Source organism: Bradyrhizobium sp. UFLA05-108, from assembly GCF_059803455.1.
The window spans coordinates 1-43606 of the sequence record NZ_JBANAZ010000075.1 but is presented as its reverse complement, the minus strand read 5'-3'; the positions used below and the strand labels follow the sequence as shown (position 1 = coordinate 43606).

Below are 43606 nucleotides of genomic sequence, written 5' to 3'. Positions count from 1 at the left end.
TCCTTCAATATGCGATTCTCACCCAGCTTGGTCCGTGGATTTCTGACTCAGTAAGACTAAAGCGCGATGAGATTAGGATGAATCATCATCGCGCTTTGGGTTGTTGTCTGAGCATGATCTCCGCGCAAACGCGTTCCGCGTTTGCCGCGGGGGAAAACCGCGTCGCACTTTGCGCTAACGCGGCCCTACGGGTCCGGATCATGCTTTAGCCCGAGGCAGGGCTCGGCCGCGGCGCCCGCCGGATGCGGCTGAACAGGGAATCGATCAGCGGCCAGAACAGCAGTAAGATCGCCAGCGTCGTAATCGAGCCAACCAGCCCATTCGACCAGAACACCCTGAGGTCGCCACTTGAGCCGATCATCGACAGGCGGAAGGCGTCCTCGGCGCGGTTGCCGAGCACGAGCGCCAGCGTGAAGGGCGCCAAGGGAATGCTGATCTTCTTGAAGACGTAGCCGACGACGCCGAAGCCCAGCATCAGCCAGATGTCGAACATCGCGTTCTGGATGGCGTAGGCGCCGATTGCGCAGGACACCACGATCATCGGCGCGACCGCGGCGAAGGGCACACGCAAGATCGATGCAAAGATCGGCACAGTGGTCAGCACCAGCACGAGGCCGACGACATTACCGAGATACATCGAGGCGATCAGCCCCCAGACGAAATCCTTGTGCTCGACGAACAGAAGCGGGCCCGGATTGAGGCCCCACACCATCAACCCGCCGAGCAGGATGGCCGCCGTTCCCGAACCGGGAATTCCGAGCGCGAGCATCGGCAGCAGCGCCGAGGTGCCGGAGGCGTGCGCGGCCGTTTCCGGCGCGAACACGCCCTCGATGCGGCCCTTGCCAAAGCTTTGAGGGTCTTTAGCGAAGCGCTTGGCGAGATTGTAGCCCATGAAGGAAGCTGCAATCGCGCCGCCGGGCGTGATGCCGAGCCAGCAGCCGATGAAGGAGGAGCGTAGCAGCGTCACCCAGTATTTCGGCAGGTCCTTCCATACGCTCAACACGACACGCAGCGAGATGCTTGCGGCGTGTCCCCGCAGCGCCAGCCGCTCCTCCATCGTCAGAAGGATCTCGCTAATGCCGAACAGGCCGATGACGGCGACGAGGAAGTTGATGCCGCGGAGCAGTTCGGCGGAGCCGAACGTCATGCGCAACTGGCCCGACACGGTGTCCATGCCGATGCCGGCGAGCAAAAGGCCGAGCGACATCGAGATGACGGTCTTGTGCTTGGCCTCGCGGCCGAGACCGACGAACGAGCAGAATGTCAGGAGGTACACCGCGAAGAACTCGGGTGGGCCGAATTTGAGCGCGAAGGACGAGATCAGCGGTGCAAGGAAGGTGATCAGCAGCACCGCGACCAGCGAGCCGATGAAGGAGGAGGTGAACGCCGCCGTGAGCGCCTCCGCCGCCCTGCCCTGCTGCGCCATCGGGTAGCCGTCGAAGGTGGTCGCCACCGACCACGCTTCGCCGGGAATGTTGAACAGGATCGAGGTGATGGCACCGCCGAAAAGCGCGCCCCAATAGATGCAGGACAACATCACAATGGCCGAGGTCGGATCCATCGTGAAGGTCAGCGGCAACAGGATGGCGACGCCGTTGGGGCCGCCGAGCCCTGGCAGCACGCCGACGAAGATGCCGAGCACGAGCCCGACCATCATCAGGACCAGCGTCTTCCAGCTCAGCAGGACGGCAAAGCCGTGGACGAGGAGACCGAACGCTTCCATTGTTGGCGCCCTAAAAACCGAAGGCCGCTTCGAGCGGTCCCTTCGGCATGATGACGTCGAAGGCGATGTCGAAGGTGACGAACATGATTGCCGTGAACACAAGAGCGGTGAGCAGCGACTTCCACAGCGCAATCTTGCCGATCAGCCGCATGAAGCCCGAGATCAGGAGAAAGCTCGCGACATAGAGCCCAAGGAACTGCGTCACAAGGCAGAACAGAAGCGTCGGCACGAACACCGCGATTACGCGGCCCGCCTGCGCGCGGGTGACGAAAGGCTCGCTCCCCGCGCGCCGCGCGAGCAGCGCCGCGACGAGGCCATAGAGACTTCCGCCGGCGAGGATGACGCACAGATAGAACGGGAAGTAACCGGGCTCGGGTCCGGTCGCATCCCAGGAGATGCCGGTGCGCCAGTTGTCGTAGCCGAGCGTGATCGCGAGTGCGAGCAGAAGCAGCGAGACGACGATCTCGATCGTTCGCGAACTGACGACGCTCGGCGAGTCATCTTCAGGCGCGGTCGGATCGTCGACAACGATTTCAAGATCGGTTTGAGGCATGGCTCCGCCAGATCAAATTGCGCTGTCATCATCCGCGAAAGCGGATGATCCAGTACTCCGTACAGAAGCCGTATTCGTTGAGCTCTGTGCAACACTGGATGCCCCGCCGGAGCCTGTCATCGGGCTCGCCGAAGGCGAGACCCGGTGGCGAGGCATGACATCGAAGGTGGTCACTTCGCAACGAAACCCGCTTCCGTCATCAGCGACTTGTTCAGCGCGTCGTCCTCCTCGAGAAACTGCACCATGTCCTTGCCGGTGAGGAAGATCGGCTTGAGCGCCTGCTTCTCCATGTAATCCCTATATTCCGGGGTCTGCGTCACCTTCTGGAACAGGTCGACGTAGAAGGCCTGCTGCTCTGCCGTGACCTTGCCGGGCAAGAACATCGCGCGCAGCATCAGGTACTGAATGTCCAGCCCCTCCTCCTTGCAGGTCGGGATGTCGTGCCAGGACTGCGTCTCCGTCACCTTGGTGGTGTAGGAGATGCGCTCCTTGTCGAATACGCAGAGCGCCCGCACCTGACCTGCGCGCCAAACTTCGAGATTCTCGCTTGGGTTGTTGACGTTGGATTCGGTGTGGTTGCCGACGAGCTGGGTCGCGGCCTCGCCACCCGATTTGTAGGGCAGATAGGAGAATTTCGCGCCGGTCTTCTGCTCGAGGAAGACGGTCAGCACGTGATCCTCGCGCTTGGAGCCGGTGCCGCCCATCTTGAACGGGGAGCTTGCGGCCTTCGCGGCCTCGATGAACTCCTTCACCGATTTCGGCCCCGCCGCGTTGTCCCACAGCACAAACTGATCGAGCGCGATCACCGAGACTGGCGTCAGCTCGCGCCAGTTGAACGGAATCTTCGCCGACAGCGGCAGCATGTAGATCAGCGAGTAGGCGATCAGGACCTTGTTCGGATCGCCCTCGCTGGACTTCATGTACATCAGGGCTTCGGCGCCGGAGGCACCGCCCTTGAGCGACACCACCATCGGCTGCTTCATCAGATTGTTCTTCTGGATCGCGGCTTGCATCATGCGCGCCATCTGGTCGGAGGCACCGCCCGCACCGGCTGCGACCACGATCTCGACCGGCTTGGTCGGCTCCCAGCCGGCGAAGGCCGGCGCACTCAACAACAGGGCCGCCGCAGCTCCGACGGCCTTCACTGGAATTCGCACGAGTCTCGTCCCCTGGTTCTTATTGGCTTTGTAATGCCGGGAATTATCGGCGTATTGTGCGGAGGAATGCTGACGAGTTCAAGCAGGCGGGCATTCGGCCGCATATGACTTTCGGCTGATGAAGGCGCGCGGGAGCGCCCTACTTGCCCTTCCAGTTCGGCGTGCGCTTGTTGAGGAAGGCATCCATGCCTTCGCGAAAATCTTCGCTCATATAGGCCTTGAGGATCAGATCCTCGCCTTCTTCACGCGAGAGCGTGCGGCGGATACGGCGCACCGCCTCCTTGGTGGCTTCCAGCGTGAGCGGCGCGTGGCTCGCGACGAGCTTGGCGGTCTCGTCGGCGCGGCGCTGAAGCGTCTCGACGTCGGGCACGACCTCGTTGAGCAGGCCGAGCGCCAGGGCCTCGGGCGCCTCGACGAGACGCGCCTTGAAGATCAGGTCCTTGGTGCGGGCAGGTCCCACCAGCGAGACGACGCGGCTGATGTTCGACATCGACAGGCAGTTGCCGAGTGTGCGCGCGATCGGAAAGCCGATGCGGGTGGATTCGGTGCCGATGCGGATATCGCAGCACGCGGCAATGCCGGCACCGCCACCGGTGCAGGCCCCCGCGATCGCCGCGATGACGGGGACGCGGCACTGCTCCAGCGTGCCGAGCACGCGATCGATCCGCGCCTCGTAGTCCAGCGCATCCTGCGCGGTCTTGAAGGCACGGAACTGCGAGATGTCAGTACCCGAGGCGAACGCCTTGTCGCCGGCGCCGGTCAGGATCAGCGCCTTGATCGAACGATCGGCGTTGATGGCCTGGCAGATCTCCGCCATGCGCTCGTACATGGCGAAGGTCAGCGCGTTGCGCGCCTGCGGTCGGTTGAAGGTGATGCGCGCGATGCCGTCCGTGACGGAGTAGAGCAGGTCTTCACTGGCTGTCACGGGTGCGTTCATCGCGCGCTCTCTTTCTTCAGTTCACTCAGGTTAGTTCAGGCGACTTGAGCCTTGGTCATCGGCACCACGTCGCGCCCCTTGAGGACGTCCATGGCCGCCAGCACGCCGCCGCTCCGATGCGGGACCTGCGCAAGATCCAGGCCCATCTCAACGCCGGACAGCGTGCCCATCAGCATCAGATCGTTGAAATGGCCGATATGGCCGATGCGGAACACCCTGCCCTTCACCTTGTTCAGGCCGGTGCCGAGCGACATGTCAAAGTTCTCGAGCACCACTTTGCGGAAATTGTCGGCGTCATGGCCCTCGGGCATGCGCACGCCCGTGAGCGCCGGCGAATGCGCGTTGGGATCGGCGCACTGCGTCTCCAGGCCCCAGACCTTGATCGCTGCGCGCGTCGCGGCGCTATGGCGCTTGTGGCGGGTCCAGACGTTCTCGAGCCCCTCCTCCTCCAGCATCTTGACGGCCTCGCGCAGGCCGAAGAGCAGGTTGGTCGCGGGCGTATAGGGGAAGGTGCCGGCCTTGTTGAAGGCGATCACCTCCTGCCAGTCCCAATAGGAACGCATGCCGGGATTGCTTTTCGCTACGGCCAGCGCCTTTTCGGAGACCGCGTTGAAGCCAAGGCCCGGTGGCAGCATCAGGCCCTTCTGGGAGCCGGCAACCGAGACGTCGATGCCCCAGGCATCGTGCTCATATTCCATCGAGCCGAGGCCCGAGATGGTATCGACCATCAGCAGCGCCGGATGCTTCACGCGGTCGAGGATCTTGCGCACCTCCGCGGGCGGCGTCACGCAGCCGGTCGAGGTCTCGTTGTGCACGACGCAGACCGCCTTGATCTTGTGCTGCTTGTCGGCGGACAGGCGCTGTTCGATCTCGGCCAGATCGGCGCCATGGCGCCAGTCGCTCGGGATGAAATCGACGTCGAGCTTGAACTTGTCGGCGATGCCACGCCACAACACGGCGAACTGGCCGGTCTCGCACATCAAGACCTTGTCGCCGGGCGAGAGCACATTGACCATCGCCGCTTCCCAGGCCCCGGTTCCGGAGGAGGGATAGATGATCACGGGCTGCTTGGTGCGGAAAACCCGCTGCATCGCGGCCAGGACGGCAAAACCGATCTCGGCGAACTCCGGACCGCGGTGGTCCAGCGTCGGCATGTCCATGGCCCGCAGCACCCGGTCGGGCACGTTGGTCGGTCCTGGAATCTGGAGAAAATGCCTTCCAGTATGCACGGTCATAGGCGTCCTTCCCGGTCTTGAGAGTCTTCCGAGGGGTCTCGGCGAGCCGCTCGAATATCACTATTCGCCGGGCTTGTCCCCCGCCTGAGGAGGCCCGTCAATGCGCAAGAAGCAGGGCTCGCCTTGCCAAGCCGGCAGAGCCTAGGCAAGACGTCACCGGCGAAAGAGCGAGAGCGGATCATGGCGGCTGACGTGGCCGAAAAATCGAGAAAATCGGCGCAAAACGGCGGCCTGGCTGCGCGCCTGGCCCGTGAAACCACGGGTGAGGTCCTATTCGATACCTTCAGCCGCGGCCGCTACGCGACGGATGCCTCTTTCTATCAGATCATGCCCCTCGGCGTGGTTGTGCCGCGCAGCATGGACGAGGCGCTGCGGGCGCTGGCCGTTGCCCGCGACGAGGGCCTGAAGGTCACCCCGCGCGGCGGCGGCACATCGCAATGCGGCCAGACCGTCAATGACGGCCTTGTCATCGATGTCTCAAAACACCTGAACCGGATCCTCTCGCTGAATGTCGAGAACCGGACTTGCGTGGTCGAGCCCGGCATCGTGCTCGACGATCTCAACCGCCAGCTCAAAAAGCACGGCCTGTGGTTCCCGGTCGACGTCTCCACGGCGTCACGCGCCACCATTGGCGGCATGGCCGGCAACAATTCCTGCGGCGGGCGCTCGCTGCGCTACGGCACCATGCGCGACAACACGCTGTCGATGGAAGCAACCCTTGCCGACGGCACGATGGCTGGCTTCGGCGAGGTCCCGCGCGATCTCAGCAATGTGAATGCCGGCGACAGTGCGCTGGCGCTATTCCGCGACATGCTCACGCTCGGCGCGCGCGAGGCCGACGAGATCGCGGACAGGTTTCCGAAGGTGCAGCGCCGCGTCGGTGGCTACAATCTCGATGCGCTCACTCCGCGTAATGCGCCCAACAACATGGCGCATCTTTTGGTCGGTTCCGAAGGCACCCTCGCCTTCACCACGAAGGTCGAGCTGAAGCTGTGGCCCGTCATCCACAACAAGGCGCTCGGCGTCTGCCATTTCGGCAGCTTCTACGAGGCGATGGATGCGGCCCAGCACCTCGTCAAGCTCAAGCCGATCGCGGTCGAGCTCGTCGACCGCACCATGATCGCGCTGGGCCGCGACATTGCGATGTTTCGCCCCATCATCGGCGCCGCCATCAAGGGCGATCCGGATGCGGTGCTGGTGGTGGAATTCGCCGAAGAGGATCAGGCGGACAATCTCGCACGCCTGAAGCAGCTCGCCGAGCTGATGGGCGATCTCGGCTTCGGCTGGAATAACGACAAGCGCAAATGGGGCGGCGTGGTTGATATCACCGAGCCCGCCTTGCAAAGCGGCATCGCCGATTTCCGCGCTGCCGGCCTCAACGTCATGATGTCGATGAAGCAGGAGGGCAAGCCGGTCTCCTTTGTCGAGGACTGCGCCGTGCCGCTGCCGCACCTCGCCAACTATACCGCGCGGCTGAACGAGGTGTTCGCCAGGCACGGCACCAGCGGCACGATGTACGCGCACGCCTCCGAAGGCTGCCTTCATGTGCGCCCGGTGCTGAACCTGAAGCTGGAGAAGGACGTGAAGGCGATGCGCGCCATCGCCGAAGAGGCCTTCGCGATGGTGCGCGAGTACAAGGGCTCGCATTCCGGCGAGCACGGCGACGGCATCGTGCGCTCGGAGTTTCACGAAACGATGTTCGGAGAGCGTCTCGTTGCGGATTTCAAGGAGGTGAAACAGCGGTTCGATCCCGATGGCGTCCTCAATCCCGGCAAGATCGTCGACGCGCCGAAGATGGACGACCGCTCGTTGTTCCGCTACCGGCCGGACTATCGCGTCACTGATTTGAAGACGAAGCTCGACTGGTCCGCTTATCCCGGCGCCGCCGGCGGCTTCCAGGGCGCGGTCGAGATGTGCAACAACAACGGCGCCTGCCGGAAGCTCGAGGGCGGCGTGATGTGCCCGTCCTACCGCGCAACGCGCAACGAGAAGGACGTCACCCGTGGCCGCGCCAACACGCTGCGGCTCGCGATCTCCAGACAGCTCGGCCCCGATGCGCTGTCCTCCGACGAGATGATGGAGACGTTGAAACTCTGTGTCTCCTGCAAGGCCTGCCGCCATGAATGCCCGACCGGCGTCGACATGGCGAAGATGAAGATCGAGGTGCTCGCCGCGCGCGTTGCCTCTCGCGGTCTGACGCTGCGCGACCGACTGGTTGGCTATCTGCCCCGTTATGCCAACCTCGCCTCGCGTTTCGCCCTGCTCACGAACCTGCGCAACCGCAGCGCGCTTCTGCGAAAGCTGTTCGAACGCTTTGCCGGCATCAGCGCGCGCCGCGCGCTGCCTGCCTTCCGCAGCGATGTGTTTGCACCGCCTGCGGAAGCGGTTGGACCTGTGGATGGCCGCGAGGTCGTGCTGTTCGCCGACACGTTCAATCGGATCTATGAGCGGGAAAACCTCGACGCGGCGCTGCGGGTGCTTGTCGCAGGCGGCTATCGCGTGCATCTGACAAAGCTCGTCAGCGGCACCCGGCCGCTGTGCTGCGGCCGCACGTTCCTGTCCGCGGGCCTCGTCGAGGAAGCGAAGGCCGAGCTCGACCGTCTCGTTGCGAGTTTTACCCCGTTTGCCGCGCGGGGCGTGCCGATCATCGGGCTCGAGCCGAGCTGCCTCCTGACGCTGCGCGACGAGCTGTTGTCGCTGCGCAAGGACGACGACGCCAAGGCTGTCAGCACCCACGCCCTCACCTTCGAGGAGTTTCTGGTGCGCGAGGCGGAAGCCGGTCGTCTGCAACTGCCGCTCGGCACGATCGCCGAGAAGGCGCTCTTGCATGGCCATTGCCACCAAAAATCCTTTGGCGCCTTCAAGCCGGTCGAGCAGGTGCTGCGCCTCGTTCCCGGCCTAAAGGTTGAGACCATCGAGTCGAGCTGCTGTGGCATGGCCGGCGCCTTTGGCTATGGCGCGGACACATACGATGCCTCGATCGAGATGGCCGAGCTGTCGCTGCTGCCGGCCGTGCGGCGCGCGGACCAAGCAACGCTGGTGGTCGCCGACGGCACCTCATGCCGGCACCAGATCCACGACGGCAGTGCGCGCGACGCCCTGCATGTCGCGCGCGTGCTCGCCATGAGCCTCGATGGCGCCAACGCAAATCCAACGACCTCATCACACAAGGACACTCCACATGGCTGAACTCACCCTCGACACCGCCCGCAAGATTCTCGATGCCGCCGTCGCGAAGGCCGCGGAGCTGAAGCTGAAGCCGCTTGTCATCACGATCCTGGATGCGCGCGGCGTCCTCAAGCTCGCGGCTGCGCAGGACGGCACCAGCCTGATGCGCGCCGAGATCGCCCACGGCAAGGCCTATGGCGCACTCGCAATGGGCATGGGATCGCGCGCCCTGTACCAGCGCGCCCAGGAGCAGGCCTATTTCATCGACGCAGTGAACACCATCGCCAAGGGCGCGCTGGTCCCGGTCCCCGGCGGCGTGCTGATCCACGACGGAGGCACCTTGCTCGGTGCGGTCGGCGTCTCCGGCGACACCTCGGACAACGACGAAGCCTGCGCGGTCGCCGGCATCGAAGCGGCCCGACTGAAGGCGAATGCGGGATAACGCGCGTCAACCCAGGCTGACAGACCGTAGATCGAGCGAGCGTTATCCCTCACGTTGCTTGGCAAGCTGATTAGTGCGACGAAGCCTTGCAAAAGCCCGGTCTGTCGCCATGAAACGCGTCAGCATTGGAGCGATCAGCTTCGCTGGATCGCTGATCGATTGTCCGCTTTCTCGGCTCAACGCCTCAGCGTAGGCGACAAGGTCCCGATGAACACTTGCCGGCAGCTCATGCGTAACCTTGACAGACCTGTTTTCAACGAGAGCGCCGATTTTGAGTTTCGCCATGCTACTATCCCCTATACGGTTCAAGCACGAGGTCCCGGTTGACGATAACCCTCACCGGAAATCCCGGCCGGATCGTCAGCGTCGGTTGGATGTTAAGATTGCGCCGAACAAGCTGTTGACCGGCCTGGTTGACGGAGTCTCCTGCCCCGCGCCGCAATGCCTGGATGAGTGCGCTGTTAGTATAGTTGTTGACGTCGCTTCCCGAATTCACTTCGGTCCCAACCGCTAGCAGGGTTGAGAGCGCAGCCGCGCCCAACAATTCCTTCCAGTGATTGTCGACTTGATCCTCAAGGCCAGAATACCCCGCAGCGTCGGCTCCCGGCTGCCGTTCCAGCACAATCGACCGGCCGTTCGGCATGATCAACCTAGTCCAGACCAGAAGGAGGCGCGACTGCCCAAATGCGATCTGGCTATCGTAAGTACCTATTAGCCGTGCCCCCTGCGGAATGAGCCGAGTTCGCCCGGTAGGACTATCATATACCGCTTCGGTCACCTGCGCCGTGATTTGACCAGGGAGATCGGAGCGAATCCCCGTCAGCAGCGCACCAGGAATGACTGTCCCTGCTTGGACGACAAAAGGCGATGCGGGTTTGACCAGACGATCAGGGCTCGTGGTGCGTCGATCGATCGCCGCATTCACGAAGGTAAGCTTTCGGTCCTGGCCATTCTGTGCGAACGCTTCGTCGGACGATGTCGTCCCACTCGCAGGAGCATCATTCGACGCTGTTGTTGCGGAAAACGGCCGGACATTCGTGGGGGCGAACAGCTTGCTCGTGCGCGCCGCTTCACTTTCTTGATTCACGCGCTGTTGCTCGGCATCAACCGCCAATGGACCAGTCTGCGCCTGCGCGGCAACGATCGGTCGACCCAAATCGCCGGGCAAAGGCGGTCCGAGCGGCGGCACCTTCGGGATGCCGGTGTAGTCCTTCGGCAGGCCGGCAAGCTGGTCAGCGACATTATGATGATCGGTCGAATACAGCTCCTCCGAAGCGGGAGCGTGCTTCTTGCTGGATTGCAGCGCCAAAAACATGGCTCCCGAGATCGCGACGAGGAGTAGTGCGGAGCCTGCGATCAACACCCTACGCGAGAGCCGCGTTACGCGTGGCCGCTCTGGGTGCAACTGGAACGCTTTCGAAGCGTCGTCCTGCGCCTGCGACGGAACATTATTCTGGTTCGTAGGACCGCCACTTGTGCCGCTCATAATGGCCTCCCATCGCCTCTGACGATCCGCACCTTCTGCTGGTTCTCACCTCCTAGCCTCAATTCAGCGGCTGCGAACAGCCGATCGACAATCAGCAGGCTTCCGAAAGCACGATAATTGACAAGCTCGGTCTTCCCGTCCTGCGCGATGACGAAAAGGGGTGGCATCTCACCCTGCCCGATGCCTGGTGCGAACTCGATGTAAACCTTGCGTCCGTCGTCGTAGGCGTTGATCGGACGCCAGGGCGGGTTGTCGCCCTCGATGGCGTAGCGATAGCGGCGCTGGGTTGGGTCGGGGATGAGTGGCGTCGACGGCACGCCCCGGCCACGCGTGCGATCTTCGGGATAGAACCAGGTCACAGAAGGCATGTACGGCTTTTCTCGGGCGCGCAGCTCAAGCAGATAGGTGCGCCGATCGGTGTTGACGACGAGATTGGTCGAGACTTCCGGCCGAGTCGGCTTGACCATGATGTGGACGCGCCGGGTATCCCCGCTACCACTTTCGGTGTCGCCGACGACCCATCGCACGGTATCGCCGGCAGCGACAGGTCCCGAACCGATCAATTGTTCGCCCGGCTCGAGCGCTATGTCGGTAATCTGTCCGGGTGCGGCATAGATCTGGTAGAGGGCGCCCGGGCTATAGGGAAACACCTGCACTGCGTTGAAATACGCCGCCTTGCGGGGCTGAACACGAGCCGCGTCGTTGGCGCTCTCGATCCTTTCGATCGGCTCCTTGGCTTCTTTCTGCTTGCCGCCATGTGCCGGGGTCCAGGAGGGCGGCACGTGTAGCGGTCGCGGCCGGTCGTCGCTCACCGCCGGCGGATCGGGGAGCGGCGGGAGATCGCTGTCGTAGCTGATCTGCGGAGGTTTGAAGGTGGTGCATCCGCCGAGCGCCGCGACCGAAATCAAAAGGGCCGACGCCAAGCTCCGTGGCAATTTTCCCGAGGTATGAGAAATGGAGGGCATGCTCATCCGAGCTCCTTCGACCAGTTGATGGCGTTGACATAGATGCCGAGTGGATTCTTACGCAGGCGATCGACGTCGCGAGGCGGCTCCAAGACGATCGTGAGAATTGCGCTCCACCGCTCCGTAGCGGCCATCTGGCCATTCTCGTAACGTCGTTCGATCCAGGCTAAACGGAAGCTATCGGGTGAGGCCCTGATGACGCTGGAAACCTCGACGGCCACCTGGCTCTTCCCGACCTTGGCGAAGGGGTCGTTGTTGCGCGCGTAGTCATTGAGGGCTGCAGCGCCGCGGTCCGTCGTGAAGTCGTAGGCGCGGAGCCAATCTTCGCGCAGCACGATCGCGTCCATGGGAAGGCCGCGAACATGTTCGATAAACCGAGATAGATGAAAGGCGATCTGGGGATCGCTGGGTTGGAAGGAAGCATCTGCGGGTGCGACGGCTCTCACTTCGCCGAGATGATCCACTTCGACCACCCAGGGGGTGATGGTGCCCCGTGCTGATTCCCAAGCAAGCGCAGTGGCGAAGCCGGCGGATAGGAACAGAGAGCCGAATGCCATCAGACGCCAGTTTCTAGCCTGGACTCGTGCCGAGCCGATGCGGTCATCCCAGACCTGAGCTGCGCGTTGATAGGGGGTGACCGGAGCAGGCGTGCGGCCATAGTGGACGGCTGATCGTTTGAACATACTTTACCTCAGGAGATGATTGGGAACGGCAGGTGGTTGAGCGCAGGCACTAGCTCCCGCCCTGTGAGAGATCGACAGACGCACCACCTCCGCCGTGGTCGCCAGCGCGTACCGCCCGCGTGGCGCTTGAGGCTCCATGACTGATAGTTTGCGTCCGTTTCATGCGGCGAACCCACGCGGGTGCTCTCTCGGACGACCCGGAATCGCCACCACCCGCGCTGCCGCTCGGTCCGCCGGAATGAATGGCAGCAGAGCGTAGCGGGCTAGCAGTAGCCGACGGAGTTGCGCCCTTGGCGCCGGACAGACCGCCTGCTCGGAGCGCGCTCGAGGCAGCGCCCGCAATGGCGCGGCTTCCACCAACGGCACTTCCGGCCAACGCGGCGCCACCGGCTGCGAGCGCGGCTCCAGCCGCAACCACGCCACCGGCCGCTAGGCCAGTGCCGACCGCACTACCGGCGCCGAGCTGTGGTCCACCAGAAACGATCCCGTTGGCGATGCCGGGTCCGAAGATGCCGAGACCAAGCAATGAGAGCGCTCCCAACACCAGCGCCATCGCACTCTCAATGGTCGGCTGGTTGCCGCCAAATCCCGCTGTGAACTGTGCAAAAAGCGTCGAGCCGATGCCGACGATCACGGCCAGCACCAAAACCTTGACGCCGGAAGAGATCACGTTGCCAAGCACCCGCTCCGCGGCGAATGCCGTCTTCCCAAACAGACCGAAGGGAATCAGCACAAAGCCTGCGAGCGTCGTCAGCTTGAACTCGATCAGGGTGACGAAGAGCTGGATCGCCAGGATGAAAAAAGCGAGCAGCACCACGATCCAGGCGAACAACAGAACGGCGATCTGGACGAAATTCTCGAAGAAGCTGACGTAGCCCATCAGGCTGGAAATGGACTCCAGGATCGGCCTCCCAGCGTCGAGACCCACCTGCGCAATCCGGCCGGGACGCAAGAATTCCGCTGACGACAGGCTCGTGCCGGAGGCCTTTAGGCCCAGGCCCGCAAAGCTTTCGAACACGATCCGCGCGAGGCTGTTCCAGTTGCCGATAAGATAAGCAAAGACGCCGACGAACAGGGTCTTCTTGACGAGACGAGCGACGATGTCCTCATCGCCGCCCCAGGACCAGAACAGCCCAGCCAGTGCGATGTCGATCGCCGCGAGCGTGGTCGCGAGATAGGCAACCTCACCGCCGAGCAGCCCAAATCCGGAATCGATGTAGCGAGTGAAGGTTTCCAGGAACTGGTCGATGACACCGGTGCTGTTCATCGCTCATTCCCTCCGGATGTCGGCATGGAGGGGTAGCCAGACGGCAAACGGCTTTCATCCTTCGGTGATGGTGGAATCGGGCCATTAGCTGACGCTCCATCAACCCCTTGACGTGCATTACCCTCCCTCTGGCTCAGAAATTGGCGCCGTTTCTCGGCCCACACCTTGCGGCATTCGAGCAACTGGTCTTTCTGCTCGTAGTTGACGGTACGGCACTGCGCGAGCTTGGAGGCGAGAGGATCGATTTCTTGGGTAGCCGATGCAGCAGCCGCGGTCTGATCCGCGCCGCCGCGCAACTGGATTGCGCAGGCACCGACCGCCACGGCGAGGAGCAGCACGGCTACGCCGATCGGAATGCGCTTGAACCTATCTGTCATCATCGGTGAAACATCTGCACGGTTGTGGGCTGATAGCTTTGGCCTGAGTTAAGGAAGCGGCGGAGCTGCTCTCTCCCCTGATCCTGTGCGACGGTGCGCTGCGCAGACTCCAAGCTCTGAGCTCGTCCCTGTGCGGCAACGACGGCGGTGAGATCGGCGAGTTGCTGGGCCTGCAATCCGAGGAGTTGGTTACCTGCCTGATTTGCCTGCAGTGCGCCGGTCGCACCTTGGCTCGCTGTCACGAGCGCCGACATCTGGGTTCGGTTGGTGTCGAGATTGCCGACGACGGTGGCCTGCACCCGCATCGCGTCCTGCAAGCCCGCGACCGCGTTCTGCCAGCGTGCCTGTGCATTGGCCACCAGGGCCTGGTCCGACGAACTTGACGACGTCGGCGCATAGGTCGTCGAGAACGCCCGATCGATTTGCTGGATATCGTAGGCAATGCGCTGAGCCTGCCCGAGCAATTGCTGCGTCCGCAGGATCGACTGCTCGAGCTGCAGCAGGGAGGAGAACGGCAGTGTCGCCAGATTCTTTGCCTGGTTGATCAGCATCTGCGCCTGATTTTGCAGTGACGTGATCTGGTTGTTGATCTGCTGCAGGCTACGCGCGGCAGTCAGCACGTTCTGCGCGTAGTTGTTGGGATCGAACACGATCCATTGCGCCGACGTCGGCTTGGGGCTTCCGGCAAGAACGACAGCGATGGCGCCCGCCGCCACGACACGACAAAGGAGACTCATGAGGAGGCCTCCAGGTTGGTGAGATGTGGAATGAGATCGCAGGCCCATCCGACGTCTCGGGCTCTAAGCCAGCCAGAGACAAAATTCTCGCCGCTCTCTTCGACCAGCACCTTCTCGATCAGCGCCTGGTCGGCTTTCGAGGAGGCGGCCGCAAACGCCAAGGCGACCTCACCAAGGCCAAGTTCAAACAGACGGTTGCCGCGACGCGACTGGCAGTAGTAGTCCCGCTTCGGTATCGCACGGGCGAGAATCTCGATCTGACGGTCGTTCAGCCCAAAGCGGCGATAGATCGCCGTGATCTGTGGTTCGATGGCGCGATCGTTGGGGAGCAGGATCCGGGTCGGACAACTCTCGATGATGGCAGGTGCGATGGCCGAGCCGTCGATGTCGGCCAGCGATTGAGTGGCGAAAATGACGGAAACATTCTTCTTGCGCAGTGTCTTCAGCCACTCGCGAAGTTTGCCGGCAAAGTCAGCGTCATCGAGTGCAAGCCAGCCCTCATCGATGATGAGCAGGGTCGGCCGGCCGTCGAAACGATCCTCGATCCGATGAAACAGGTATGACAGAACGGCGGGCGCTACTCCCGTACCGATCAATCCGTCGGTTTCGAAGACCTGAACCGAGGACTCGCCCAATCGCTCACTTTCGGCATCGAGCAACCGGTCATAGGGACCGCCCAGGCAATAGGGTTGGAGCGCCCGCTTCAAGGGATTCGACTGCAAAAGGACGGAAAGACCTGTGAGGGTTCGTTCCGGAAGCGGCGCTGAAGCCAGCGACGTCAGGGCCGACCAGACATGGTCCTTGACCTCGGGTGTGACCTCGATCCGTTCGCGGGTCAGGATCGAGGTGATCCATTCGGCAGCCCAGCCGCGCTCAGCGACGTCGTCAATTCTCGCGAGCGGCTGGAGGGAGACAAACTGGGAGACCTCTCCGGCAACGGAGCCGCCAAGATCATGCCAGTCGCCACCCATGGCGATGGCGGCCGCCCGGATCGATCCACCGAAATCGAAAGCGAAGATCTGGGAACTCGGATAGCGCTGAAACTGCAGCGCCATCAGCGCCAGTAGTACCGACTTGCCGGCGCCCGTCGGGCCGACGACCAGGGTGTGCCCGACATCGCCGACGTGGAGAGAGAATCGAAACGGGGTCGATCCCTCCGTCTTGCCGAAGAACAGAGCCGGCGCTTTGAAGTGATGGTCCCTCGCCTCCCCCGCCCATACAGCTGAGAGCGGAATCATATGCGCAAGGTTCAGGGTCGAGACCGGGGGCTGACGGACGTTGGCATAGACGTGCCCCGGCAAGCTGCCGAGCCATGCCTCGACCGCATTCACCGTCTCAATCATGCAGGTGAAATCACGCCCCTGGATCACCTTCTCGACGAGGCGCAGCTTTTCGTCGGCGGCGCGGGCATCCCTGTCCCAGACGGTGACCGTCGCGGTGACAAAGGCCTCACCGATCTGGTCCGTTCCCAGTTCCTGGAGCGCGGCGTCAGCATCGATCGCCTTATTATGCGCATCTGTGTCGAGAAGCGCGGAAGCCTCGTTGGTCATCACCTCCTTGAGAATCGCGCCAATCGACTTCCGCTTGGCGAACCATTGGCGACGAATTTTGGTGAGGAGTTTTGTCGCATCCGTCTTGTCGAGCATGATCGCCCGGGTCGACCAACGATACGCGAAGGCGAGACGGTTGAGGTCGTCGAGGATCCCCGGTGTGGTCGCGGTCGGGAATCCCACGACGGTCAGAACGCGCACGTGAGCTTCGCCCAACGTCGGCTCAAGGCCGCCGGTCAGGGGTTGATCGGCCAGCAACGCATCGAGATACATGGGGATCTCTGGCACGCGCACACGATGCCGCTTGGTCGAAACAGTGGAGTGCAGGTAGGTCAGCGTTGCCTCATCATCGAGCCAGCCACACTCCGGCATGAATCCTTCAATGAGCTGGAGGACGCGGTTGGTCCGGTCGACAAACCCGCTCAGGACCTCTCGCGCGTCAGCGCCGACGGTGCGGCTGCTATTCTCATAGAGGAGCCGCTCTGCCATCGCGGCGCCTTCCTCGGGCGGCAGGTAGAGGAACGTCAGGTAGTAGCTCGAGTCATAATGGGCGCCCGCTTCCTCGAACTGGGCTCGCCGCTCCGCGTCGACCAGGGCAGAGGCGACGTCGGGAAACGTGCTTAGGGGATAGGCACCCGCGGAATGCCGCTGTGCCTCGACAAAGACCGCCCATCCAGACCCAAGGCGGCGGAGCGCGTTGTTCAGACGACCGGCGACTGCGACGAGTTCGGCCGGCACAGCGCTGTCGAGATCCGGTCCCCGAAATTTTGCGGTCCGCTGAAACGAACCGTCCTTGTTCAGAACGATTCCCTCATCGACGAGTGCCGCCCAGGGAAGAAAGTCCGCCAAGCGCGTCGTTGAACGTCTGTATTCGGCAAGATTCATCATGGGAGGACTCACAGGCTGAGATGACCGGGAATGCGGACGTGCCGGCGCACGACCTCGACGAAGGCGGGATCGCGCTTGGTGGCCCATACGGCGACCACGTGGCCGACAAACAGGAGGAGAAGACCTGCCAGCCAAAGGCGCAGGCCGAGCCCAAGTGCTGCGGCCAGGGTGCTGTTGAGGATGGCAACCGATCGCGGTGCGCCGCCCATCAGAATCGGCTCGGTCAGGGCCCGGTGCACGGGCGCGACAAATCCTGTGACCTGCCCATCCATCAGATCACCACGCCGCCGCCGAAGGAGAAGAAGGAAAGGAAGAAGCTTGAGGCGGCAAAGGCAATTGACAGGCCGAAGACGATCTGGACCAGCCGTCGGAAACCGCCCGATGTGTCGCCGAATGCCAGCGACAGGCCCGTCACGATAATGATGATGACGGCGATGATCTTGGCGACGGGGCCCTCGACCGATTGCAGGATCTGATTGAGGGGTTGCTCCCACGGCATGTTGGAGCCCGCGGCCCACGCTGGGACGGCCATCAGGCAATACCCGGTGAATGCCCCCATCGAAAGGATGATCCTTCCGAGAAACGAACGATAACTCATGGCTGATCTCCCATTGGTGAAAGGCTGTAGTCGCCGGAGGGTCCGAGCCCGGTCACACGGGCCAGTTCTGCAAGCCTGCGATCGGCACCACGGCCGACGAGCACGGCGATGACGTTGATGGTCTCTGCAATGAGGGCGCGCGGGACTGTGACGACGGCTTCCTGGATGAGCTGCTCAAGGCGACGCAAAGCGCCGAGCGCGGTGCCGGCATGAATCGTGCCGATTCCACCGGGGTGGCCGGTGCCCCAGGCCTTCAGCAGGTCGAGGGCCTCCGCTCCGCGGACTTCGCCGATCGGAATGCGATCGGGCCGCAGCCGTAGCGACGAGCGGACGAGATCGGAGAGCGAGATCACACCATCCCGTGTACGCAGGGCCACCAGGTTCGGTGCCTTGCATTGAAGCTCTCGCGTATCTTCGATGAGTACGACGCGATCGGCGGTCTTGGCGACTTCTGCGAGCAGCGCATTTGTCAGCGTCGTCTTGCCGGTCGAGGTGCCGCCGGCAACCAATATATTCTCGCGACTGGTGACGGCCGTGCGTAGCGCGTCGGCCTGATCCGATGTGATAATCCCAGCGGCAACGTAGTCACCGAGCGAGAACACGGCCACCGCTGGCTTGCGGATCGCGAATGCGGGGGCGGTGACAACCGGCGGCAACAGGCCCTCGAACCGTTCACCGGTTTCGGGCAATTCGGCGGAGACGCGCGGCGCCCCGGCGTGAACTTCCTGCCCCACGTGATGGGCAACCAACCGGACGATGCGTTCTCCGTCGGAAGCGGACAGTGTTTCGCCGCTCTCCATCAGACCGTGAGATAGCCGGTCGATCCACAACCGGCCATCGGGGTTGAGCATCACTTCAACGATCGACGGATCTTCCAGAAAGCGTGCGATGGCGGGACCAAGTGCGGTGCGCAGCATTCGCACCCCACGCGAGATTGCCTCCGGCCGAAGAGAATGGATTGGCACGTCGTCCCCCAATGACTGAGGACAAATCGAACGCCGCCCTCAGATGGGGATCATTAGAAAGAGCAACAGCACGATCGGCACAACGAGCGCCTGACCGCGTTCGTAGCCTGGCGCAGAGAAAGAAAGTTTGGGCAAGATGCCTGAGAGCGAGCCTGAACTTGCGCCTCAGCCAAACAGCTCGACACTCCAGTTAGCGGCCTTGGTGAGAATAAAATCGCGAACTCGTCATTGAAATTGCACCATAATTTTCAGAGCGCCCGCGGGACAAGGAACTGGTTAGACGGCCCATGGTGGGCTTGAAGATCATGCGCGCCAACAGCGCGACTGCGATCGGCGCGAGCAGCATCGGCAGCAGCGCGACACGAAACAGCTGCTCGCCAGTCACGCTCGCATTCAGCGCCAAGGCCGAACCCGATCGCTTGTTGGCAATCCCACCGCGATGAACGCTTCAGCGGTTGCCAAGGGTACGCGCCAACATTCGGGTTGAGGCGATGCGTATGCATAATATGCCATACGGGCCTCGCTTTCGAATATCCCGGGGGGATGCCGTTGCCCACCAGAAATGTCGTGCTGACTGAGCGTCAGGAGGAACTCCTTGAGGCCCCGTCAAGTCTAGCCGCTACCAGAACGCCAGCGAAGTGCTGCGCGATGGGTTGGGGCTGGTGGAACAACGCGAGGCGGAGGATACAAGCAAGCTGAAAGCTCTGCGGGCAGCGGCCCGCGCCGGCGTCGCGGCGTTGGACCGGGGGATTTCAAGGAATTCGGAAATATCGAGGAGCCTCTCGGAGAAGGTCATCTCCCGAACTGCCGAATAGAGCCGTCATGACCCAGCAGAGATGGCGCGTTCGTCTCGGCCCTGCCGCGGAAGTCGACTTTGCCAACATCCTCAAGTGGACCACCGAGAATTCTGGCGCGCGACAAGTTCGCGTCTATAGGGACGCCCTTGTTCAAGCGCTTGCCAACGGTCCCAATGTTCGGGGCTCCAGGGCCCGGGACGAGATCATGGCAGGCCTTCGCACGCTTTATGTTGCCCGGCCTGGCCGTCGCGGACGTCATTTCCTGGACCTATCGGGACGCCCCGAACAGCACGATCGAAATCGTCCGCATCGTCCACGACGGAATGGACCTTCGGCTCCACGTCCCATCTGTCCCCGACGAGAGCACCGAATAGAGCTGCAGCATCGTAGAGAACGCCAGCGCACCTCTGCAGGCGCCAGCGAGCTCTGGCGTAGAATTGTAAGTGGCGCGCTATGGCCGATGAAGTTGGGCACTATTGTTCGCCGTAGCACTACGATGCCGTGCGCGAGTCCACGCCATCGTATCCGACACCTTGCCTATCTTTGCGCGCGCACTGCGACGGGATATGCGCGTGTCACTACTCGCTTTCAATGTCCTCGAGCCTGGTCCCGCGTCCGGCGCGCAGGCTGTTTCGCGCCTGCTCGATACGACGCAGGAAGCGCGGGTCGTGTTCGAGGCGGTACTCGAACCAGTCCTCCTCTGATTCGAAGCCGATCAGTACGCCGGCCGGCTTACCATGGCGCGTGATGACGATCTCCTGCGTTTCAGCTTCTCGAAGAAAGCGAGACAGGTCGTCCTTGATCTCGGATAAAGGAACTTCCTTCACTCCGGATTTCCGAATTGTGTGAGCCATGACTCGGCCTCCGATTTGGGCACTATCGCCAAGACCTCTACGCTCGTGCGGGACACGTCGTAGAACACCCGAACTTCGTCTACCCGCAATCGAAACTGTGGACGGAGCAATCCTCGCAATCGCTTGATGCGGCTGCGGCTCGTTTTTTCGGGCTCGTGCCTCAGATGTGTTTCGAGCGCGGCCCGAACGATCGTCCGAACACTCGCCGTCAGCGCCTTGAGGTCTTCGACAGCTTCGGGAGCGAGGACGATCTCGAATGGCATTCTGGCCAGATTATAGCCAGATTTGCACAGGTGTCAAACGAGCAATTGGGCCTGCCTCAAGCGAACTCTAGCGTACCAACGGCTAGGCAGAGGATGCTGTTGAGTGCTCTGGCGGGAAATGGCGCGCCACGGCCGATGAAGATGGGCACTACTGCTTCGCTGTGGCGCTATGATGTACCCGCTATGGTTCGCTGCCTCCGCCGGCCGCACGATCAAAGCTCGTCTCGGTTCAACGATTTCGGAGCAAGGTAGGCCATTATCATGGCAGGTCGGGGTTGTCACCAAATTGGTGACATGATACAGATTCACCCATGCAGGTGATCGCCCTTCGCACTCTGAGAGAATTTTGGGCGCGTCACCCACATGCCGAAGGCCCAATTCGGGCGTGGTTCGCGATTGCCGCCAAGGCGCACTGGGCCGACCCCGCCGAAATAAGGCGGCGGTTCGGCAGCACCGTCGATTTCGTGGGCGACGACCGAGTCATCTTCGATCTCGGCGGGAACAAATATCGGCTGATCGTTCACGTGTCATATGCCTTCGGCCGCGTGCTCGTGAAGTTCATCGGCACTCATTCAGAATACGACCGCATCGATCCGGAGACCGTATCATGGCGAAAAAATTGATCCGTCCGATTCGCTCCGAAGCCGACTATGACGCGGCGCTCAGCGAGATCGAACGGTACTTCGAAAACGAACCCAAGCCGGGTACGCCCGAAGCAGACCGATTCGATCTCCTCGCACTTATCATCGAGGACTACGAGCGCAAGCGCTGGCCGATCGAACCACCCGACACGATCGACGCGATTCGTTACCGCATGGAGACGAGCGGCTATACCCAGGCCGATCTTGGCCGCCTGCTCGGCTCGCGCCAGCGCGCATCCGACGTTCTGACCAGGAAGCGTCCTCTCACGATGCGAATGGCCTGGAAACTGCATCGCGAGTGGGACATTCCTGCGGAAGCCCTGATCGCACCACCGCGAATGCGCGGGCGAAGGTCGGCGGCGTAGAGGCGGAAAGGCCCGCGCAGGATCGGCGCTTATCGTCAGCTGTAGCGTGCTCTGGCGTAAATGGCGCGCCACGGCCGATGAAGATGCGCACTATTGCTTCGCCGTCGCGCTATGAAGCAGCGACCGGCCGAGCGCTACAACCGCCAACACTGCGACGGCTTACGATTTCCCGCTGTGTCCGCCGGGCTTGCCGCGGAGGCCAATGCTGGCGCATTCAGCCGACCTTTGGCGTCTCACCGGCTAAGATCCGCCGGTAGACCGACGCATCGATATTGCCGCCGGACAAAATCACGGCGACCTTCTTTCCGGCCATGCGGGCGCGCTCCTGCATGAGCCCGGCAAGCGGGGCGGCGCCCGCGCCTTCGGCAACGTTGTGCGTATCCTGGAAATAGGAACGTGCCGCATCGGCGATGTCGTCCTCGCCAAGCTGCAAGATTCGGGCTGCGCCCTGCTTGATGATGGCCACCGCCTCCTGACGCGGGTCGCGTGTTGCCACGCCGTCGGCGAAGGTTAGCGCCGAGCCCGTCGAAACCGGCTTCCCGGCCGCGAACGACAGGGCCATTGCCGGGGCGCTGCGCGCTACGACGCCGACGATTTCAGTCTTGAGGCCGAGCAAGTCGCGAGCTGTGATCAGCCCACAGATACCGGAGCCCATCCCAATCGGGACATAGACCGTGTCAAGGTCAGCGACGGCGCGAAACAGTTCGAGCGCGTACGTTGCGACCCCCTTGACCTGATCTCGATTGAACGGTGTGATAAAATGCAGGCTCTGCTCGCACGCGACCCGATTGCATTCTGCAAGCGCCTCGTCAAAATCTCTGCCGAATTCGACGACGGTGGCACCAAAGGCGCGCATGGCGGCATTCTGGTCTGTTGAGTTGCCCCGCGGCAAGTAGATTGTCGCCGAAATGCCTGCCCGAGAGGCTGAGAATGCGATAGATTGACCATGATTGCCGCGCGTGGCCGAAATGACCCCTGTCACTTTTGTCGATGAGCGCTTCAGATTGTCCATGTAGACGATGCCGCCGCGTACCTTGAAAGCGGAAGTCGGCGTGTGATTCTCGTGCTTTACCCACACCTCGCAACCGGTCCGCTTGGCGAGAAGCGGCCAAGCGTATTGCGGGGTGGGCGGTAGCGTACGATGCACGAGTTGAGCCGCGGCTTCCAATTCACCGAGAGCAAAGAGCGGGTCGGACACAGCCATCGAAAACCTCCGAGGAAACCTGTAAGAATGTTAGCTCGGTTGATTTCGGTCCGCTTTCACGTGCTTGACCTGTAATGGCGTGTGGGTCGCAAAGTAATCTTTCAGTCGTTGCGGCGGTGAGCGCTTCGAGCTACGGCAAGTTCTAATGTCGGAACAGAAACCAAGCACGGTGGCTGCTCTGCATCGCTCAACCCTGCACTGTGAGGGCCCGGGCTTTGCGGTGACGGTGCTGCCGGCGTCGCCCTACGAGGTGAGTTACGTGTCCGATCGTCACGTGATTGGGTTCACGTTCGAGAGGCAGCGAGGCGTCGACGCCTTCGGTGGTGCGCGGCGGCGCCCCTTTGATGCGGAGCCTTGGCGGCTCGCCTTCACGCCAGCAGGCTGCGACGTCTTTTCGGCCTCGGACAAGGGCGGGGAGTACTTGGTACTAAGCTTTGCCCCGAAGGTATTTGCTCGATTTGCATCAGGGATTGAGACCTGCCGGCTAAGGCAGTTCACCAATGCGGCCGATCCCCGATTCACCCCGTTAGCGACTAGCCTGCGGCGGATGACGATGGTTGGTGCAGCAGCGCCATCTTTGGCGATGGAGAGCGTTGTAGCCGTTGCTGCCGAACGCGTCTCAGCGGTGCTCAATCCCGGTACTCAGAGAGGGTCCGCCGAATGTCGTTTGACTTCTCGACGCCTGAAGCGAATTCTCGATCATTTTGAGGCTCGACTCACGGAAGAAATCCGCCTCGCGGACCTTGCAAGCGATACCGGCCTCTCGGAATGCTATCTCGCCCGCACGTTCCGGGCTGCGACTGGCATGACGCTGCACGCCGCGTTGGTGGAGCGGAGGATTGCACGAGCGCGTTCGTTGATCGAGGCGGCCTCACGCCGCGGCACCCGCCCAAGCCTCGCGGCGGTTGCAGCAGCTTGCGGATTCTCAAGCCACGCTCACATGACGACGATCTTCCGGCGCGTGCTTGGGGTCACTCCGAGCGAATGGACGCGAATTTTTGTAGGCACCTCAGTACTCGGATCGTCCGATCACAGCACCGCCGGCTGATGGTTGCAGGGCTGCCTGGACAACGGCGCGATCGGCGCCGCTGGGCTGCTGCAGCGTGCTCTGGCGTAGAATGGCGCGCCGGCCAAAACAAAATTACGAACTCATATATTATTGAGATTGCAGTATAATCTCGTTATGCGCCCCATGAGCTATTCATGCGCAGGTCGGCGATGCAATTCGACCACCCGCTACCATGTATATCGCACTATTCCTTTTCCGGCGTAGCTTCGGGTGACGTTGGAGAACTCGCCTTCGAAGGTCGCAGCGGCTGACCAGCCGTTGGTCCACTTCAGTTCGGCGGACGCCGTGGTCAGCGCCGAGTCGGACGCTTGCGCCGCGCCATTCACGACGAAGCTTGCGCCGGGCAATGCCTGGAAGGTCGCGGAGACGGCGCGGTCGGGATTGAAATCATGCGCCCACGCGGCCCGACCGCGCAGCGTCAGGATCGCATCGCCGATCGCAAATGATTTGTCGCCGCGCAAACCGAGCTCGCTGCGGCTGTCGGTGACATCCCTCGCGCCATAGGCGAGCGCAAAGGTATTGGCGCCGGAGAGAATGCCTTCCGCATAGGCGGGCAGACCGAAGGTCGTGAACTGTGCGGCGGCATAGGGCGTCAGGCCGATGCCGCCCATCCACGGCGCGACGACGCGATAGCCGCCTTCGAGACGGCCCGAGAATGCGTTGGCGTTGAACTCCGCATGCAGGCGATCGATGCCGGCCACGGTCACGGTACGGTCGGTGGTGATGTCCTGCCAGCCATAGGCCAACGCTGCGGTGACGTAGGCCGCACCGACGGAGTGGCGCAAATAGGCGCCGGCCTGGAACAGCTCGGAACGTCCGCTGCCCAATCCATTGACGACAAAATTGGTGCCGCCGCCGACCAGCGCAAAACCGGCAAGCGTATACGGCGAGATGCGATAGTCGGCACCAACAGCGGTACCGTAGATGCGGCTGCTGGCGGTGTTTGATCCGGCGGTGACGCTGCCATCGGTGGCCTGCGCGCCGCCATAACCTGCCGCCCACACGCTCCAGCGCTGCGCGAAGGCTGGCGCCGGTGCCTTTTGATAGATGGCAGCGTAGGCCTCGCGCTCCGCGCCGGTCTTACCTGAAACCGTGGAAGCGTCTTCCGCGAATTGGGATGCGCCGTTCGAGGACGAAACCGGATCGCCACGTTCGCCCATGAAGGGATCGGTCATCACGCCTATGAACTGGGTCATCGCGTTGAAGGTGGCCTGCTGTGAGCCCGTAGCGGATTGACCGGACGCTTGCGTCAGGCCCCCTGCGGACAGAGCGCTGTACACCATCGGAATGCCGCCGGTGCTGTTGAAGTAGTTGGTGAGCGCGGTGCCGACGTTCTGCGCATTGCCGTTGAGGCCAGTCGGGATGGCGAAGTTCAGCAGCAGATTGAGATAGGCATGGGTCGAATCGTAGCTCAGCGTTGCGTGGAAGTTCGCCGGCAGGTTGGTATTCGCGACCGAATTGAACGTGCCGCTGACGCCGCCCGCGGCGGTCAGGATGGTGTACTGCTTCGCGACATAGCTGCCATTGGCATAAACCGCATTCACGCTGGCATTGCCGAGCGCCGCCGTGCCCGACACGTTAGCGAACGAGGCCGTCGATGGATTGATCTGCACCAGATAGATCGCCCCGGAAGCGAGCGCAAGGCTTCCGCTCACCGTGGTCGAGGTGCCCGCCACACCGGTGCCGGGCGCGAAGGTGCCACCGCTGGCGACCGAGAGGTTGGCCACGGTGCCGCTGCCGGTCAGCGCGCCACCCGTGATCGTGACCAGGCCATCGATCATGCCGGTGTTGTTGGTGACCCCGGCGGTATTGGTGAGGCCTCCGCTCAGCGTTCCCGCATTGTTGGTCGTGCCGCTGTTGGTCAGGAGGCCCGACACCGTTGCGCCGGCACTGTTGTTGAAGGTGCCGGCATTGTTGACCGTGCCGGTCCAGGTCAGATTGTTGGTGATGGTCCCGGTGTTGGAGACGACGTTGCCGGTCCAAATCGAATTGTTGGTGATGCCGCCGGTATTGGTGGCGACGTTGGCGGCATAGGTGCCGTTGTTGCTCACGACGCCCGCATTGTTGAGATCGTCGGTCACGCTGCCACCGGCGGCGACCGTGATCGATCCGCCGACGCTGTTGGTGATGCCGCCGATGGTCGCGATCAATTGCCCACCATTGGCGACGGTGATGACGCCGCTATTGGTCAGCAATCCCTGCAACGTGTAGCTGCCGGTGGCGCCGATCGCAAACGTCGCGCCGTTGGCATTGGCGAGCGTCGAATCGCTGGTCACCGTACCGCCGACATTGAATGTGCCGCCGGCGAGGTTGATGATCGCGCCATTGATGGCACCGCCATTGGCGTTGACGGTCGCACTATTGGTGAGACCGCCCCTGATGGTGCCTGACGTCGTCAGCGTGCCGCCGGTCACGGTGGCGCCGCCGTTGAGCTGGCCGGCATTGGTGGTCGCGCCGGCGGTATTGGTAAGCAGGCCGGATACCGTGCCGCTGGCATTGTTGTTGAAGGTCGCGGCGTTGTTCAGCACGCCGGTGATGGTCGCGTTGTTGTTGACGGTGCCGGTGCCGGAAATCGCCACCGTTCCGGCAATCAGATTGTTGTTGGTGAGTGTGCCGGCGGTCACTGTCGCGCCGCCGTTGAGCTGGCCGGCATTGGTCGTCGTGCCCGCGGTGTTGGTGACCAGGCCGGATACCGTGCCGTTCGTATTGTTGCTGAATGTCGCGGCATTGTTGACCACGCCGGTGATGGTCGCGCTGTTGTCGACCGTGCCGGTGCCGGAGATGTCGACGGTACCGGCAATCAGGTTGTTGTTGGTGAGTACGCCGCCGCTCACGATCACGCCAGCGTTGAGCTGGCCAGCATTGGTCGTCGTGCCAGCGGTGTTGGCGAGCAAGCCGGATACCGTGCCGCCGGCGTTGTTGTTGAACGTCGCCGCATTGACCACGCTGGTGATGGTCGCGTTGTTGTCGACGGTGCCGGTGCCGGAAATCGCCACCGTTCCGGCAATCAGATTGTTGTTGACGACCGAGCCGCCGGTCACTGTCGCGCCGCCGTTGAGCTGGCCGGCGTTGGTCGTCGTGCCCGCAGTGTTGGTCAGCAGGCCGAATACCGTGCCGCCGGCGTTGTTGTTGAACGTCGCCGCATTATTCACTACGCCAGTGATGGTCGCGTTATTGTCGACGGTGCCGGCGCCAGAGATGTCGATGGTACCGGCAATCAGGTTGTTGTTGACGACCGAGCCGCCGGTCACCGTGGCGCCGCCGTTGAGCTGGCCGGCGTTGGTCGTCGTGCCCGCAGTGTTGGTCAGCAGGCCGGATACCGTGCCGCCGGCGTTGTTGTTGAACGTCGCTGCATTATTCACTACGCCAGTGATGATCGCGTTGTTGTCGACGGTGCCGGTGCCGGAGATGTCGACGGTACCGGCAATCAGATTGTTGTTGACGACCGAGCCGCCGGTCACCGTGGCGCCGCCGTTGAGCAGCCCATAGTTGGTCGTCGTGCCAGCGTTGTTGGTGAGCAGGCCGGATACCGTGCCGCCGGCGTTGTTGTTGAACGTCGCTGCATTATTCACTACGCCGGTGATGGTCGCGTTATTGTCGACGATGCCGGTGCCGGAGATGTCGACGGTACCGGCAATCAGGTTGTTGTTGACGACCGAGCCACCAGTCACCGTGGCGCCGCCGTTGAGCTGACCGGCGTTGGACGCCGTGCCAGCGGTGTTGGTGAACAGGCCCGATACCGTGCCAGTACTCTGGTTGACGAAGGTGCCGGCATTCAAAATCGTGCCGGTCCAGGTGCCGGCGTTGCTCAGCAAGCCGCTGTCGTTGATCGCATTTCCGATCCAGACGCCGCCATTATTGTTGTGAATGGCGCCGCCAGCGCCGTTGCTGGCGATGTCGCCGGTCCACACTCCCGTGGAAGTGTTAGTGATGGTGCCGGTGTTGGTATTGACCCTGGCGTTGTAGGCGCCGCTGTTGGTGACGGTGCCGGCATTGTCGAGATCGTCATTGACGGTACCGCCCTGCGCCACCGTGATGACACCGTTGTTGGTGATGCCAGTCGTGGCCGTCAGCGTGCTGGTGCCGTCGACTCCGATGGTGCCGGAATTGTTGATCGTGGTGGCGGTTGCGGTCGCGCCCGTCAGGTTCAGCGTTCCCGACGTCACCGTCCAAGCCTGGGTGGTGGCACTCGAGGTGTTCGACAGGGTCCAGGTGCTGGATCCTGATTTGTTGAACTGCGTGAAATTCTGATACTGCGAGCCAAGTTGCGACAGATCGAACGAACTGTCGGTGGTGCCGCCGAGCACCAGCGCGCTGGTGCCGTTGCCGATGACGTTGCCGCTGATGCTGGAGCCGGCCCGCAGCTCAAGGCTGTTAGTGCCGCCCGTAAAGTAGATCGCGGTACTGCCGGAAATGGCTCCCGCATTGATGATCGTCAGGTTTTGTCCGACGATGCCATAGCCCGTGGCCCCGTTCGCTCCGACGTTGGAATAACCGGCGGCGTCGCCGCCCAGCCCGCCGCCCCCCGCCGAAATCGTGCCGTTGTTGGTGATTGCGGCCCCGTTGGCGTTGGTCACCGTGATGCCGTTGCCGCCGTTGCCCCCGGCGCCGGCAGCGCCGGTATAGCTGCCGCCGGTGACTCCGATACCGCCGACGCCGCCATCACCGCCCTGTACGGTGACACCACCATTCACGGTGAGGGCGACACCGGTGTTGGCGCCGTTCACAACGATTCCGCTGCCGCCGCCGCCGCCGCCACCGCCGCCGCCAATGGACGACGGAAAGGAAAAGTTGATCATGCCCGAGCCGCCGCTGCCGCCGGTGCCGCCTGTTGCTCCGACGCTGATCGTCGTCGTGCCGGTGGCACTGACCGTGGTGCCGGCGCCGCCAGCGCCGCCGCCGCCGCCGCCCGCTCCTTGAGAGGAGGCGCTGCCACCGCCGCCGCCGTTGTCGGACCCGCCGCCGCTGCCGCCATTGCCGTTCCCGCCGGTCCCTCCGCTGCCACCGCCGCCGCCCGTTGAAGTCCCGTCGCCGGCAAGACCCGCAGCCCCGCCGCCACCCGGGGTGCTCCGGTTCGGTGCGTTACCGCCGTTGCCGCCGTTTTGCCCGACCGACTGGGCGTAGGAAGGTGCCGGTACCGCCAGAATGATGACGGATGCGACTCCGGCCATCCAGCCGAGCCGGCTCCGGTGGCCGGTCGGCTGAATTGGCGTCAATGGAGCCGGCGAACGCCGATCGAAACCTGTTCCGGCTGAAATGATACGCACCGTAAGACCGCCTGATCCGCTCCCGGAGATGCCGGGCTTCCTGCCGGTCGACATCGCCTTTGCAATTGAATCTTGCCGGCGGAGATGTGAGTCGCCGGCCAATGGTCGGCAGTTAGCCACCCATGGGGCGTCGGTGTCCTGAAAGGGGGACGGTTACTTTCTGAAGCTTTTCTGATATTTGCGTTTCAGCCTGCTTCTATTGCCGAAATTTCGGATATTGCCGGGGCAGCGCGAGTCTTGGGCTTCGATCCGTGGAGCGGGATCGAGCTGTATCATGTCGGCCTTGCACAAATTAGAACGGATCGCTTCGAGGATGCGCTGGCGACCTTCAAGCAAGCGGAACCGCTTTGACACGCCGCAGGTCTTGCGCCTAGGCATGGGATGATTGGCGCAGGCTGGGCCAATCTGCCGATGGGCCGCGCCGAAGGCGCTGTGCCCTGGCTGCTGAAGCCGTCAGCCAGCGGTCGCACATATATGCCGCTGGCGGCGGCCTATCAGCGAATGGGACGAATCGACGACACCAGAGCGACGATAGAAAAGAGCCCCCGAATTACGGCCCGGCTCGACCATGCGCAACGCCACCACCAACTGCAACAAACGCCAGCTCAGCGGAGATGTCCGCTCTGCGGCTGCATCTGGAGAAGCGAGGGTTCGCAGTTTTGTTATGGACGATGGGAGTTTGGTGCCCCGGAGGAGATTCGAACTCGCAGATGTGAGTTGCGCCAATTAGCGATGGAAGCGATCAACGTTACCACTCCGCGCCGTCACGTGCCTCCATGATCGAGACATCGGCAGGCCGAATGATTGCTTCAACCGAGTCCCCGTCTCGCGAGCGGTGATGCAGGAGGGAACTATCGATCCACCCACCCAATTCTCGAATCCAGGGAATGCTAGACCAAGCCAGCGCCACGACCTGCAAGGCAAGGCTCAACCCAAAGGCAACTTGGTAGGCAATCAGCGGATAGTGCCCATCTTGAACGGGCCATTGTTCAAGTATGAGTCCAGTTCCACATTGGACCGCGAAGGTCCACCCGAAATGCAAGACGTTCAAGCTTCCATTGGCGCGAGCCGCGAGCTCGGTTGGAAAGTATTCTGCGATCGTCGCGTAGCTGAGGACAGTGGCGGCGCCGACAACGGAAACCACTGACCATGGCAGCATCGACGGGAGCGGAAGACGCAGGATCAGTGTGAGCTCAGCCAACACGAACAGTAACGCCATCGCTGCGAGCAGCGTCTCCGAACCGATACCACGTCTTCGCAACCGGTCGGCAATCGTGCCCAGCAGCAAGGCGCCGCCGCATAGACCAATAGCCATGACGAACAATTGGGTCACCAAGGTTTCGCGGTTCAGTCCCTCGACATCCCTGAGCCAGGGCGCGGCCCACAATGCCTGCAACGACCAAGCCGACCCAACGCAGCTCGCCGAAAGTGGTGCAATTCGCCAGAAACGGCGATCCCTGAAGATCGCTTCCAGCCGAAGTCCGGCGGGTCGCGCTTGCTGCGCAATCTTGCTCTCCGGGACCGCTAGAAAGATCAGAAGGGCGGCTGCGAGCGTTGTGATCGCCAAAACCTCGAATATTCCGCGCCAACCCATCGAGTTCAGCAACCATTCGGCTGGTTGGGTTGCGGTCACCGCTCCCAAAGCGCCCAGCATGATCATATAGCCGTTCATCAGCGCGACCCGCTCTCTGGGAAACCAGAGAACGATCGCTTTCAGCCCAGCCATCAACGCGGCCGCGACGCCGAGTCCAATCATTGCGCGCGCGAGGAGAACCGACATGAATCCGTTCGAAGCACCGAACAGAGTGGCACCAAGGGCCGCGGCGAGCAACAAGACGCTCTGAACCCGGCGCGGACCAAAGCGGTCCAACAGGATTCCGATTGGAATCTGGGCAGCCCCAAAGATCAGGAAATATACCGATGTCAAAAGCCCGAGACTGCCGGCGTCCAAACCCAGGTCGGCCGACAGAGGTTCAGCAATCAGCGTATTGATGGTACGAAACAGATAGGAGAGGTAGTAGCCTGCCGCAAACGGCAGAAAAACGCTGAAGATCAGCCGCCATTTTGGAAGTCGCCCCGCGGCACTTGTCTCGGGGATTGTGGGTGCGGCGAATGGGACGAGCGGGGCCTGGCCTGCTCTCCTTCCCGCCGCCTCAATCGAGTCAGCAGAACGCGTTTGGCAAATTTCGAAAGTTGCGGTTGCTGCCGTCCTCCTGGACGGCAGCAATCTGTTCGGATTCCGCGACTGGAGCGACGTCCGCGAGGATGTTCGCCTGATCTTCCGAACGACCGGGCACGATTTTCCCATCGCGCTCAGGCGTGGAGGCGTCGCGCTCTGTGATGCTGAGACCGGCGATCGTCTCCCGCATCAGCGGCCGGCCCGAGCGCACACGCCGATCAACCTGCCCGGCCAGGGCCTTGAACCGCCGATAGCCCAGCACACACGCGTCGCGCTGTTGCGACGGCGGCATCGGCGGCGTCACCGTGACGTGATAGCGGGCGTGCAACGCGACCGTCTCGGCAATGATCGCAAGTTCGCTCTCCAGGCGTTCAATCTGATCACCGATCCGATGGAAGGCTTCGTGCACCATTTCTTCCATCGGCGGAGCCGGATTCAGGAAACGTTCGAGAGCTGCCTGTACGACCATGCTCTTGCCAGCCCCCGCCCGGCCGCTTGCAGCTTCCAAGCTCTCGAAAATCGTTTCAGAGAGCTGCACGCTGACCTTTCTGGTTCGAGGTGGGGTTGGGGAGGTGTTCGCCTCAGTTTGATCCAAACTCAGGCTGACCTGTCCATCGCGTTCGCCTTCGACCGTCATAATCTCCCCTCCCCGTGCAACTAGATCGATCGGTGCAGCTCGCGCTCGCAATCAGCGAGGCGAGATGCGATCAAAACGAATGAGCTGTCTTCAACGGCGGCGAAGGACAGAAGGGACAGTCCTGCGATTGCTTCAAGCGCACAGGCATCGATGTCGTAGTCTGGCGTAGGATGAGAAAGAAATGGCGGGCCGATCAGGCGGGATTAGGTTTGTCAGCCGACGGAACACGCGGCTCGACGTCCAAGCTGATTTCCTGCGCGAGGCTCTGGCCTCGGGCGAGCCGCCGGCCCAAGGCTTCGATGAACCCCTCGTAGCGTTCACGACCCTTGGCCTGGGCAGCAGGTTGTGCGGTATCCGGCAGGGGCGGCGTCGCCGTCAACCAGAAGCGAACGAACAACGCCAGCGCTTCATTCGAAATCGTCACGTGACGCTCGAGGCGCTCGACCTGGCGCGTCAGCCGGTCCAACCGCCGGCCGAGGGCCGCTTCCATGCGCTCGGAGCCATCCGGGGACAGGAATGAGGACAGAGCCGATTCGACGACGAGGGCCTGCGGCACCCGCTTCCGATTGGCATAGTCCGCCAACTGGCTGGCAAGATCTGGTGGCAGGCGAAATGTATGCTTGGTCCGCATCGCCTCTCCTCAGAGATCAAGGCCGTCATCGGGATCCATCGCGGCCTGGCGGGCTACGCTCGCCGCCACGCCGCGCAGTTCGCGTACTCGTTGGATATCATCAGAATCTTCGTCGCCGAATTCGAACTCGGTTTTCGCGGGAGGCGCATGTGGTGCCACATCTTCATGCACGGGAAGCTCCGGCTCTCGCCTAATGCCACCATTGGCCGGATCGTCGATGGATCCACTTTGCTGTTCTTGAACCTTCGGTTTCTGCGTGTTGAGCGGGGTGACCGGCAGGGGCAATTTGCTCCAATCATCTTCCGCAAGCGAAACACGGCTCTCCACCCCGCTTGACGTTGCCGGCGGAAGCACGCGCTCACGAAACCGCGAGTCTTCGTAATAGCGCACCTTTTTCGCACGGATCGGCGGGCACCCTGAAACCAGAACCAGTTCATCGTCCGGTGGTAATTGCATCACCTCGCCGGGCGTCAGAAGCGGACGTGCGGTCTCCTGCCGCGACACCATGAGGTGACCGAGCCACGGGCTTAACCTATGGCCAGCATAGTTCTTCATGGCGCGCAATTCCGTCGCGGTTCCCAGCGCTTCCGACACGCGCCGAGCGGTACGTTCGTCGTTGCTGGCGAAGGACACACGGACATGGCAGTTGTCCAGAATCGAATTGTTCGGGCCATAGGCCTTCTCGATCTGATTCAGGGACTGGGCGATCAAGAAACTCTTGAGCTCGTAGCCAGCCATGAACGCTAGCGCCGACTCGAAGAAGTCCAGCCTGCCCAGCGCCGGAAACTCGTCGAGCATCAGCAGCACGCGATGCCGACGTCCCTTGGCCTTCAAATCCTCCGTCAAGCGGCGGCCGATCTGGTTGAGAATCAACCGTACGAGCGGCTTGGTCCGGCTAATGTCGGACGGCGGTACGACGAGGTAAAGAGTTGTCGCCTGGTCTGCCTCCACCAGGTCACGGATCCGCCAGTCGCTGCGGCGCGTGACCTGTGCCACGACTGGATCACGGTAGAGCCCAAGGAACGACATCGCAGTTGAAAGCACGCCAGAGCGTTCGTTGTCGCTCTTGTTCAGAAGCTCTCGCGCCGCAGAGGCGATCACCGGGTGAACGCCGGTATCGGCCAGATGTGCCGTCGACATCATCGCACGCAAGGTCGCCTCGATCGGACGCTTGGGATCCGACAGGAATTTTGCGACACCCGCTAAGGTCTTGTCTACTTCGGCATAAAGGACATGCAGGATCGCGCCGACCAGCAGGGAATGACTGGTCTTCTCCCAATGGTTGCGCCGTTCCAAGGCACCTTCCGGATCGACCAACACGTCGGCAATGTTCTGGACGTCCCGAACTTCCCACTCGCCGCGACGAACCTCCAGGAGAGGGTTATAGGCTGCCGAGTTTCGGTTGGTCGGATCGAACAGCACGACCTTTCCATGGCGGGCGCGGAAACCAGAGGTTAGATGCCAGTTCTCGCCCTTGATGTCGTGGACGATACAACTGCCGGGCCATGTCAGGAGCGTCGGCACGACGAGACCAACGCCCTTACCCGATCGCGTGGGTGCGAAGCAGAGCACGTGCTCGGGGCCGTCATGTCGAAGGTAGTAGCGATCAAAGCAGCCCAGCACGACACCGTCCGGGCCCAAGAGCTGCGCGCTACGAATTTCATTCTGCAGTGCCCATCGGGCGGAGCCATAGGTGGCCGCGGTCTGCGCCTCCTGCGCTCGCCAGATCGACATTCCGAAGGCGACGATGATCGAGATCACCCCGCCGGACGCCGCGATGCAGGCCCCCTCGACGAAGATCTTGGGGGCATATGCATCGTATGCGTACCACCACCAGAAGAAGGCGGGGGGAAGGTAGATGGGCATTCCGAGCTCAAACCAGGGTGCTCCGAGTCGCGGCTGGAATCCCAGCCTCCAGGCAACCCATTGGGTCGCTGCCCACGTGGTGATGAGCACGATGGCAAGGACGAGCGTGATCTGGCCCCAAAGCACTTTGGTTGTTGACATGGCCGAGATGCAGCAGGGCTACCCGCGCGACATCAAGGATAAGACGCCCCCAAGGGTGTGTCGTGCGGTCCCCGCGCAGAAATCGGACAGGTCAGGATCCGGCCGATACCGCTAGAGGCCCAGTCCGCGCTTGCGACCAAAATCCCAGTCGACCCTGCCGCCTGGCATCATGATGCCTGTGACCTGCTTTCCGAGATGCTGCTCCAAGGCTGGTCGCCATGGTACGAGTTGGAAACCGAGACCATCATCGATCATGGCAAAGCGGCCCGAGGCAAGGGTCACCCGTTGCCTGTAGATGCCGGAGACAGGATCGCCCTCAGCAGTCAAGCGGTGGTCAAGCCCCGTTCCAGCCGCAAGCTTGGTGATCGCCTCCTGCAGCTCGCGCCGCCGCAACGTCGCAAGCAAGTCGCGCGCGAATAGCACGCGCTGCCCCTGCCGGCGGCCCTGGCCCTGCTCGATGAGGTAGTCGACGCGAGCCTCCATCGCTTCCCGCACCTCGGCTCCGAAGCCGCCGTGGCTGAGCGGCAGATCCTTGGCGAGGAGCTGACGGTCGAGCCATGTACTGCCTTTTGCCACTACCTGTTGCTCAATGGACAGGTCCGATCGGACGGCCAGCGACACGCGCCGGCGCCCGTTCGTGTCATCGTATGCGCGTGCCTCGACGATGGCGCCAGCCGGCGCATCGCCAGTCATCTCAATGTCTGCAAAGCGCAGGTGGTGCGTGCGACCATCGATACCGGCGATGATCGCGTAGGCGGATCCTTTGAGCTCATCGTCGAGACCACGTTGAACGAGGCGCCCCAAAACGGGATCGGTCGGTTCTTCGCTGTGCAGAGCAAAGGTGCTGATATCCGGCTCGCGACCGGCCCCACAGAGGGCCTGGTGCATCGTCTTGATGATGTCGCCGCGCATGCCGATCTGGCGAAGCGCCTCGTCAAGGCCAGGTTTCAGGGTCCAACAGGCGGGGCTTGCTGGCTCAGCCAAACCAAGGCGTTCCAGCTTGGCGGCCCTGCCGAGCAGCAGACTGCGCGGGTCGGTATCTTGGATATCCGGGCCTGGCCTGAGATCTACCACGCCCCCATTCGCGTCGGAAATGTCCCGCAGCGCACGGTCGAGGCTGGTCCAGCGCTCCGCATCGACCTCCCGCTCGAGGCTTGCGCGAATCTCATGCTCGCTTCGCGGCCCCAACTCGAGGGTAACTCGGTCGGCCGCCCGATCACGCAAGCCGCGGCTGATATACTCGCGGCTGATCACGAGGTCCTGACCGTCGTCGGCACGCCCGCGGATGAGGATGTGGACATGCGGGTTGTCCGTATTCCAGTGATCTACCGCGACCCAGTCGAGTCTGGTTCCCAGATCCTTCTCGACGTCACGCATCAGCTCACCCGTGAACGTCTTGAGGTCTCCCAGCGCGGCGCCATCCTCGGGCGAGACGATGAAGCGGAAGTGATGACGATCCTCTTCGCAACGCGCGGCGAAGGCGCGCTCGTCCGCCGCATCAGAGGTCTTGTCAAACATGCGCGCGTCTTCGCCGTCACGCGTTACGCCATCGCGCTTGAGATAGGCCAGGTGCTTGGGCAGGGTCGCCGATCGAAAGCGCGAGCCCTTGTGACGCACGACGCGTGCTTTTGTCACCACCCGCCGGGCATTAGAGCGCAGGCGGATCGAGACTGCCGCGCGGCGGCCGCGCCCGAAGTGGGACCGACTGTGAGCCTGGCTTGACCGAAAACTGTTGCCGACATGCCCCGCCCTCTTTGCGGACCGCATCACCTCCCCGACGAAGCTCTTCGGGCGCTTGGCCCCACGGTTGCCGTGGTCGATGCGACCGGGGCGGATCCGCAGGTCGTCGTCGCGTGACGTCACAGTGGAAAACCTTGTTCTGGCGCAGGCGTATGGCGTGCGAGACATTGATTGCACTTGAGAAATCGCGAAAGCGATGGCAGGGGGCATCGCCCGCATGGCAAAAATCGCCCCTCAACCAACCACATAGGCCGGACCGACGGCTGGCCTTTTCCCTTGCCTTCCTAATCGGGCGGGCAAAGTCAACTCATTCCTACGCTTTTCTTCGACTCTTCGAACTTCAGCCATCACCGACTCCCTGCATCGACAACACACAAACGTCACCACAACCGCGTTTGCGATCGGCATTCACCAGGCGGGGTCCATGCGTTCCTTCGCGTTCAGCACTTCGGCCGTCGCATGCTCTTCATCAGGTTCGTAAACAGGGCTGTCCAAGCAGTCCGGCGCTCTCTTCCCCGAAGGGCGGCAGCAGGCAAGAGATAGCGGACATTCCCCGTTTCGCGGCCCCGCCAGGGGACGCTCACCGCGCGCGCGGATCTCTAATTTCGCTCCTCCCCAACATGCTGGGCGCAAACCCAGCGCTAATCCGTCATCATATGCACCGCGGCTACCGTGCAGGTTTCAACCGCAGCCGCTGCGTGACTTTGGCGCCAAAACCAACATGGAAATCGGTCTCGCTGACCCACATCCGGTGCAGAATGCTTGCGAGCTTCCGCGCGACCGCGGTGATCGCGCACAGCATGCTCGACCGTTTGGCGATCCGCAGACCCCAAGCCCGCAGTGCCGACCATTTCCTGACCCGCAGCAGCAGGCTTGCGGCCGCCTCGGAAAGCGCCTCGCGCACTGCTACGTCGCCCTGTTTGCTGATGCGCCCTTCGAAGTCGATGGACGTGCCGGACTGGTGCCGTTTCGGCGTCAGGCCAAAATGGGCGCCGACCGTTCGTGATCGCGCAAAGCAATGAGGGTCATCAACGCCAACCTTGAATGACAGGGCCGCAACGGGACCGACGCCGGGAACCGTCATCAGACGCCGACAGACAGCATCATGCTGGACCACCTGCAGCAGCACACGATGCAGCCGATCGTAACCCTCGAGGATGGCGCGGCGCACGTCCAGCATGGCCTCGATGGTCATCACGAAGATCGGATCGCTGCGCTCGAGCAGCTCGCGGACGCGTGCTTCGTAGGCACCTCGAGCGACGGCTCCTACGAGCAGCCCATAGGCCCGCAGCGCACCACGAATGTGGTTTTCGAGGTCGATCAGTTTGCGCTTGAGCAGCTTCCGGCTGGTCAGCAGCTTACGCATCTTCTGCATGTCGATATTCTTGACATGGACGGCGTGGTACCAGCCCAGTCGCATCATCTGCGCGATGCCGCGCGCATCGTTGCGATCTGTTTTGTTGCGCATCGTCGAGAGCGAAACGCGCATATGACGCGCTTCGACGACAACGATCGGGAGCCCCGCTGGATGCAATTCGCGATACAGCCAGATGCCCAGCGATGACGCCTCGACTCCCACTCTATCGAGGCGATCCGCGTAGTTCTCTACAGCGGAGCGGATCGCCTCTGGCTCGGTGCTGACCTTGACTTCGCGGACCGTGAGACCCTCGCTGTCAACGATGCAAAGGCTGGTTTCTTCAAGACCGACGTCCAATCCAACATAGAGTTTCATCGGAGCTCTCCCTTGTGGCAACGACCTTTTAATCGTTGCACCAGGCTCCAGATTCGGCCACACGGCGGCTATCGGCGTGCACCGGTTTCTCGAAGCCCGATTTGAAGAGCCATCCCCGGTCGTCTATCCCCTGCTCCCTTCCTCCGACTTCCGAGCATACGAAAACGCACGAAAGCATCCGACAGAGTGTGATTGCGGTCATCGTGATGATCCCGAATGTGAAGACCGCACAAACAGACCTGTTGCGTGAGGCATCAACGCAGACGTGCCGAGGTTGGGTAGATCGCTGGACCGACCAATTTGGTAAGCGAACGCTGCTGAGTCCCTTCCGACGGAAGACCTCGTCGGAGACTGTACGGCGGCGACATTTTGCAATCGAGAAGGAGAGCTTCCACCCGACGAAGTCAGGGTCTTTGTCGCTTGATACCGATCTCGGCTTCGATCGTTTGAACATAGGCCAATGTCTCGTCGGGGAGCCGGCGGCCTGCTGCCAAGAGCTACTCGCATCGACTAGGCCCCGCGTTATAGGTCGCAAGAACCCTGCGGATCCAAAGCGGTCGAACTCGCCGTCACTCCGAAGCGCGGCTCCCCACAATGGGCTCCAAAGAGTTGGCCGGGATGGCGGACCGGTGCCGCGAGAGGACGCGCTGATAGGTCGCAATCGGACGAAACGTCTCGACATGCTCACTCTTCTCTGGTCCACACAGGAAGCGCTTGTCCGATGACAGTGGATGCCGAAATGAACCCGAAGTACCGACCATCGAGAGAGTCCGCCGACTGCCAATTCATGACGAAGATTTCGCCGGCGTCGATCACGCGACATCCCTGCCAGCTTGGCAATGGCCGGCCGCGGCTATCGCGCTCGCGGGCCTGCCCTAACTCAATGCTATCGACCGTGATCGTGAGTCCGCTCCTACAGACGGTTTGCCCGGGCAATGCGAGGATTCGCTTGAGCATGGGCACGCCGATCGGCAGGTAACCGTTCAAGTCGAGAAAACTCGCAAGCGGTTCCGGCGGTCGTATTGCCACAAGCTCGGTGACGGTCAGTTGCTTCAGTGGTCGCAAATGATACAGGCCGACCGGAACGCTCTCTGAGACGTTCCAGATGTAGGATGGAGGGGCCTCATTGATCGTGGAGAGCACAAGAGCCAGGGCTCCAAGAGTGAGAACGATGGTACACGTCCGGTTCGTCATGACGCTACCCTCCGGCGGTGCAGCCAAGCCTGGTGACGGGCGCGCGTGTAGGCTCTTGGCGTTTCGTTGACCGACAGGCGGTTGTGCACGTGATGCCAATAGTCGGGAGCGGCCTCAGCCGGATCGATGCCGAGCGCCTCGACGGCGTCAACGAGCTGCAGGACGCGCGCGACCTTCGGCCAGCCAGATAGTCGCAGCAGGCTCTCGCCACCGGGACTGATCCAAGGGACGGTCGAGTGGCGCCGACCTTGCTCCGCCGCGCGCAAGATATCGACGCGGGACAATACCGTGCCGAAGTCATTGGAGGTCCAACGGACGAACGCGAACATGCTGCCGGGCGCGAACGAGAGGAGGCGGCGATGACGGTCAATGATCTGTTCGCATACCGGATGGCCGAACCGGATCCGGTTCTCGATACGCTTTTCGACCCACATAAGCTCGACGGTCGTGAAGTCGTTCATGTTGCAGCTCCGTGTCGCCGAGAAGTAATGCGGTCGGACCGGCCAATTGCAGATCCATTCGATTCCTGGATGAACCGCACTAGCGTCGGAAAGCCCGGTGTCTTCTCTCCTGCTAACCGTCTGACTGCGCGTGGAAGGTGGCAGTGGCGAGAGGCGGATCGGCACGGGATCCGGCTCCAGGCGAGTAGTTCGAGTTCGCCAGTCGAGGAGCAGTTTCGCAAGGCCCGGTACCAGTTCGCGAGACCTTGTGAACCAACGCACGACGCGTTCGCTTCCGTTAGAAAGAGTCCGAAGGATTCTAAGCTAGGAAAGTTAAGAGAGCGGGAAGTCCTTGCACAGCAAGATGTCGACCGGATTTGATAGTACGAGGATCCGGTCCCCGATGGCACGAGAGTCTTGGTCCCCGATAACACGAGTTGATTCACAACTTATCCCCCTTACGGCCGTCGCGCTTACGGGAGCGTCCTACAAAGGGATCAACGAGAGCGGGCGCAAAGTTCAATCGTTCGCTGCCGCTTGGATCCCATGTGGTGACGAGTTGGTAATCCCGCAGCGTTTGACGACGGGCGATCTCGCGCAGGTCGTAAGTAAAGTATTTGAGCGGTGACAAGCTGCTAGACTTCGCGTGGAGATGCACGATATCGAAGCTCCAGCCGCCTTCCTGGCGGCCATCCTGCTTGCGCACGAGGCGATAACAATGCCACCGCTCCAACCCGCCCGTGAGATCGAAGTGCGCGCGGTCGATGGTAAGCGCGCAGGCTTCATTCAAGACACCGGTGTAGAACCAATCGGGCAGAATGAGCTCCAGCCCGCGGGGATCGCCGTGCATGTCGGCCGTTTCCTTCCATTCATTGATCCAGGCGAAGCAATACCGCCGGCGTTCCGTCGGCTGGCGGATTGACGTTACCACCACCTTGGTCGACTGCCGGTCGAGCGCAGCCTTGAGGCAGTCGCAATCGCGCACGTTGGTGCCACGGCCGACGAAAGTTAGGATCTCGTACGGCGTGGCCATCAGCCTGGAGGTCTTCAGGCCGACGTCGCGCGCTTCGACAATCTGCGAGGCGGCCCAAATCAGGACGTCCGCATCCCCAATCGTCGCCATGCCGTGTTGCGCCACCGCTTCGACACGAATCGAGACTGTTCCCACATGGAAGTTGATCGGCGCGATCCGCTTGGACTTCGCCAGCAAAAAGAAAGGATAAGCCGTCAAGTCTTGAGCATCGCGTGGTGCAAGATCGCCGGGAAGAGCACGGGATAGATCGAGCGGATCGCGCTCGGAGCGCCGGGTGCGTAGAGGTTTTGCTGTCGGACATGGTCAGCGCCGCTCTTTGCCCGCATAGGGAATGGGCGCGTGCCGCTTGGCGGGCAACACACCACCAGCGCCGGGATCGCTGGTCGACGTCTTGGCGCCGCGATCAACCCAGTCCTTCAGGTCATCGAGCGCATAAACGACGCGCCCACCGAGCTTGCGATAGGTTGGGCCCGTGCCAAAGGTGCGATGCTTTTCGAGTGTGCGGCCGGACAGGCCAAGGAGTCGCGCGGCCTCGGGCGTGCGCAGGTATCGCGGCGGCAAGCCGGCATTCGGATCGGACATTTGAAGGGCTCCGTGATCATCTGGCGCGCTCCCGACTTGCAGCGCGTGTCGACGGTCATAATCGCGGAGTGGACCTGCGTAGAGGGATGCCGAAGATAGGGGTAGCGATTTTCGATACCCGGTCGCGGATAGGATAGTTCGAGGGATGAGTTACCGGTTTCGCTTTGCTCGACGTAGTAGCGCGCGATAGCCGCCGCGCATCATCGACATCCCCGTTTGAACGAGGCGTATCGTACGGTTACGCAAATCATGTGTCTTCCAGCCTCGCTCGGGAAGGCGCTGTCGCCCGAACAAGCCGGTTGCGATGTTGCGATAGCTATTTCCCGCCAACCACCCGTCCAGGGCGCGCATCGCGAGGATCGTGCGCTGACGCCGCTGGACGGAAAGTGGAAGAAGAGATGGCCCGAGCGGCCGCCGGTCGAGCGCCGACCAGAACCGAAATGCTGCCTGCGATCGAGTACCGAAATCGGAATCGAATTGCAGTTCGACAGCAATTGATGAACCGCTCGCCGGCAGTTCTTGTAGCCACAGGCGGTGATTCGTCCCTCCCAGCGGCAGGATGGCGTGCCATCCGTCCGCCGCATGACGAAGCTCACCACTTCGCAGCATCGTCAGGTTGAGATCGTACCGTCTGGAATCCGACGGCGCGACTAACGTGCGGACAGTCAGCACGGTGGAGAGAGCCTCGGGTGACCAGAAGATTGTCTGCTGATCGAACGCCTTCTGAGGATCAGCTGCGAAAAGACAGCCCCCATTGCTGTCGGAAATCGTCGGTCATCCCGCTCGATCGTTGGGCGTTGGTCAGGTCTTTATAGGCTCTTTGATATTCGCCATCTCGGCGAAGCCACTCCCAAGCGACATCCGTGGTCTCGGCCTCGTGGACCTTGTCATAGGCGGACTGTGATTTCCAATCAAAGACTGACATCGTACTCATTCCTCACTGGTAATACGAGGAATTGCAGCACAACAAATGCGACAATTTCAGGTTGCGTCGATAGGTCACCCGAATAGCCCGATTGGCCCTCACTATCGAGCGTCACCAAGAAGTCATGATTGCTTCAAACGCCATTCATTTTTCATCCTTCGGCCAACCCCTCTGCAGCAAATGACGATAGCCGTGGCGCGCAGCCCACTTCGCGCGAGCCAAGTGACTTTCGAAACTGCGGCGAGCGCGATCCGGCTGGAGAGTAGGGTCAAGGTGAAGGACAATCCGCGCAACTTCGCGCCAGTCGGCGTTGTCAGCTTCGGCGTCGAGGAGACGCATATACGTGACAGCGTGTTGCTCGTCATACGATGTTAGCATGGGCTCGCTGGGCGCCAAATCTGCAACTTTTGGATCACGCGGCGGCACAGTATGAAACTCCTATGGTCCTAGAAGCTTCGATCGAGCAAATCCTGACTGCATTCATTTTCGTACCGACACGCCCACCGGTCTACGGGTTTTGTGCATACCAGAGATGAATTATTCTTCGGTTAGCGCAGTGGCGGCGCTCCATCTCCGCAAGTGTAGGGAATACTCCGTGGAGAAATACTCATCAAGGCGCTGCCCTCCCGGTTATGAAGATCCGGGAGGTTTTGGCACAGAATGCACGGAAGCTGCGGCAGGCACGAGGCTTGTTGCAGGAAGAGTTAGCGCACCGCGCGATAATCGATCGCACCTATGTCAGCTCGATCGAAAGATGCCACTATTTGGCCGGCGTGAATGAAGATCTGTTGCGTGGAAGAGCGGGGAAACCGCTCCGCCGGCGCGGAATCGTACTTCACCCTTGCCCGCACGAGGGCGGCCCCTTTGCAATCCCTTCAAAAGGAAAGCTCCTTTCCGCTTTCTTCAAAGCGGTGGAACGAGGAAAAAAGCCCCGCCTCCGAGGAGGCGGGGCCGATGGTTCCAAGGAATCAGTCGCCGTTGCGGCGAGACCAGATCAGGGTGAAGCCCTCGTCGCCTTCGACCTTCACCAGCGAAGCGTAGATCGGGGCCGGAAAGCTCGGATCGTCGAGCTTGACGGAGAGGTATTCGCGTTCGCTGTCGCGGGCCGTCTTCTTCCAGGCGGCGCCGAACTCGATGTTATGTGGTGCACCACATAATGCGGATTATGCGGAGAGCGGGATTATGCGGAGTGCCATCCTGTGATGGGGCTGGCTTTTCGCCGATCTCGGCATGTTCTGCTCCGCATAATCCCGATGGTGGAAGGCAGGCGCCCCGCCGGAAGCGGAGCGCCCATGGCCGTTCATCGCGACCAGAT

Annotated in this window: 41 protein-coding genes and 2 pseudogenes; 8 read left to right on the top strand and 35 right to left on the bottom strand. The window is 62.1% G+C overall.

What is annotated here, in order from left to right; genetic code table 11:
• Positions 1 to 209, top strand: a 209-nt coding sequence (locus tag SO140_RS37635; RefSeq protein WP_498543820.1) for a hypothetical protein, incomplete at its 5' end; no start/stop codon positions are given.
• On the opposite strand, the gene SO140_RS37630 is transcribed toward SO140_RS37635, so the two are convergent.
• The 5 genes from SO140_RS37630 to SO140_RS37610 form a co-directional block, all read right to left on the bottom strand.
• Positions 206 to 1723: a tripartite tricarboxylate transporter permease gene (locus SO140_RS37630; protein WP_449380169.1), complete on the bottom strand. Its 1518-nt coding sequence runs from the start codon at positions 1721 to 1723 to the stop codon at positions 206 to 208. The genes SO140_RS37635 and SO140_RS37630 overlap by 4 nt on opposite strands.
• Positions 1724 to 1733: 10 nt before the next feature.
• The gene (locus SO140_RS37625; protein ID WP_449380168.1) at positions 1734 to 2276 is read right to left on the bottom strand and encodes a tripartite tricarboxylate transporter TctB family protein; all 543 of its coding nucleotides are present in this window, start codon (positions 2274 to 2276) and stop codon (positions 1734 to 1736) included.
• 170 nt (positions 2277 to 2446) lie between these two features.
• The gene (locus SO140_RS37620; RefSeq protein ID WP_449380167.1) at positions 2447 to 3433 is read right to left on the bottom strand and encodes a tripartite tricarboxylate transporter substrate binding protein; all 987 of its coding nucleotides are present in this window, start codon (positions 3431 to 3433) and stop codon (positions 2447 to 2449) included.
• A gap of 139 nt (positions 3434 to 3572) precedes the next feature.
• Positions 3573 to 4370: an enoyl-CoA hydratase/isomerase family protein gene (locus SO140_RS37615; RefSeq protein WP_449380166.1), complete on the bottom strand. Its 798-nt coding sequence runs from the start codon at positions 4368 to 4370 to the stop codon at positions 3573 to 3575.
• Between the two features lie 35 nt (positions 4371 to 4405).
• Complete coding sequence (locus SO140_RS37610) at positions 4406 to 5605, bottom strand: pyridoxal-phosphate-dependent aminotransferase family protein (RefSeq protein WP_449380165.1); 1200 nt, start codon at positions 5603 to 5605, stop codon at positions 4406 to 4408.
• 180 nt (positions 5606 to 5785) lie between these two features.
• On the opposite strand from SO140_RS37610, the gene SO140_RS37605 reads away from it, so the two are divergent.
• A complete protein-coding gene (locus SO140_RS37605; protein ID WP_449380164.1) occupies positions 5786 to 8794 on the top strand; it encodes an FAD-binding and (Fe-S)-binding domain-containing protein in 3009 nt (1002 codons plus the stop codon).
• Positions 8787 to 9215: a GlcG/HbpS family heme-binding protein gene (locus SO140_RS37600; RefSeq protein WP_449380163.1), complete on the top strand. Its 429-nt coding sequence runs from the start codon at positions 8787 to 8789 to the stop codon at positions 9213 to 9215. Before SO140_RS37605 ends, SO140_RS37600 begins: the two co-directional genes overlap by 8 nt.
• Before the next feature lie 42 nt (positions 9216 to 9257).
• Here SO140_RS37600 and SO140_RS37595 read toward each other — a convergent pair whose 3' ends face one another.
• The 12 genes from SO140_RS37595 to SO140_RS37540 form a co-directional block, all read right to left on the bottom strand.
• Entirely contained in the window at positions 9258 to 9500 is a 243-nt protein-coding gene (locus SO140_RS37595) for a DUF2274 domain-containing protein (protein ID WP_449380162.1), read from the bottom strand.
• 4 nt (positions 9501 to 9504) lie between these two features.
• Positions 9505 to 10701, bottom strand: coding sequence for a TraB/TrbI/VirB10 family type IV secretion system protein (locus tag SO140_RS37590; protein ID WP_449380161.1), 1197 nt, complete (start codon positions 10699 to 10701; stop codon positions 9505 to 9507).
• Positions 10698 to 11672 carry a P-type conjugative transfer protein TrbG gene (gene trbG / locus SO140_RS37585; RefSeq protein WP_449380160.1) on the bottom strand — a complete coding sequence of 325 codons (975 nt, stop codon included), beginning with the start codon at positions 11670 to 11672 and terminating at the stop codon, positions 10698 to 10700. The genes SO140_RS37590 and trbG overlap by 4 nt, the downstream gene beginning before the upstream one ends.
• Complete coding sequence (gene trbF, locus SO140_RS37580; RefSeq protein ID WP_449380159.1) at positions 11669 to 12349, bottom strand: conjugal transfer protein TrbF; 681 nt, start codon at positions 12347 to 12349, stop codon at positions 11669 to 11671. The genes trbG and trbF overlap by 4 nt, the downstream gene beginning before the upstream one ends.
• A gap of 49 nt (positions 12350 to 12398) precedes the next feature.
• Positions 12399 to 13616 (bottom strand): P-type conjugative transfer protein TrbL, encoded by a 1218-nt coding sequence (trbL, locus tag SO140_RS37575; RefSeq protein ID WP_474802970.1) that lies wholly within the window; start codon positions 13614 to 13616, stop codon positions 12399 to 12401.
• Positions 13613 to 13996, bottom strand: coding sequence for a putative entry exclusion protein TrbK-alt (trbK-alt, locus tag SO140_RS37570; protein WP_449380157.1), 384 nt, complete (start codon positions 13994 to 13996; stop codon positions 13613 to 13615). Before trbK-alt ends, trbL begins: the two co-directional genes overlap by 4 nt.
• A complete protein-coding gene (trbJ, locus tag SO140_RS37565) occupies positions 13993 to 14730 on the bottom strand; it encodes a P-type conjugative transfer protein TrbJ (RefSeq protein WP_449380177.1) in 738 nt (245 codons plus the stop codon). The genes trbK-alt and trbJ overlap by 4 nt, the downstream gene beginning before the upstream one ends.
• A complete protein-coding gene (gene trbE / locus SO140_RS37560; RefSeq protein ID WP_449380156.1) occupies positions 14727 to 17168 on the bottom strand; it encodes a conjugal transfer protein TrbE in 2442 nt (813 codons plus the stop codon). Before trbE ends, trbJ begins: the two co-directional genes overlap by 4 nt.
• 8 nt (positions 17169 to 17176) lie before the next feature.
• Positions 17177 to 17440, bottom strand: coding sequence for a VirB3 family type IV secretion system protein (locus tag SO140_RS37555; RefSeq protein ID WP_449380155.1), 264 nt, complete (start codon positions 17438 to 17440; stop codon positions 17177 to 17179).
• Positions 17440 to 17727, bottom strand: a complete 288-nt coding sequence (locus tag SO140_RS37550; protein ID WP_449380176.1) for a TrbC/VirB2 family type IV secretion system protein — start codon at positions 17725 to 17727, stop codon at positions 17440 to 17442. The genes SO140_RS37555 and SO140_RS37550 overlap by 1 nt, the downstream gene beginning before the upstream one ends.
• A gap of 35 nt (positions 17728 to 17762) precedes the next feature.
• Positions 17763 to 18683, bottom strand: a complete 921-nt coding sequence (trbB, locus tag SO140_RS37545) for a P-type conjugative transfer ATPase TrbB (protein WP_449380154.1) — start codon at positions 18681 to 18683, stop codon at positions 17763 to 17765.
• 238 nt (positions 18684 to 18921) lie between these two features.
• Entirely contained in the window at positions 18922 to 19134 is a 213-nt protein-coding gene (locus tag SO140_RS37540) for a hypothetical protein (protein WP_449380153.1), read from the bottom strand.
• Between the two features lie 235 nt (positions 19135 to 19369).
• Here SO140_RS37540 and SO140_RS37535 point away from each other — a divergent pair, with 235 nt between their 5' ends.
• Entirely contained in the window at positions 19370 to 19546 is a 177-nt protein-coding gene (locus SO140_RS37535; RefSeq protein ID WP_449380152.1) for a hypothetical protein, read from the top strand.
• 560 nt (positions 19547 to 20106) lie between these two features.
• Here SO140_RS37535 and SO140_RS37530 read toward each other — a convergent pair.
• The gene (locus tag SO140_RS37530; protein WP_449380151.1) at positions 20107 to 20355 is read right to left on the bottom strand and encodes a type II toxin-antitoxin system Phd/YefM family antitoxin; all 249 of its coding nucleotides are present in this window, start codon (positions 20353 to 20355) and stop codon (positions 20107 to 20109) included.
• Positions 20352 to 20645 carry a type II toxin-antitoxin system RelE family toxin gene (locus tag SO140_RS37525; RefSeq protein ID WP_449380150.1) on the bottom strand — a complete coding sequence of 98 codons (294 nt, stop codon included), beginning with the start codon at positions 20643 to 20645 and terminating at the stop codon, positions 20352 to 20354. The genes SO140_RS37530 and SO140_RS37525 overlap by 4 nt, the downstream gene beginning before the upstream one ends.
• A gap of 311 nt (positions 20646 to 20956) precedes the next feature.
• Here SO140_RS37525 and SO140_RS37520 point away from each other — a divergent pair, with 311 nt between their 5' ends.
• Together SO140_RS37520 and SO140_RS37515 are read left to right on the top strand one after the other, a co-directional pair.
• A complete protein-coding gene (locus SO140_RS37520) occupies positions 20957 to 21268 on the top strand; it encodes a type II toxin-antitoxin system HigB family toxin (RefSeq protein WP_449380149.1) in 312 nt (103 codons plus the stop codon).
• The gene (locus SO140_RS37515) at positions 21253 to 21651 is read left to right on the top strand and encodes a helix-turn-helix domain-containing protein (RefSeq protein WP_449380148.1); all 399 of its coding nucleotides are present in this window, start codon (positions 21253 to 21255) and stop codon (positions 21649 to 21651) included. The genes SO140_RS37520 and SO140_RS37515 overlap by 16 nt, the downstream gene beginning before the upstream one ends.
• A 214-nt stretch (positions 21652 to 21865) precedes the next feature.
• Here SO140_RS37515 and SO140_RS37510 read toward each other — a convergent pair whose 3' ends face one another.
• Positions 21866 to 22855: a threonine dehydratase gene (locus SO140_RS37510; RefSeq protein WP_449380147.1), complete on the bottom strand. Its 990-nt coding sequence runs from the start codon at positions 22853 to 22855 to the stop codon at positions 21866 to 21868.
• 145 nt (positions 22856 to 23000) lie between these two features.
• On the opposite strand from SO140_RS37510, the gene SO140_RS37505 reads away from it, so the two are divergent.
• Positions 23001 to 23903 carry a helix-turn-helix domain-containing protein gene (locus SO140_RS37505; RefSeq protein WP_449380146.1) on the top strand — a complete coding sequence of 301 codons (903 nt, stop codon included), beginning with the start codon at positions 23001 to 23003 and terminating at the stop codon, positions 23901 to 23903.
• Between the two features lie 188 nt (positions 23904 to 24091).
• On the opposite strand, the gene SO140_RS37500 is transcribed toward SO140_RS37505, so the two are convergent.
• The 14 genes from SO140_RS37500 to SO140_RS37435 form a co-directional block, all read right to left on the bottom strand.
• Entirely contained in the window at positions 24092 to 29095 is a 5004-nt protein-coding gene (locus SO140_RS37500) for a beta strand repeat-containing protein (protein ID WP_449380145.1), read from the bottom strand.
• Between the two features lie 844 nt (positions 29096 to 29939).
• A complete protein-coding gene (locus SO140_RS37495; RefSeq protein ID WP_449380175.1) occupies positions 29940 to 31289 on the bottom strand; it encodes an MFS transporter in 1350 nt (449 codons plus the stop codon).
• 64 nt (positions 31290 to 31353) lie between these two features.
• Positions 31354 to 32007 carry a hypothetical protein gene (locus SO140_RS37490; protein ID WP_449380144.1) on the bottom strand — a complete coding sequence of 218 codons (654 nt, stop codon included), beginning with the start codon at positions 32005 to 32007 and terminating at the stop codon, positions 31354 to 31356.
• Between the two features lie 193 nt (positions 32008 to 32200).
• Positions 32201 to 32638 (bottom strand): CopG family transcriptional regulator, encoded by a 438-nt coding sequence (locus SO140_RS37485; RefSeq protein WP_449380143.1) that lies wholly within the window; start codon positions 32636 to 32638, stop codon positions 32201 to 32203.
• Between the two features lie 9 nt (positions 32639 to 32647).
• Entirely contained in the window at positions 32648 to 34645 is a 1998-nt protein-coding gene (locus SO140_RS37480; RefSeq protein WP_474798984.1) for a conjugal transfer protein TraG, read from the bottom strand.
• Between the two features lie 111 nt (positions 34646 to 34756).
• On the bottom strand, positions 34757 to 36508 hold the full coding sequence (locus tag SO140_RS37475; protein WP_449380141.1) for a relaxase/mobilization nuclease domain-containing protein: 1752 nt from the start codon (positions 36506 to 36508) through the stop codon (positions 34757 to 34759).
• Between the two features lie 544 nt (positions 36509 to 37052).
• Positions 37053 to 38117 (bottom strand): IS110 family RNA-guided transposase, encoded by a 1065-nt coding sequence (locus SO140_RS37470; RefSeq protein WP_449380174.1) that lies wholly within the window; start codon positions 38115 to 38117, stop codon positions 37053 to 37055.
• 684 nt (positions 38118 to 38801) lie between these two features.
• Positions 38802 to 39311, bottom strand: a complete 510-nt coding sequence (locus SO140_RS37465; protein ID WP_449380140.1) for a S26 family signal peptidase — start codon at positions 39309 to 39311, stop codon at positions 38802 to 38804.
• Positions 39308 to 39772, bottom strand: a complete 465-nt coding sequence (locus SO140_RS37460) for a DUF2840 domain-containing protein (RefSeq protein WP_449380139.1) — start codon at positions 39770 to 39772, stop codon at positions 39308 to 39310. The genes SO140_RS37465 and SO140_RS37460 overlap by 4 nt, the downstream gene beginning before the upstream one ends.
• A gap of 421 nt (positions 39773 to 40193) precedes the next feature.
• A complete protein-coding gene (locus SO140_RS37455; RefSeq protein ID WP_449380138.1) occupies positions 40194 to 40982 on the bottom strand; it encodes a replication initiator protein A in 789 nt (262 codons plus the stop codon).
• A gap of 105 nt (positions 40983 to 41087) precedes the next feature.
• A complete protein-coding gene (locus SO140_RS37450) occupies positions 41088 to 41366 on the bottom strand; it encodes a helix-turn-helix transcriptional regulator (protein ID WP_449380137.1) in 279 nt (92 codons plus the stop codon).
• A 150-nt stretch (positions 41367 to 41516) separates the two neighbouring features.
• Positions 41517 to 42038 (bottom strand): DUF2285 domain-containing protein, encoded by a 522-nt coding sequence (locus tag SO140_RS37445; protein ID WP_449380136.1) that lies wholly within the window; start codon positions 42036 to 42038, stop codon positions 41517 to 41519.
• A 58-nt stretch (positions 42039 to 42096) separates the two neighbouring features.
• Complete coding sequence (locus SO140_RS37440; protein WP_449380135.1) at positions 42097 to 42291, bottom strand: transcriptional regulator domain-containing protein; 195 nt, start codon at positions 42289 to 42291, stop codon at positions 42097 to 42099.
• A gap of 144 nt (positions 42292 to 42435) precedes the next feature.
• The gene (locus SO140_RS37435) at positions 42436 to 42669 is read right to left on the bottom strand and encodes a DNA -binding domain-containing protein (protein ID WP_449380173.1); all 234 of its coding nucleotides are present in this window, start codon (positions 42667 to 42669) and stop codon (positions 42436 to 42438) included.
• 254 nt (positions 42670 to 42923) lie between these two features.
• On the opposite strand from SO140_RS37435, the pseudogene SO140_RS37430 reads away from it, so the two are divergent.
• A pseudogene (locus SO140_RS37430) lies at positions 42924 to 43034 on the top strand (helix-turn-helix domain-containing protein); the annotation flags it as partial.
• A 225-nt stretch (positions 43035 to 43259) separates the two neighbouring features.
• On the opposite strand, the pseudogene SO140_RS37425 reads toward SO140_RS37430, so the two are convergent.
• Positions 43260 to 43424, bottom strand: a pseudogene (locus SO140_RS37425) (DUF736 domain-containing protein); the annotation flags it as partial.
• Between the last annotated feature and the right edge of the window lie 182 nt (positions 43425 to 43606).

Bases quoted from the DNA above. Each gene is read 5' to 3' on its own strand.
- SO140_RS37630 (WP_449380169.1), bottom strand. From the start codon at position 1,723: ATGGAAGCGTTCGGTCTCCTCGTCCACGGCTTTGCCGTCCTGCTGAGC.
- trbB (WP_449380154.1), bottom strand. From the start codon at position 18,683: ATGCTGCGCACCGCACTTGGTCCCGCCATCGCACGCTTTCTGGAAGAT.
- SO140_RS37605 (WP_449380164.1), top strand. From the start codon at position 5,786: ATGGCGGCTGACGTGGCCGAAAAATCGAGAAAATCGGCGCAAAACGGC.
- SO140_RS37625 (WP_449380168.1), bottom strand. From the start codon at position 2,276: ATGCCTCAAACCGATCTTGAAATCGTTGTCGACGATCCGACCGCGCCT.
- SO140_RS37470 (WP_449380174.1), bottom strand. From the start codon at position 38,117: ATGAAACTCTATGTTGGATTGGACGTCGGTCTTGAAGAAACCAGCCTT.
- SO140_RS37460 (WP_449380139.1), bottom strand. From the start codon at position 39,772: ATGAACGACTTCACGACCGTCGAGCTTATGTGGGTCGAAAAGCGTATC.
- trbJ (WP_449380177.1), bottom strand. From the start codon at position 14,730: ATGAGTCTCCTTTGTCGTGTCGTGGCGGCGGGCGCCATCGCTGTCGTT.
- SO140_RS37505 (WP_449380146.1), top strand. From the start codon at position 23,001: ATGTCGGAACAGAAACCAAGCACGGTGGCTGCTCTGCATCGCTCAACC.
- trbE (WP_449380156.1), bottom strand. From the start codon at position 17,168: ATGATGAATCTTGCCGAATACAGACGTTCAACGACGCGCTTGGCGGAC.
- SO140_RS37465 (WP_449380140.1), bottom strand. From the start codon at position 39,311: ATGACGAACCGGACGTGTACCATCGTTCTCACTCTTGGAGCCCTGGCT.
- trbG (WP_449380160.1), bottom strand. From the start codon at position 11,672: ATGAGCATGCCCTCCATTTCTCATACCTCGGGAAAATTGCCACGGAGC.
- SO140_RS37550 (WP_449380176.1), bottom strand. From the start codon at position 17,727: ATGGGGGCATTCACCGGGTATTGCCTGATGGCCGTCCCAGCGTGGGCC.
- SO140_RS37590 (WP_449380161.1), bottom strand. From the start codon at position 10,701: ATGAGCGGCACAAGTGGCGGTCCTACGAACCAGAATAATGTTCCGTCG.
- SO140_RS37490 (WP_449380144.1), bottom strand. From the start codon at position 32,007: ATGACGGTCGAAGGCGAACGCGATGGACAGGTCAGCCTGAGTTTGGAT.
- trbK-alt (WP_449380157.1), bottom strand. From the start codon at position 13,996: ATGATGACAGATAGGTTCAAGCGCATTCCGATCGGCGTAGCCGTGCTG.
- SO140_RS37555 (WP_449380155.1), bottom strand. From the start codon at position 17,440: ATGGATGGGCAGGTCACAGGATTTGTCGCGCCCGTGCACCGGGCCCTG.
- trbF (WP_449380159.1), bottom strand. From the start codon at position 12,349: ATGTTCAAACGATCAGCCGTCCACTATGGCCGCACGCCTGCTCCGGTC.
- SO140_RS37595 (WP_449380162.1), bottom strand. From the start codon at position 9,500: ATGGCGAAACTCAAAATCGGCGCTCTCGTTGAAAACAGGTCTGTCAAG.
- SO140_RS37480 (WP_474798984.1), bottom strand. From the start codon at position 34,645: ATGTCAACAACCAAAGTGCTTTGGGGCCAGATCACGCTCGTCCTTGCC.
- SO140_RS37600 (WP_449380163.1), top strand. From the start codon at position 8,787: ATGGCTGAACTCACCCTCGACACCGCCCGCAAGATTCTCGATGCCGCC.
- SO140_RS37440 (WP_449380135.1), bottom strand. From the start codon at position 42,291: ATGTCAGTCTTTGATTGGAAATCACAGTCCGCCTATGACAAGGTCCAC.
- SO140_RS37615 (WP_449380166.1), bottom strand. From the start codon at position 4,370: ATGAACGCACCCGTGACAGCCAGTGAAGACCTGCTCTACTCCGTCACG.
- SO140_RS37450 (WP_449380137.1), bottom strand. From the start codon at position 41,366: ATGTCCGATCCGAATGCCGGCTTGCCGCCGCGATACCTGCGCACGCCC.
- SO140_RS37510 (WP_449380147.1), bottom strand. From the start codon at position 22,855: ATGGCTGTGTCCGACCCGCTCTTTGCTCTCGGTGAATTGGAAGCCGCG.
- SO140_RS37520 (WP_449380149.1), top strand. From the start codon at position 20,957: ATGCAGGTGATCGCCCTTCGCACTCTGAGAGAATTTTGGGCGCGTCAC.
- SO140_RS37525 (WP_449380150.1), bottom strand. From the start codon at position 20,645: ATGCCATTCGAGATCGTCCTCGCTCCCGAAGCTGTCGAAGACCTCAAG.
- SO140_RS37485 (WP_449380143.1), bottom strand. From the start codon at position 32,638: ATGCGGACCAAGCATACATTTCGCCTGCCACCAGATCTTGCCAGCCAG.
- SO140_RS37515 (WP_449380148.1), top strand. From the start codon at position 21,253: ATGGCGAAAAAATTGATCCGTCCGATTCGCTCCGAAGCCGACTATGAC.
- SO140_RS37500 (WP_449380145.1), bottom strand. From the start codon at position 29,095: ATGGCCGGAGTCGCATCCGTCATCATTCTGGCGGTACCGGCACCTTCC.
- trbL (WP_474802970.1), bottom strand. From the start codon at position 13,616: ATGAACAGCACCGGTGTCATCGACCAGTTCCTGGAAACCTTCACTCGC.
- SO140_RS37610 (WP_449380165.1), bottom strand. From the start codon at position 5,605: ATGACCGTGCATACTGGAAGGCATTTTCTCCAGATTCCAGGACCGACC.
- SO140_RS37435 (WP_449380173.1), bottom strand. From the start codon at position 42,669: ATGCTAACATCGTATGACGAGCAACACGCTGTCACGTATATGCGTCTC.